The following is a 56,171-nucleotide window of genomic DNA, read 5'->3' as shown; positions in this document are numbered from 1 at the left end:
ACTGGCATGATGGGCACTTCGACGTGGAACCCGTCCGCTGGGGGCGGGGCGTCGTGGGGCTTTGACCGGGCACTGGGTGCCGGAGATGGAGTTTGTTATGAGCGTTGAGCAGGGAATGACCCCGTTGACTGATGATGAGCTGATGGCGCAGGGCGGCACGGCCCTCCCGGACAAGGAAGTCGCCTCCGTCCTGGACCTGAACGCCGACCTGAACCTGGGGATCAGCGCCGCGGCGCCGATCGACCTCGGCGTCGCGGCCAACGCCAACGTGGCCGCCCCGATTGACGCAGGCGCGTCGGCTAACGTGCTCTCCGTCGGATCCGAATCCCAGGCCCTCGCCGACCAGGGCACCATCATCAACCAGGGCGTCACGGGCGATGCCACGGCAGACTCCACCCAGGACAGTGTCATCGACCAGGGCACCGCTGCGGATTCCGGCACGACTGCTGCCGCCCCTGCCGCCACGGATCCGGCCACGTCTGCTGCCACGGCCGACCTCGGCGGCGCCGTACCCGCCGGCACGGTACCCGCCGATGCCACCGGCGTCTTGCCGGATGGCACGGCCCCGGACCTGGGCGGTGCGCTGCCGACCGACGTGGGAGCCGCCGCCGGCGCCGCGGGTGCCCTCAGCGGCAACCTGCTCAACGTCGATGTGAACCTGGACGCCAACGCGGGCATCGCGGCACCGATCAATGGTGCGGTGGCCGCCAACGCCAACGTGGCCGCGCCGATCGACGCTGCCGTCGGCGCCAACATCGGCTCCATCGACAGCAACGCGTTCGCCGTCGCCCAGCAGGATGCCATCATCAACCAGGACATCCATGGCGACGCCACGGCGTCGGCTGACCAGCAGTCCGACCTGAAGCAGTAGCACCTAGATGAGCACCGTGCACGGAGGGCCGTCCGGGCAGGACGGCCCTCCGGCCCTGCCTGCCACCGGCGGCGCCGCATCCGCCGCCACACCGCCCGACTCCGGAGCCGTATCCGGCGCCGGTGCACGCGCCGACGCCGGCCCGGCGTCCGCGGCGGTCGGCCTGCAGCCGGTTCCCGTGCGGGCCAAAGGCGTCCAGCTGATCGGCGAGGCGAAGGGATCCGGTTACAAGGAAGCCCCGTCCCTCGTGCGCCGTTCAGACGGCCAGACCATCCAGCTCACCCGGCTGCTGTACCTGGTGCTCGAGGCGATCGACGGCGAGCGGGGCCTGGAAGAAATCGCCGGGCACGCCAGTGACAGTTTCGGACGGCTCGTCAGTGCGGAGAACGTCCGCACCCTGATCACTTCCCAGCTCCTCCCCCTCGGCCTCCTGCAACTGGCGGACGGTTCCGAGCCGGCGGTGAAGAAATCGAACCCGCTGCTGGGCATGCGTTTCCGGTACTCGGTGACCGATCCGGACCGCACCCGGAAGATCACCGCGCCGTTCGCCACGCTGTTCAACCCCTTGATCGTGGTGGCCGTGACCGCGGCCTTCCTGGCCACGTGCTGGTGGGTGCTGATGGTCAAGGGGCTGGCATCCGCCACGCATGAGGCCTTCGCCAACCCCGGCCTGGTGCTTTTGATCCTGGTGGTCACGGTGCTCTCGGCCGGGTTCCATGAGTTTGGCCACGCCGCCGCCGCCCGCCGCGGCGGCGCCACCCCCGGAGCCATGGGGACCGGCCTGTACCTGATGTGGCCGGCCTTCTATACCGACGTCACCGATTCCTACCGGCTGGGGCGCGGCGGCCGGCTGCGCACGGACCTCGGCGGGCTGTACTTCAATGCCATCGTGGCCGTAGCGATCATGGGCATCTGGTGGGCCACCGGTTTCGACGCACTGCTGCTGGTCGTGGTCACCCAGATCCTGCAGATGGTCCGGCAGCTGATGCCTCTGGTCCGCTTTGACGGCTACCACATCCTGGCCGACGCTACCGGCGTCCCGGACCTGTTCCAGCGCATCAAACCCACGCTGCTGGCCCTGGTGCCGTGGCGGAAGACAGATCCCGAAGCCGGGCTCCTGAAGCCCTGGGCGCGGGCCGTGGTCACCATCTGGGTGCTCGTTACGGTCCCCCTGCTGCTGTTCAGCATGGCCACCATGGTGCTCACCCTGCCGCGCGTCCTGGGCACCGCATGGGATAACGGCCTGAAGCAGCAGGCCATGCTTTCCCACAGCGTCGCCACCGGGGACATCGCCGACGCCGCCGTGCGGGTGATCGCGATCGCCTGCCTGGCACTGCCAGTGCTGGGCATCTTCTACATCCTGCTGCGCCTGGTCCGCCAGCTGGCCACCGGGCTGTGGCGCAAGACGCGCGGCAAGGCCCTCCAGCGTGCCACCGCCATCCTTGCGATCGCGGCGGTGGCGGCAGGCCTCGCCTGGGCCTGGTGGCCCGGCGCTGACACCTACCGCCCGGTCCAGCCCTACGAGCGCGGCACCCTGGCCGACGCCACCACCGCCGTCTTCCCGGCCGCCGCCGCGGGCCGGATGGCGGAGGGCCAGTCGGGAACGACCGTTGCCCTGTGGCCGGAGGGCGCCCGAAGGCCCACACGCGAGGACCCGCAGCTGAGCATGGTGCTGGTGCCCCGGCAGGCGGGAACGGCCAACACGGCCGGCTCTGCGGCGGTGCCGGTTGCCCCTTCCTGGGTCTTCCCCTTCGACAAGCCAGCTGCTCCGGACGACGACGGCAACCAGTCCCTCGCGGTCAACACCACCGACGGTTCCGTGGTCTACGACGTCGCCTTCGCCCTGGTCTGGGCCGTGGACGGCGACACCGTGGACACCAGGAACGAGGCGTACGCGTTTGCCAGCTGCGCGGACTGCGCCGCCGTGGCGGTGGGCTTCCAGGTGGTCCTGATTGTGGGACAGACCGATGTGATCGTCCCCGAAAACCTCTCGGCGTCGGCGAACTACAACTGCATCCGGTGCCTGACCTACGCCCTGGCCAGCCAACTGGTCCTCACCCTCAATGGGCCCCTGAGCAGCGACGGCACGGCCAGGCTCAACGCGCTGTGGCAGGAGATCGCCGCCTACGGCAAGGACCTGCGGAACCAGCCGCTCTCGGAGATCCAGGGCCGGCTCAGCGCGTACAAGGAACAGATCATGGCGGTCATCAAGGCCGATCCGAGCGCCACCCCGGCCGGGTCCGCCGGCACAGCCCCGACGCCGGGCGCCACGCCTGGCGCAACCTCCGGCGCCACCTCGGGCGCCACGCCTGGTGCCACACCCGGTGCCGGTACCGCCGCCACGCCCGGTGCGACGTCCGGCGCCACTTCGGGTGCCGACCCCGGCAGCACGCAGGCCCCGGGTACGGGAGCCACCGGAGCCACGGCGCCGAGTGGCGGTACGACGTCGTCCGGTCCCGCCCCGGGCTCCGGCGCCACGGTGCCAGCAGGGCAGGACCTGACGCAGCCCGCGGCTCCTGCACCGGGCACGGTCACACCGGCGCCCGCATCCACCGCACCGCCGGCGCCCTAAGGCGGGGACCCGGATCCGGTCCGGACTGGGCCCGGATTGGACCCGATTTGACGCAGATGGCCGGAATGAGGACTTCATTCCGGCCATCTGCGTCAAATCGGCGCCTCGCCAGATCGCCACTCCGCCAGAGCGCTACCCCGTCAGGTCGGCGCTTCCCTTAGATTGGGGCTTCGCTGCGCCTTCAGATGCCGGATACCTGCTGCCGGACCTTCCATTCATCCGCGGGGATGGTGTACACCAATTCCGTGGCCCGTTCGTCCATTGTTGTGCCACCTTCCACCTGCCGTGCTTCCAGGCCCAGCCCGGCACCCAACCCCGGGCCCGGCACCCAACACCCCGCACGGAGAGGCAACACGATGAGACTAACGCTGACGGAGTTCCTCACATTGGACGGCGTGGCTCAGGGTCCCGGATCGCCCGAGGAGGATACCAGCGACGGCTTCTCACAAGGAGGCTGGTTCGTCCCCTGCCTTGACGAGGAATTCATCCAGCAGGCGGCACACTGGCTTGGCGAGGCGGATGCGTTGCTGTTCGGCCGCCGGACCTACGTCAACTTTGCGAGGGACTGGCCGAGAATCACGGACCCTGATGATCCGTTCTCGGAAAAGATGAACGGTTTGCCGAAGTACGTGGCCTCGCAGAGCCTGGCGCAGGCTGGTTGGGCGCCGACGACCATCCTGTCCGGGGACATCCCCGCTCAGGTTGCTGAGTTGAAGAGGCAGCCCGGCCGGGAGTTGCAGATCCACGGGAGTGCGCAGCTGGCCCAGTCGCTGCTGGGCAAGGGGCTGATCGACGAACTGAGGCTGGTGATCGCCCCTGTGGTGGTGGGCAACGGCAGGCAACTGTTTCCGGCCGGAGGCGCCCCGGCGGGCCTGCGCCTGGTCAGCAACGAGGCGACGCCGGGCGGACTCGCGATTCTTGTCTATGAGCCGGCAGGGCTCCCGACGTACGGGACCTATGAGCCTGGTTCGTCCGGCGCTTGAGGCCCGTGGTTGAGCTTGAGGCCGCTGGTTGAGTCGGCCGCTACGCTGCACCCTCCTTCGTCACCGCGGACTTCGTCTCCACGGCATCCCTGCCGAGCCACAGGCCCAGTCCCATCATGGCGACGCCGAGAAACAGATGCAGCCAGTTGTCGGCGGAGTTGAACGGAACAAAGTTGGCGCCCGCGCTCATATACCGACCACCAGGCCGTAGATCCACAGAAGCAGGTACACCGCGCCGCCGCCGACCAGGAACATTCGGGCCATCCGATCTGTCCGGGCCATGGCAAGGCCTGCCACGCCGAGCAGCCCTCCACGAACCCAGACGGGCTTGCCCGAGTTCAAGCGCCGGGCCCGGTCAGCGGGCCTTCCACTCGTCCGCGAGGATGGCGTACACCACCTCCGTCGCCCATTCTCCCTTGTAGTGCCATTTGTCCACCTGCCGTGACTCCAGGCGCATGCCGAGCCGTTCACAGAGCGCCGCCGAGGCCGTGTTCAGGGCATCGAGCTTGGCGTCGATGCGGTGGAAGCCCAGGTCCTCGAAGCCGAGCTTGAGCAGCGCCCGGGCGGCCTCGCTCGCGATGCCCCGTCCCCGCGCCTCCGGGGCCAGGCTCCAGCCGATCTCGGCCTGCCCGCACCCCTCCAGCCATTTCAGCACCACCTCGCCGAGGAGTCCGGGCGAATCCTGGGCCTCAATGGCCAGGGCCACCCAGTCGCCCTCCTTCTCGAACTCGAAGTTGGCATACCGTCCCACCGTTTCCATCGACTGGGTATAGCTCTTGGCCTCGCGGGGCAGGAACCGGGCGGTTTCCGGGAGCGAGTGGTAGGCATGGAAGGCATCGAGGTCGGCGGCTGCAAAACGCCGCAGCACCAGCCGCTCGGTGCGGATGGGCAGCGGAGGCAGTGGCTTGGGTTCATTCATGTCCCCAACGCTACCCATCCATTGCTGCGGAAGCGCCGTTTTGCGCGGCCAAATGGGCGGCTACGGAGCAACCGATGCATGGGCGACGACGGCGGCCGTTGCCTCGGCGATCGCCCGTTCCTCGTCGGTGGGGACCACCAAGACCGGCAGGGCCGACGTCGGGGTGGAAATGACGCGGGGTTCCTTGGACCGCTCCCGGTTCAGCCCGGCGTCGAGTTCGACGCCGAGGGCACCGAGCCGCTGCGCCACCAGGTTCCGGAACTGGTGCGAGTTCTCGCCGATCCCGGCCGTGAACACAAGGGCCTTCGCGCCGCCCACGGCCACGTGGTAGCCGCCGATGTACTTCGCGAGCCGGTAGGACGCGACCGCCAGGGCCATGGCCGCCTTGGCATCGCCGGCTTCCGCGGCCTCCACCACGGAGCGCATGTCGTTGTTGCCGGCCAGGCCTTTGAGCCCGGACTGCCGGTTCAGCATCGAATCCAGGTCCTCGGGTGACCATCCGTTCCGGCCGAGGAAGACCAGGATGGACGGGTCGAGGTCGCCGGAGCGGGTGCCCATGACCTGGCCTTCTAGGGGGGTGAATCCCATGGACGTGTCGATTGACTGGCCGCCGCGGATCGCGGTGACCGAGGCGCCGTTCCCCAGGTGGGCGATCACGGCGTCGAACTCCTCGACCGGAACATCCAGCAGCGCCGCCGCCCGGTGCGCAACGTATTCGTGCGAGGTGCCGTGGAAGCCGTAGCGGCGGATCCCGTGGTTCGTGTAGAGCTCGTCCGGTACCGCATAGCGCCAGGCGTGCTCGGGCAGGGTGCGGTGGAAAGCGGTGTCGAACACGGCCACCTGCGGCAGTTCGGGCCACTTCTTCGAGATCGCGCGGATGCCGAGGACGTTGGCCGGGTTGTGCAGCGGAGCGAGCGGGTTCAGCCGTTCAATGGCCCGGGTGATCTCGTTGTTGACCAGCACCGGCTCGGCGAAGCGCTCCCCGCCGTGCACCACGCGGTGGCCGACGGCATCCAGTACGCGGTCCCCCAGGGCGTCGTGGATGGCCGCGTCCACCTGCTCCAGCGCCTCGGCGTGATCGCGCGGGCCCTCGATCTGGCCGTCGCCCTCACCGCCGGCACCCATGCCGATCTTCTCGATCAGGCCTTCGGTGAGCACGCTGCCGGCCTCGACGTCGCGCACCTGATACTTGAGCGAGGACGAGCCGGAGTTGATGACGAGCACGAGCATGGGGCCTCCTAAGCCTTGGCTTCGACGCTACCCGAGGGTGCGCCGGGACTGGCATCACGCCGGAGCCTGGCCGAGCGCTCCGTGGGATCCACTATAAATTGCCGGACCAAATTGCCGGAACGCCAGTGGCGCCCATCCGTTGCGAAAGCCAGTCCGTTGCGGAAGCCGGGCCGGGCGCTTAGAGTCGGCGGACCAACTGCACAACTCACGAAGGGGATTTCCATGACTGACGACGCGACCCAGCCGGAGGGCACCGAACCCGCCAGCGGTTCCGGTAAACCGGATCCCACCGGCATCGTCGGCGCGAACCCGGCCCTGGACGACACAGGAAACCCCAAGTCCGCCGAGGTCGGCGAAGCCCCCGAGCCCCCCGAGAACCTGGAGGACCTGGATCTCACGCCGGCGGGCCTGGCCGATGAGCCCGCCAAGGAGGAAGACCCGGACAACCCGGCAAAGCCGGAAAACAGCTGACGGAAAACAGCTGACGGGAACAGCTGACGGGAACAGCTGACGGAAAACAGCTGACGGGGACAGCTGAGCCGGAACAGATGACTATGCGCGGGCAGCCGCGGGTTCCGGTTCGGTAGCGGGCTCCACGGACTGGGCCTGGATGGCCGTAATGGCCACGGTGTTGACGATGTCCTCCACCGTGCAGCCGCGCGAGAGGTCATTGACCGGCTTGCGCAGGCCCTGCAGGACCGGCCCGACGGCGACCGCCCCCGAGGACTGCTGCACGGCCTTGTAGGTGTTGTTGCCGGTGTTCAGGTCCGGGAAGATGAACACGGTTGCCTGCCCTGCCACGGACGAGCCGGGCATCTTGGACGCGGCGATGGCGGCGTCGACGGCGGCGTCGTACTGGATGGGCCCCTCCACCGCGAGGTCCGGGCGCCGGCTGCGCACGAGTTCGGTGGCCTGCCGGACCAGGTCCACGGCCCCGCCCGAGCCGGAGCCGCCCGTGGAATAGGAGAGCATCGCGACCCGCGGCTCGACGCCAAACTGCACCGCCGTTTCCGCAGAGGCCAGCGCAATGTCCGCGAGCTGCTCCACGTTGGGTTCAGGATTCACGGCACAGTCGCCGTACACCAAGACCCGGTCCGGCATGAGCATGAGGAACACCGAGCTGACGATCTTGACGCCGGGCCGGGTCTTCACGAATTCCAGTGCCGGGCGGATGGTGTGGGCCGTGGTGTGGGCGGCGCCGGAGACCATCCCGTCCACCACGCCCAGCTGGACCATCATGGTGCCGAAGTAGCTTTCGTCCTGCATCACCTCGAGGGCCTTGGCCAGGTCCACGCCCTTGTGCGCGCGCAGTTCCGCGTACTCGCGGGCGAAATCGCCCCGCAGTTCGGACGAGGCGGGATCCACGATGTTGATGCCGGTCAGATCGACGCCATGGGTGGCTGCGACCTCGCGGACGTCGGCCTCGCGTCCGAGCACGGTGAGTTCGCAGACGTCGCGGCGGTGCAGGATCTCGGCGGCGCGCAGGATCCTCAGTTCCTTGCCCTCAGGCAGGACGATGTGGCGGCGCTGAGACCTGGCCCGCCCGATGAGCTCATGCAGGAACCGCAGCGGGGTCATCCGTTCCGGCCGGGGCAGGTGCAGGCGCTCCAGGAGCTCGGCCTCGTCCACCCGCCGCGCCCAGAGCCCCAGGGCGGACGCGATCTTCCGACGGTGCCCGGACCAGATTTCGCTCCGGACTTCGGAGACGCGTTTGGCGGTGACATAGGTGTCGTCGGGAGCGGCGAAGATCGGGAAGGGCGCCTGCGCCAGGAGTGAGTAGATGGTCGGGTCCGGGGCCAGGCCGCCGGTGAGGATCAGGGCCGACGGCACCGGGAACTCCGGCGAGAACGAGGACGCCAGGCAGGCCACAAGCACGTCCGCCCGGTCGCCGGGGACGATCACCAGCGCGCCGTCGTTGAGCACGTGCAGGAAGTTGGCGACGTTCATCGCCGCGACCTTGATGGAACGGACATCGCGTTCCAGGTCCGGGAGGCCGGCCACCTGGCCGAGGCCCAGGGCCGAGGCGACCTCTCCGGTGGTGGGCCGGGCGATGTCGTCCAATTCCGGGAAGACATAGACGGGACGGCCGGACGCGCCGGGCTTCACGGCGGCGGCAATGGCCTCGAGGTCTTCCGGGTCGACACGGTTGACCATGATTGCCAGGAGCTCGCAGCGCTCCGCGAGGAGTTCTTTGCGCGCCACCTCGACGGCGTCCGCGGCCTCGGGTGCGGTGAGGCCGCGTGCGCCCACCACCGCCACCACGGGGGCGGCGAGGTTATTGGCCAGCCGGGCGTTGAGGTCGAACTCGACAGCGGCGTCCTGGCCGGTCAGGTCGGTTCCCTCGACGATCACGACGTCGCAGTGCTGGGACAAATCGGCGAAGATTTCGACGCACCGGGAGTTGATTTCCTCGCGCTTTCCTTCGGCCAGGAGACTGCGGACCTCGGCGAACGTCAGGCCGCCCCGGCAGCGCTCGTCGTCCAGGCCGAAGCGGGACTTCATGACGGCCACCATGGGGTCCGAGGCGGGGTCGGAGCCGTTGACCACGGGCTTGAAGAAGCCGATCCGGTCCGCGTGCCGGTGGAGGGTGTCCGCCAGTCCCAGCGCTACGAGGGACTTGCCGGAGCCCGGGGTGGTCGCGCTGACATAGATTCCTTTGGCCATGTGTCCCAGCATACTTACACCCCTTGACAGCGGGCACCCAGATGGGATTACCTAATGAACATTCGGTAAATAAAGCTGGAGGCAACGAGGCATGGCTGAACTGACGATTTCCGGTGACACCCACCCCATCCTGAAGGACGACTATGCCTCCGAATGGATGGGCATCGAGGTTCTCGCACTGGACGACGGGCACGCCACGATCCGGATGACGCTCCGCCAGGAAATGCTCAATGGCTTCGGCATGGCCCACGGCGGAATGATCTTCGCCTTCGGCGACACAGCCTTCGCGCTGGCCTGCAACCCGGCCAGCGGAAAACCCGGCGAAGCCGGGATCGACAGCGGCACCATCACCGTGGCTTCCGGCGTCGACATCAACTTCCTCAAGCCGGCCTTCCGCGGCCAGGTCCTGACCGCCATCGCCAACCGCCGCGCCAGCACCGGGCGCAGCGGCCTCTACGACGTCCAGATCTACGCCGCCGATCCCGGCGCGGGCGCGCCTTCGGCGCCGCAGCCGGCACCCGCCGGCTCGGTTCCCACCGCGACGGTCCCGGGCGAACTCCCCACCGACCCCGCCACCGGCGCCGCCGCAGCCCACCAGAGCGAACTCATCGCCGAGTTCCGCGGCCGCAGCCGCACCATCTCCAAGAAATAGAAACAGGGAACCACAGATGACCCAAGAAACTGCCGCCGCCACAACTGACGCCGTCCTGGACCGCGAGGAGACCATCTCCCGCGACGAACTCGAGGCGCTTCAGCTCAGCCGCCTGCAGCACACGGTGGCCTACGCCTATGACCGCGTCCTCCTGTACAAGCGCAAATTCGACGAGGCCGGCGTCCACCCGGCGGACCTGCGTGAGCTCTCCGACCTCGCCAAGTTCCCCTTCACCACCAAGGAGGACCTCCGCCTCGAATACCCCTTCGGCATGTTCGCCGTGCCGCAGAACGAGGTCGCGCGGATCCACGCCAGCTCCGGGACCACGGGCCGCGCCACCGTGGTGGGCTACACGAAGAAGGACCTCGCCGACTGGGCCAAGCTTGTGGCCCGCTCGCTGCGCGCCTCCGGCGTCCGGCCCGGCATGAAGGTCCATAACGCCTACGGCTACGGGTTGTTCACCGGCGGCATGGGCGCCCACGCCGGCGCCGAAGCCCTCGGCTGCACCGTCATCCCGATCTCCGGCGGCCAGACCGAACGCCAGATCACCCTCATCCAGGACTTCAAGCCCGACGCCATCCTGGCCACCCCCACGTACCTGCTGACCATTGCCGACGCCATGATCAAGCAGGGCATCGACCCGGCCTCCACGTCCCTGAAGTACGCGGTCCTGGGCGCCGAGCCGTGGACCGAGGAAATGCGGCACGAACTCGAGACCACCATGAACCTCAAGGCCTGCGACATCTACGGCCTCTCCGAGGTCATGGGCCCGGGCGTCGCCGGCGAAGCCGTGGAAACGCAGGACGGCAGCCACATCTGGGAGGACCACTTCCGGCCCGAGATCATCGACGCCTTCGACCCCACCGTGGTGCTGGGCGACGGCGAACCGGGCGAACTGGTCTTCACCTCGCTCACCAAGGAAGCGCTGCCGATCATCCGGTACCGCACCAAGGACCTCACCCGGCTGCTGCCCGGTACCGCGCGTCCGGCGCACCGGCGCATGGGCCGCATCACCGGCCGCAGCGACGACATGATCATCCTGCGCGGGGTGAACCTGTTCCCGTCCCAGATCGAGGAGATCGCCCTGCGCATCCCGGAGCTCAGCCCGCACTTCCAGCTGGAACTCACCCGGCCCGAGGGCCATCGGATGGACCAGATGACCGTCAAGATCGAGCGCCGCGACACCGTCACCGTCGAGGGCGCGGCGGCAGCCGCCAAGGTCCTGCAGCAGCAGATCAAGATCCACGTCGGCTCCTCCTGCGCCGTCGACGTCGTCGACCCCGGCTCGCTGGAACGGTCCAACGGCAAGCTGCGCCGGATCTACGACATGCGCCCCAAGGGCTGAGTGAGCACCCGAGCGTGAGAAACTAGGCACTATGCCCAGCACAGCAACCACCACCAAGCGCGGCCGCCCCGGCTACGACCAGCAGTCGGTGCTGGTCATCGCCGTCGACGTCTTCAACCGCCACGGCTACGACGCCACCTCGATGGGCATCCTTGCCGAGAACCTGGGCATCTCCAAGTCCGCGATCTACCACCACGTCCCGTCCAAGGGCGACCTGCTGAAGCTCGCCCTGGACCACGCCCTGGGCGGCCTCGAGGCGATCCTGGACCAGCCCGGAGCAACCTCCGGTTCGGCCGATGCCCGGCTGGAGTTCGTGGTCCGCCAGACCATCTCGGTGCTGGTGGAGCGGCTGCCCTTCGTGACGCTGCTGCTGCGCCTGCGCGGGAACACGGAGATCGAGCGGGATGCGCTGGAACGGCGCCGCACCTTCGACCACAAGGTCGCCGCACTGATTTCCGAGGCCCGGGATGAGGGCTCGCTCCGCCAGGACATTGACCCCCGCACCGTCACCCGGCTGCTGTTCGGCACCATCAACTCGATCGTCGAGTGGTACAAGCCGGGCGGCTCGCTGTCCCCGGAGAAGCTGGCCGACGACGTCATCACCATGGCGTTCCACGGCCTTCACGTCCCCCGCTGACCGCACGCCGGCCGGCGGGTGGCCGGGACAGTCGTTGACGGCAGGATAACGGACGCCCACCCTGTAGTCATGGCCACGAAGCTATCTGACGTCCTCTTCAGCACGTTCCCCGATTTGCGGTACCAGCCCACCGCGAAAAGGGTCCGCGCCTTGGTGGGCGGGCGGCCCGTCGTCGACACTCTGGGCGCGCTCCTGGTGTGGGAGCCCAAACGCGTCACCCCCCTCTACGCCGTTTCCGAAGGCGACCTCCGCGCCGAACTGGCGCCGCCGGGGCAGCAGGCGGGCGACGTCCCCGAACACGGCTTCAGAATGGGCCGGGAGGGGCCGCGGGCACTGGATCCGCGCACGGCGTTCGGCAGGCACACGGCGGCCGGTGAGGAGCTCGACGTCGTCACTCCCCAGGGGAGGCTGCCCCGCGCTGCCTTCCGGCCGGCGGACCCCGACCTCGCCGGCTATGTGGTCCTGGATTTCAACGCTTTCGACTGGCTCGAGGACGACGAGGAGATCATCGGCCACCCCCGTGATCCGTTCCACCGTGTGGACATCCGGGCGTCCTCGCTCACCGTTGAGGTAGGGCTCGACGGCGTGACGCTCGCCTTGACGAACGGCGCGCAGCTTCTCTACGAAACCATGCTGCCGGTGCGCTACTACATTCCGCCGTCGGACGTGCGGCTGGATCTGATGGAAGAAAGCCCCAAACTGACCGTCTGCCCGTACAAGGGGCAGGCGAGCTACTGGAGCTTCCCGGGCTCCGAGCAGGGCAGGAACGTCGCGTGGAGCTACGACCGGCGGTTCCGCGACGCCGCCCAGATCCACAGTCTTGTCAGTTTCTTCAATGAGCGGGTGGACATCACGGTGGACGGCGTCCGGCAGGAGCGCCCCGTCACGCCATGGTCCCGCCCGGACGGACCGGCGGCACCCGGGGTGTGACCGCAGCGCCTTGGTTCTCTTTCACCCGCATTGGGTGACGACTGCCCCCCACTGGAAGGGTTAGCTTGGAGAACATCTGAAGGACCACCTCTATCGCTTGTGAGACCTCGCCAAAGGCTCCCGCCGTCCGGCGGAAGGAGGAGGGATGATGTTCTGCTCGTTGATCATCGGTGACCCGCGGTGTTGCCGGCCGGGCACGCCGCCGCGAGCTGGAAGAAGGACATTCGGGGTCACCCGAATCGTCACAGTCGCGCCGGGTTGCCGGGAATGAGCGAGCCTGCCGCGTCGCCGCCCAGTTTCGATCCGGCCGTCGTAATCCGTTCCCGGGCGTACATCTCTGCGCTCGTACTGGCAGCGGTCCTGGGCGTTCCCATCTCGGTGATTGCCTACGGCTTTCTCGCTTTGGTCGCGGCGGTCCAGCAGTACGTGTTCGTCGGGCTGCCGGAACAAGTCCTCGGGGGTCCCGCTCCTGCCTGGTGGCCGGTTCCGTGGTTGGTGCTGTGTGGGTTATTGACGGCGTTGACCATCCGGTATCTGCCGGGAACCGGGGGCCACTCACCGGCTTTCGGCTTCAAGACCGGTGGCGGTCCGCCCAGCGGCCGGGAGCTCGTGGGCATCGTTCTCGCGGCGCTGACCACGCTCAGCCTCGGTGCGGTGCTCGGGCCGGAGGGTCCGCTGATCGCGATCGGCGGCGGCCTCGGGGCGTTGGCGGTGTACCTGGCGAAGAAGGACGCCCCGCCGATGGCCCTGACGATCATGGCGTCGGCCGGCAGCTTCGCAGCGGTCAGTACCCTGCTCGGATCCCCCGTGCTCGGTGCTTTCCTGATCATGGAGGCCGCCGGGATCGGGGGGATGACGCTGAGCCTGATGGCCCTGCCCGGACTGCTCGCTTCCGGCGTCGGGGCGCTGGTGTTCGTCGGCCTGGATGGCTGGACCGGGCTGGGCAGCTTCTCGCTGGCGCTGCCCGTCGTGCCGCCTGCGGTGCCGCCGACCCTGGCGACGCTGGGCTGGGCGGTGATCATGGGCGGCGTCGGCGCGCTGTTGGGATGGTTGATCCGCTGGGTCGGGCTCTCGCTGCGTCCGGTCGTACATCTGAACCGGGTGCTGGTGACCTCCGGGCTCGGCCTGCTGATCGGTCTTGCCGCGATGACCTACCAGTTGATCTCTGGGAACAGCTTCACGCAGGTCTTGTTTTCGGGGCAGGACGCCCTTCCGGATCTGGTCGAGCACGCCACGGACTACTCGCTGGCGGCGCTCCTGCTGCTGATCGCTTGTAAGGCCCTGGCCTACGGGCTCTCGCTGAGCGCATTTCGTGGTGGGCCCGTGTTCCCTTCAATGTTCATCGGTGCGGCGCTGGGTATTGCCGCGAGCGGGTTGCCCGGAATGAATCTCGCGGCAGGGCTCGGCATGGGCATGGGAGCCATGTGCGCAGCCATGCTGCGGCTGCCGTTGACGTCGACGCTGCTGGCCACGCTGCTGCTGGGAGTGGATGGTGTGGCGGTCACACCGCAGGTGGTGGTGGCTGTGGCGGTGGCCTTCGTAATCTCCAACGTGCTCCCGGTCCCGGGCCCGAAAGCGCCCGCGGCGCCTGACGCTGTCGGCAAGGTCCGACGTCGGGCTGCCTCGAGGGCCGACAATGACTGAGACCTCGAGCGCGGGCCGTTTGACCGTACGGGACCGGTGGATCGCCTGGTTGTTCATTGTTGGCTCGAGTCTGTTCGCCCTGGGAGCGGTGCCGTTATACGCCGAGGCCGTGGGATTGCGCTTGAGTGCAGTCACATTCTTCATCGGTTCGCTGTTCTTCACCTCTGCGGCGTTCCTGCAGTACCGCGAAGCCGTTGACGCGCTCCCGGCCGTGGGTGCCACGCCGCGCCATTCGTTTTGGGTTTGGGCGCCGCGAAATCCCGGCTGGCTTGCTGCCGCGGTTCAACTAGCCGGCACGCTGTGGTTCAACTGGAGTACGGCTAACGCAATGCGGGTCAATCTCAGTGTTGCGCTGACCGAGCAGCAGGTGTGGCGACCCGACGCTCTGGGTTCAGTCGCCTTCCTCGTTTCAAGCGGTGTGGCGTTGCGGGATGCCAGTCGCGCCGTTGCCGGCAGGCCCAGGCCCCGGGTGTGGAAGATCGGCGTGATCAACGTGGCCGGCTCTGTTGCGTTCGGCATCTCGGCTGTCGCGGCCTTTGTCATACCGTCGAGCGGCGATGTATGGAACGCCGAGCTCTCCAATCTCGGCACATTCGTGGGAGGCCTGTGCTTCCTCGCCGGCGCGATTCTGATGCTGAGTCCAGAATCCACCGATGCCTCGTCTCCCGCGGGCCGGGGAACTCATCCGTAACACCTTTTCAACAGTCTCTGAAGGAGAAGTGATGTCAATAAATTCCCAGCCATCGGATGCCGACGCGGCACTGTTCGGCAACCGCTTTGTCACCAAGGAAGTTCCGAGCCGGGAGTTCCCGGAAACCGGTCTTCCTGCTCAGGACGCTTTGCGCCTGGTGTCGGAGGACCTGGCGCTGGAGGGTGACCCGGCCCGGAACCTGGCGACCTTCGTGACGACATGGATGGAGCCGGAGGCCCAGCAGATCATCGCCGCGAACCTGCACCGCAATTTCATCGACCACGCCGAATATCCCCGCACGGCCGAGATCGAGCAGCGCTGCATTCGGATGCTCGCCGACCTCTTCCACGCGCCCGGCGAGACGACGGGAGCCCGAACCCAGGGATCGTCCGAGGCGATCATGCTCGGCGGCCTGTCCCTGAAGTGGAACTGGCGTAAGCGTCGGGAGGCCGCCGGCGCGTCGACGTCGAACCCGAATCTGGTGTTCGGCGGCGACGTGCATGTCGTGTGGGAGAAGTTCTGCCGCTACTTCGACGTCGAGCCGCGGATCGTGCCCCTACAGCCGGGGAAGTACACGATCGGCCCGGAGGACGTGCAGGCCCATATCGATGAGAACACCATCGGCGTCGCAGCCGTGCTGGGCACGACGTTCACCGGACACAAAGACGACATCGCCGGCATCAACGACCTGCTGGTCCGGATCAAGGGTGAGCGGGGCCTTGACGTGCCGCTGCACGTGGACGGGGCCAGCGGGGGGTTCGTCTGGCCCTTCCTGTACCCGGACTCCGAGTGGGACTTCCGGCTGGAGCAGGTCCGCTCGATCAATGTCTCCGGGCACAAGTTCGGACTGGTCTATCCCGGCATCGGCTGGCTGATCTTCCGGGAGAAGGCCGATCTGGCCAAGGACCTCGTCTTCGAGGAGAACTACCTCGGCAAAACCGACTCGACGTTCACCCTGAACTTCTCCACCGGCTCGGCGATGGTTCTCGCCCAGTACTACAACTTGGTGCGCTATGGCCGCGCCGGCTACACCTACATCATGCAGAACATGCAGACCAACGCCCGCGTCCTCGCCGAGAAGCTGGAAGCCATGGGCCGGTTCGAGATCATCGGCCCTGACGAGGAGCAACTCCCCCTGGTCGCGTTCCGGCTCGCCGCCGACCCCGGCTACGACGAGTTCGACATTGCCTGGCAGCTCGCGGCTGAGCGCGGCTGGATGGTGCCGGCCTACACCCTGCCGCCGAACGCCCAGGACGTGACGATCATGCGGGCGCTGGTCAAGGAAACGATGAGCCGCGAGCACGTCGACACGCTCGCCCGGGACATCGAGGAGGCGTGCTCAACGCTGGCGAAGAAGGGCGGCGCGCACGAATCCGAACGCCAGAAGATCGTCACCGGACCCGGGCATTGACCGGGATTCGGAGCTTGGATCTAGTCCCCGGTGGAGGAACGGCCGGTCATTTCTTCTCCTTGACTGCCGCCGCCGTCGTTTCGCGCTGGGTGGCGGCCCAGCTGGCGAGGACTTTCAGGGCGTCCTCGGAGGGCGTCCCGGGATCTGCCGTGTAGACATTGATGCGCAGCCCCGGGTCCGCGGGCAGTTCCAGTGCTTCAAAGCTCAGGTCCAGGTCCCCCACGATCGGGTGGTGGAGCCGTTTGCGGCCGGTGCGGTGGTACTTCACGTCGTGCCTCGCCCACCGGGTGCGGAACTCCTCGCTGCGGGTCGAAAGCTCTCCGACCAGGTCCGTGAGGTCCCTGTCGTAGGGGTTCTTCCCGGCGGTGGACCTCAGGACCGCGACGATGTCATCCGCGCTGCGCTCCCAATCGGCGAAGAACTCCCGCGCTTTCGGGTTCAGGAAGGTGAACCGTGCACTGTTCGGCGGAGTGACCTGCTCGGCCATCATGTCCAGATAGAGCGCACGGCCGAGTTCGTTGGCGGCAAGGACATCCCCGCGGTCGTTGCGGACCCAGGCCGGCGCCGTCGTGATCGCATCAATGACGCGTTGCACGCTCGGCCGCACCGTCTGCGGGCTGCGCTTTCGCCGCACCCGGGGAGCGGCCGTGGCCGCCCGGGCCAGGTCGAAAAGGTGGGCCGTCTCGGCGTCGTCAAGCTTCAGTGCACGGCAGAGGGCCTCAAGGACGCTGTCCGAGGCGCCGGAGAGGTTCCCGCGCTCAAGGCGGATGTAGTAATCGATGCTCATCCCGGCGAGCATCGCGACTTCCTCGCGGCGCAGCCCGGTAACGCGGCGGTTGCCGCCGTAGACCGGAAGGCCGGCCTCCTCTGGCGTGATCCTGGCACGGCGGGAGGTCAGGAACTTCCGCACGTCGTCGCTGTGTGTCATGGCCTCCACGCTACCCGCGGCCAATGCGACGAGGGAGGCACTGGCATTACCCGGAACGAGCGTGACTCCCCGCCATTGAGAAATCACGGTTCCATGGAAAGCATGAATCCTGCACCCGCAACTACTGCCCGCCCGGCGGCGATCCTGGCGATCATCCTCGCCAGCTACGTCATGATCCTGCTGGACAACTCGGTCATCTTCACGGCCCTGCCGAGCCTGCAGGCCGATCTCCAGCTGAGCACGGGAGAGCTTTCCTGGGTCCAGGATGCGTACACGCTGGTCTTCGGCGGCCTGCTGCTTCTCGGCGCCCGGGCCGGCGACCTCCTCGGCCGCCGGCGTGTCTTCGTGTTCGGGCTGGTGGTGTTCTCGGTCGCGTCCCTGCTGATCGGGCTGGCCCCGGCGGGCTGGTGGGATCGCCGGCCGGGCGATCCAGGGTATCGGGGCGGCGATCGTCGCGCCCGCCTCGCTGTCCCTGCTCACGGCGAGCTTCCCTGAAGGCCGTGAGCGCACCCGGGCCGTGGCGCTATACGGCGCGACCGCGGGGATTGGTGCCAGCCTGGGACTGGTCATCGGCGGGGCGCTGGCCCACTGGATCTCCTGGCGTGCCGGGTTCTTCGTCAACGTACCCATCGGCGCCGCGATGATCGCACTCGCTCCGCGGTTCCTCCCGGAAACCGGCAGGGCAAGCGGCCGCTTCGACCAGTTCGGAGCGCCCAGCGCGACCCTGGGTGTCGGTGCCCTCGTGTTCGGCATCATCAACACCGCCGACGCGGGCTGGGCCTCCCCGGTCACGGTCACGGCCGTCACCGCCGGCATCGTGCTCCTCGTCGCGCTTGTGCTGGTCGAACGCAGGGCCGCCCAGCCGATCATGCCGCTGCGGCTGTTCGCCAGCCGCCGCCGCGCCGGCGCCTATGTTGCACGGTTCCTGTATCTGGGCGCAATGATTGCGTTTTTCTTCTTCACCACCCAGTTCCTGCAGGAGGTCCTCGGCTTCGACCCCCTGCAGGCCGGCATGGGATTCCTGCCCATGACCGCCGTCAACTTCGCCGTCGCAATGAGCATCCCGCGGCTCGTGAACCGGATGCCGGGTTCGGTTCCCCTCGTGGCCGGCATCCTGATCACCCTTGCCGGGATGTTCTGGCTCAGCCGGGTCGGCGTCGACTCCTCCTACTGGACGGGCGTCGCTTTCCCGATGGTCCTCATCGGAGCCGGACAGGGCTTGGCTTTTGCGCCCCTCACGTCGTTTGGCATCACTGGTGCGCCAGCGGCCGACGCCGGCGCGGCATCGGGCCTGGTGAACACCTTCCACCAGGTCGGCACCTGCCTGGGGCTGGGCATCGCGGTCGCGGCCGCAGCCACCGTCCCGGCCGCCGGCTCTGCCGTGGCGCACCTGGCCGCGCAGGTCAGCGCCGCCCTCACCACAGGCAGTGTCCTCCTGCTCCTGGCCCTGGCCGTCACCGCGGCCCTCATCCTGCCCGCTGATCTGGCCGCCCGCCGGGCCCGGACACCGCTCGGGGCCGCACCCGCGCCCCTGGCCGGGGCCGCCCGCTGACCTGTCAACATCCGAAAAGGGGGGTACTCACGTGCCCTCCCACAATCCCGCACACCTGAATACCGTGAAAGGCATGCACATGGAACTTACTCTCAACAACGGCGTCACGATGCCAGCCCTCGGGCTGGGCGTCTTCCAAAGCACGCCGGAGCAAACGACGGCGGCCGTCGAAGCGGCGCTGGCGGCCGGCTACCGGCACATCGACACCGCCGCCGCGTACGGCAACGAGCGGGAGGTCGGTGAGGGCACCCGCAACTCGGGCCTGGACCGTTCCGACGTGTTCATCGAGACCAAAGTCTGGGTCAGCGACTACGGCTACGACCAGACGCTGCACGCCTGGGATAAGGCGACAGGCAAGCTCGGCGTCGACTACCTCGATCTGCTCATCCTGCATCAGCCCGCCCCCGACCACTTCGAAAGAACCATCGCCGCGTACAAGGCCCTGGAGACTCTGGTTGCTGACGGGCGCGTCCGGGCAATCGGCGTCAGCAACTTCATGCCGCACCACCTGGAGCAGCTGCTGGCGGCCACAGACGTCGTCCCAGCCGTGAACCAGATTGAGCTCCACCCCTACTTCACCCAGCCGGCCGTCCAGGCAAAGGACACCGAACACGGCATCCTTACCCAGGCGTGGTCACCGATCGGCGGCATCACCTTCTACCCCGGATGGGGCGAGGACCGCCGGAGCGTGATGGAAGACCCTGCCATCGCCGGCATCGGACAAACACATGGAAAGAGCCCCGCCCAGGTCATGCTCCGCTGGCACCTGCAGCAGGGCCGCTCAGCCATCCCGAAGTCGACCAACCCCGCACGCATCGCCGAGAACTTCGACGTCTTCGACTTCGAACTCGGCGCCGACGAACTCGCCGCCATCGACGCACTCGACACCGGCGTGCGCAACGGACCGGATCCCGACGAGGCCCGCGAAGAACGCTTCGCCATGGTCATCCCCGAAGCCTGAGACAGAGAGAAGACACCACCATGAAATACCGTCCCCTGGGCCGCACAGGCGTGCAGCTCAGCCCCCTATGCCTCGGCGCGATGATGTTCGGCCCCTGGGGCAACAGCGACACCGAAGACTCCATTCGCATCATCCACCGCGCCCTCGACGCCGGCATCAACTTCATCGACACCGCCGATGTCTACTCCGGCGGGGCATCCGAGGAAATCGTCGGGCAGGCACTGGAAGGCCGGCGCGAGGACGTGTTCCTCGCCACGAAATTCTTTATGCCCATGAACGAGGACGATCCCAACCAGCGGGGTGGATCCCGCCGCTGGATCATGCGGGCGGTGGAAGACTCCCTGCGCCGCTTGAACACCGACTACATCGACCTCTACCAGGTGCACCGGCCCAGCCCGGATACCGACGTCGAGGAGACTCTCGGGGCCCTCACCGACCTGGTCCGCCAAGGGAAGGTGCGGTACATCGGCTCCTCGTCCTATTCCGGGTCGCAGATCGTGGAAGCCCAGTGGGCGTCCCGGGAACGCAACCTGGAGCGGTTTGTCACCGAGCAGCCGCCGTACTCGATCCTGGTCCGCGGTATCGAGGAGGACATCCTTCCCGCGGTGCAGCGCCACGGCATGGGCACCCTCACCTACAGCCCGCTCAGCGGCGGCTGGCTCTCCGGGCGCTGGCGCAAAGACTCAGCGTCCGCCCCCACCTCAGCCGCGCGTCCTCACGCCCGGTTCGACATGACGAGCCCGGCCAACCAGCGCAAGCTCGACATCGTCGAAGAACTCGCCCGCCTCGCTGAACAAGCCGGGCTGACGCTCGTCGAACTGGCCATCGCCTTCGTAATCAACCACCCCGGCGTCACGGCCGCCATCGTGGGACCGCGCACCATGGAACAGCTCGAGTCCTACCTGCCCGCCGCGGACATCACCCTGACCAGCGACGTCCTGGACCGCACCGACCAGCTCGTCGCCCCCGGCGTTACCGTCAACCCAGATGACAACAGCTACGGGGCCAACGAACTCACGCCCCTGGCGCGGCGACGGAAACAACTGTGACCAACGAGGCGATTGAAACCCTGCATGAAGCCCTGTGCCAGGCGATGGTCGCCGGGGACCTTCAACTGAAAGAAGGAAAATCATGACTGACCAACCCCAACAGGTCGGCGGAGGCCGGAACATGTTCGGAGACTTCGCCCCGAAGCTCGCCGAGCTTACCGACGACGTCCTGTTCGCGGACGTCTGGAACCGCCCGGAGCTCCCGGCCCGTGACCGCAGCCTTATCACCGTCGCCGTGCTCACGGCCGGCGGCAACACCGAACAGCTAGGCTTCCACCTTGGCCGCGCCATTGAGAACGGCGTCACCCGGGAAGAACTCATCGAAGCCATCACCCATGTCACGCTCTACGCAGGCTGGCCCAAGGGCATGGCCGCCATGGGCGCCGCCAAGCGACTCTTCACCGAGAGCAAGTAAGGCTCACCATGAACATCGAACCCACTGTCCCCACTGCGAAGAACCCGCCGGCCCGGTTCGCCGGCGACGTCTGGCTCGATCCGATCGCGCTCCCGCACGAGCCGGATCAGACGATGGTGGTGGCGACCGTCCGTTTCGCGCCCGGAGCCCGCACCGCCTGGCACTCCCACGAACACGGCCAGTACCTCCGCGTCACCCAGGGCGTTGGCCGGTTCGGAACCCGGGACGGCAAGATCATCGAAGTCCAACCCGGCCAGACGCTCTACACGCCGCCCGGCGAGGAGCACTGGCACGCGGCCGCCCCTGGCTGCTTCATGGAACATATCGCCATGCTCCAGAACGGCGAGGACCCAGCAACCACCACCACGTGGGGCGAGCACATCACCGACGACGAGTACAACGGAAGCTGACCAGCCCGCGCCACTGGCGAGGCGCCCTTTATGACCACGGGCAACAGAAAGGGCGCTCCGCTGAGCCGGAGCGCCCGAAATCCCGCTGTTGCCCGCCCGTTTAGAGCTGGTAATCAGCTGCCGTGGTGATGTTCTCGTGCACGCACAGAATATTGTGCTCGGAGTCCATGAACCAGGCGCACTTCTCTGAATCCGTTGTACAAATGTGGTTCTCGGTCTTGAGGTCCGGGCGATCGTAGTCCTGGAACATGACGCCCTTGGCTTCCATTTCCTGGACTGTGCGCTCGATCTCGCTGACTTCGAAGCTCAGGGTGGTGTGCTCTGAGTGCTTTCCATCCTTGACTGGCATCAGCTGCAGCATTGGGCCGCCTTCTGAGCCGAACAATTCGCTTCCGTCATCTGCCACGCCACGGTGCGGGAGCCCCAAAGTGTCCGCGTAGAAATGCCGGGCACGCGCTGCATCATCAACTGGCAGGACTGTTGTGGCTTTATTGAGAACTAGGGTCATTTCGCCACCTCCTACGAGCAAGATTTTACGCCGGAGCGTGGTGGAAAGAGCCCGTCAATTGCCTCCCTGAACAGGCGGCGCTCCACGGAATGCCCCCTTCTTCAGCGGGCGGCGTCGGAGCGCGGAACCGGGCGATAGTAGTCAGTCAGGAATCCGGCGAGGAGACCTCCCAGAACCAGCACCAGCGCCGGCCAAAGTCTTATGGGGCCCACGACGTCGCGGATATCGACCCTCAGGAAAGGCAGAAGAAGCAGCGAGACGGCTCCATAGATGATTGCCAGCACCAGTCCGATCTTGATGAGGGTTGCCCCCTGTGACCGCATCTTCTTCTTGGGAAACTGCTTCGCGTAATCCTGCGCATTGCCGAAGTCGTCTTCAGCCGCAGTCCCGGTGGCGCTCTCGTGAGCGCGGACTTCGTCCAGGGTCGCGGCGATCTCATCTTCCGAGAAACCGCGGATGCGGAGGTTGAAGGTCAGGTCTCGTGCGTAGCTCATGATTGTTCCTGTCGGGTCGCCCGGATCTCGGTGAGGGTTTCGTTCATGCGCTAACAGGCTGCCGCCGAGCGCTGCAGCCCGCTGATAATGTCACGACGAAGCTTGCGGGACAAACACATTTTCAGGGCCGAATCCCACCCGGCTCCTCCGTTAAAAACGTCACGGTCGTTGCAACCCCGTGACTTCTGGGGGCTGCAACGACCGCTAGAGCCTGAGGTCCCGCGAGGGAGCGTCGGGTGGGCTACTTCTCGACGAGGGTCAGGACGTCGTAGGTCGCGACGATTTCGTCGTTCTGGTTGGTCAGGACGGCGTCCCAGGCCACCTCGCCGTACTCGTCGGTCTCGCGCGGGGTGATCTTCTTGGCCGTCAGGGTCACGCGGATGGAATCGCCCGCCGCCACGGGGGTGATGAACCGCAGGTTCTCCAGTCCGTAGTTGGCCAGGACCGGGCCCGGTGCGGGCTCCACGAACAGGCCGGCAGCCCAGCTGAGCAGGAGATAGCCGTGCGCCACGATGCCCGGGAAGAAGGGGTTGGCCGCGGCGGCTTCCTGGTTGGTGTGGGCGTAGAAGGTGTCGCCGGTGGAGTTAGCGAACTTGGTGATTTCCTCCAGCGAGACCTCACGCAGCTCCGAGCGGATGGCGTCGCCGATGTGCAGGGTGGCGAGGGATTTCCGGAACGGGTGCTGGCCCTCGGTCTCGAGCGTGAAGTTGCGGTCTGCTCCGGTGTGCCAGAGCCCGGTGACGGCGGTGAGCATGTTCGGCGAGCCCTGGATGGCGGTGCGCTGCATGTGGTGCATCACCGAGCGGATGCCGCCGAGCTCTTCGCCGCCGCCGGCTCGGCCGGGACCGCCGTGGACCAGGTGCGGGACCGGGGAGCCGTGGCCGGTGGAGCTGCGGGCGTCCTCGCGGTTGAGCATGAGCACGCGGCCGTGGTGGGCCGCAATGCCGGTGACCAGCTCCTGCGCCACGGCGGGATCGTTCGTGCAGACCGAGGCGACGAGCGAGCCGCCCCCTCGGGCGGCGAGGCGGACGGCGTCGGCCAGGTCCGTGTAGCCGATCACCGAGGACACCGGGCCGAAGGCCTCGAGCGAGTGGACCTCCTCGGCCTCCGGGTTGGCCCAGCTCAGCAGGACCGGGGACATGAAGGCGCCGCCGTCGACGACGCCGATGCTGCCGTCCGCGCTGGTGACCTTGGGCGCGTCGAGCGTGCCGTAGGCAAGCTCCCCGCCGGCGTCGAGCATGGACTGGACGGCCGCGCGCACGTCGGCGAGCTGCTCGAGCGAGGCCAGGGCGCCCATGGTGACGCCCTCGGCGCGGGGGTCACCGAGCACGACGCGTTCGCGGATGCGGTCCCCCACGGCGGCGGTGACGTCGGCGACGAGTTCCTGCGGCACGATCGCGCGGCGGATTGAGGTGCATTTCTGGCCGGCCTTGGCGGTCATCTCGGTGACGAGGGACTTGATGAAGGCGTCGAATTCCGGTGTGCCCTTGACCGCATCCGGGCCCAGGATCGCGGCATTCAGGGAGTCGGTCTCGGACGTGAAGCGCACCCCGCCCTTGACCACATTGGGGTGGGACTTGAGCGTGTTGGCGGTCGAGGCGGAGCCGGTGAAGGCCACGAGGTCGCGGTAGTCCAGGTGGTCGAGCAAAGTGCGGACCGAGCCGGAAATCAGCTGCAGCGAGCCGGTGGGCAGGATGCCGGATTCGTCGATCGCCTTGACCACGGCGGCGGCCACGTACCCGGTGGGGGTGGCGGGCTTGACGATGGTGGGGACGCCGGCGAGGAAGGCCGGGGCAAGCTTCTCCAGCATGCCCCAGACCGGGAAGTTGAAGGCGTTAATCTGCACAACGACGCCGGGGATGCGGGTGTAGATATGCTCGCCGGCGAACGAGCCGTCGCGGGACAGCACCTCCATGGGACCATCCACCACCACCTGGGAGTTGGGCAGCTCCCGGCGGCCCTTGGACCCGAAGGTGAACAGGACGCCGATGCCGCCGTCGATGTCGATCATGGAGTCGATCTTGGTGGCGCCGGTCTGCGCCGAGAGCGCGTAAAACTCCTCGCGGCGGCCATTGAGGTACTGCGCCAGTTCCTTGAGCTTGAGCGCGCGCTGGTGGAAGGTCAGCGTGCCAAGTTCCGCCTGGCCGGTGGTGCGGCCGTAATCCACGACGGCGGCGAGGTCGAGCCCCTCGGTGCTCACCTTCGCCAGGAGCTCGCCGGTGCTGGCGTCCAGTACCGGCGCCGCGCCGGCGGCCGCGGCGTCGTCGGGAGTCCACCAGGAACCCCGGATGAAACTGGGAACGATCTCGACAGTGTCTACTGTGGGTGCGGCTGTGGTGGTCATCGTTGACGGGTCCTTCCAACGGGGGAGCAAGATCAACACGGCCGGAACATTACTGACCGTCCGTTCGGTAATATGATCTACAGTACATGAATGAGGCCTGCCGCACACTAGCGGCGGCGGCACCGACCGTCCGGGACCCGGCCGGCCGGCAACAAAGGAGACACTATGACGCCCGAGACCGGCAGCACCGAGCTGTGGAAGATCACCCTTGGCGAACTCGACGAGAAGATGGGCGTGAAGATCGTCGAGGAGTCCGTGGACCGCGTGGTGGCGACCATGCCGGTGGAGGGCAACCGGCAGTCGTTCGGGCTCCTGCACGGCGGCGCCTCACTGGCCGTGGGCGAGGCCGTGGGGTCCTGGGCCGCCGTCATCCACGCCAGCACCCTGGGCAAGACGGCGGTGGGTGTCGACGTCTCGGCCACGCACCACAAGTCGGCCCGCGAGGGACTGATCACCATCACGGCCACCCCCATCCATCTGGGCGGCACCCTGACCACCCACGAGGTGCTGATCACGAACGAGCTCGGCCAGCGGATCTGCACGCTGCGGATCACCAACCTGCTGCTGGACCGCAAGGCCTGAGTACCGGGTCCGCAGCTCGCGGTCTGGCCCCTGCCCCGCCCCTCGAGGTCGCCGGACCCGTGCGGGCTCGCCGTATCTTTCCGGCGACCCCGCAGCGTTCCGGCGACCCCGCAGCGTTCCGGCGAGCCCGGGCTGAACCTGGACGTGGACCCGCGGCTGGACCAGGGGTTGAGGGCCGCCTACGCCCTTCTCCCCCGGCAATGTAGGGCCGATCGGCCCGGATGGCCCGCCGCCCCGGCTGTTAGCGTGGATGTGCTTAGTCGCCCGGCACCGCCGGGCATCACCGGTCTCACCGGAAGGGATCCACCATGCTCTCAGACACCTCACTCCCCGTCATTCAGGCAACGCTGCCCGTAGTCGGCGAGCACATCGAGGAGATCGCCAAGCGCTTCTACAAACACATGTTCGAGGCGCAGCCGGATCTCCTGGACGGGCTCTTCAACCGGGGAAACCAGGCGGACGGCCGCCAGCAGCAGGCGCTCGCCGGATCCATCGCGGCATTCGCCGGCATGCTCGTGGAGAAACCGGACCAGGTGCCGGACCATCTGCTCTCCCGGGTGGCCCACAAACACGTCTCGCTCGGCTTAAACCCGGACCAGTACCAGATTGTCCACGACCATCTCATGTGGGCGATCGTGGATGTTCTGGGGGATGCCGTCACTCCCGAGGTTGCCGCCGCCTGGGACGAGGTCTACTGGCTGATGGCGAACCTGCTCATCAACAAGGAGCGCGGGCTGTACAACGCAGTGCACCTCTCCCCCGAGACCATTTGGCGGACGTGGCGGGTGGTGCAGCGGATCCAGGAGACTGCCGACGTCGTCTCGTTCGTCGTCGAGCGGACCGACGAGCGGGACGTCAAGCCGTCCCTGCCCGGGCAGTACGTGACTCTCAAGATGACCATGCCCGACGGCGTGCAGCAGCCCCGGCAATACAGCCTGACCAGGGCCGACGACGGGCAGCACCGGCAGTTCGCCGTCAAGAAGGTCCACGGCCTTTCGACTCCCGACGGCGAGATGTCCACGCTGCTCCACAATGACGTCCAGGTGGGCGACGAGGTGGTGCTCTCAGCTCCGTTCGGCGACGTTGTGCTGGAGTACACGGACCGGCCCCTGGTCATGGCCAGCGCGGGAATCGGCATCACGCCCATGGCCGGGATGCTCTCCCACCTCGTGCAGTCCGGTTCACGACGCCAGGTGATGCTGCTGCATGCCGATGACAGCGAGGCCTCCTTCCCGCTCCGCGCGCAGGTCACGGAGGATCTCGCGAAACTCGCGGACGGGACCCTGAAGACGTGGTTCCTGGCTCCCGCAGAGACAGCGGAGACCGGCGGAACCGGTGGGACGGCCGGGGCGGGTGAAACCGGCGGGACGGCCGGTTCCGTGTTCTCCGGGTTCATGGACGTCAGCGACGTCGAACTCCCCGACGACGCCGAGTACTACCTCTGCGGTCCCCTGCCGTTCCTGAAATCGGTTCGGAGCGCCTTGATTGCCGGTGGCGTCCCCGCTAAGGACATTCAGTACGAGGTTTTCGGCCCGGATCTCTGGCTGGCTGACTTCCAGTAACCCGCGGCCCGCTGTTTTCTCCCGGATTTGTCCCGAACGGGCGGATTCGCCCAAAAGTTGCCGGGTCGCCGTAGCCGTACGGCGACCCCGCAGTTTTCCGGCGAGCCCTGGCCTGGAGGCCCCGGCTAACGCACCGCCCGGCGCCTGCCGAACGCCACGAAGGCCGCGCCGAGCAGCAGGGCTCCCGCGCCGAGACCGGCCACGGGCAGGAGCCCGCCGGCGCCCGTGCTCGCCAGCTGGCCTGAGGTACCCGGCGTGTTGCCTGACGCCGTGTTGTCCGGCGCTGTGCTGCCCGCTGCCGCGCCGCCCCCGACGACGGAGGTGTCCGACGGCGGGGCGGGAGCTTGCGCCGGTTTGACCGGTCCGGCGGGAGCCCCGGCAGGGTGGGCAGGCTGTTGCGGGACCCCCGGCTGGCCAGGCGTTGCCGGCTGCACGGATCCCGGCTTTCCGGCCGGCGGCCCGGCCGGAGTGCCCCCGGCATCGGGCGCAGCGTCGACGCTGAACGCCACGGCGGCCGGCAGCGATGCAACGCCGTCAATGGCTTGCGTCACCGTCAAGGTGTGCGCTCCGGCGGCCAGTTCCGCGGGGAACGGGACACTCCACCGGGCACTGCCGGCCAGGGTCTGCGCGGTCCCGGGCTCGAGCGCGGCATTCCCCGCTCCGGAACCGGCCAGCACGGAGTCCACGGCCACCCCGTCGACCGCCACGGCCACATCGGCGCCATTAAGGCCCGTGCCGGAGATGGTGGCTGGCAGGGCGTCCTGGCGCAGGTGTTGGCCGGCCCTGAGGTTCGAGACCGCCGGAGCCGGCGGGATGACGGTGTAGGTGCGGGTCGCCGCGGGACTGTCCGGTTCTCCGGGGGCCGTGAGCACGGCCGTGACCGAAATTTTTCCGAAGACCGGCTGATCGGCCACGTTGATGCTCCAGCGGCCGTCTGCGTCGACGAGCCCGGTCCCGGTGAAGTCGCCGGAGAGCCGCACCGTACCTCCGGCTTCTCCGGTGCCCTCGATGGTTTCGATGGCGGTGAGTCCCGGGCCATCCGGCTGGCCCTCCACCGGGGAGGTGATGACGGGAGCCGCGAGGCGGGAGACGTCGACGGACAGGGATACGGGGCCGGAGCCGCTGAAGCCGTTCACGGTTTCAGCCGAGAACTTGAAGGGGCCGGTCGACGATGGTGCGGGGAACTGCCAATTTCCGGCCGCATCGACCGGCACTTCCAAGGGCTGGCCGTCCTTCTGGCCGGAAGTCTGGTTCGGTTTCTGGTTCAGGACGGTGATGCGGACTTTGGAATTCGGAGCCACCACGGAGGCCGGACCGGCATCGATGTGCCCGGAAATCGTCTCACCGGCCGCGACGGTTCCGTTGGAGGCCGCCGCGAGCGCGGGCTTGGCAAGGAACAGTTGCAGCTGGACACCGCCGGGGACCTGGCCCATGGCGTCCTCCAGGCTGGTCGCGATGGCCCGGGTCTGGACGCCTTGGTCGGTACTTTCCGCCCCCGTGTGCAGCCCGACAGCGAAGTTCCCGCTGATCCACGGGCCGCCGGAGTCCCCGCCGCCGGAGGTGACGGACGTCGAGTCGAAGCCGCGGACCGCCCGGAGATCGTTGTCATAGTCCGGCGGCAGTGAATTTGGCCCGGGGATGGCCCAGATGCCGGTCGAGTCCACCGTGCCGCACCTCCACCCGGTGGTCCGGCCTGACCGGCACACGGGTTGGCCCTGGAACGGGGCCACTGCCCCCACGATCTTTACGGACGTGGGCCCCGGATCGGCAGGATCGTCCCAACGGGTGACGGCGGGCTGGAGGTCCAGGCCGCCCCTGATGCCCTGGAGGACGGAGATGTCCGTGCCTACGTTGGAGCCGTCCGTCGCTACCTTGGAATTACCGGGGCCGCCGAATTGGCTGAACCCGAATGTGCCCAGGATCCCGGCGGGCTCGCCCGAACCGGCACCCCCGGCCGCTGGCGCACCGGCCGGATTTTCGATTTCGGCCTGCTTCGCGGAGCCGTCACCGGCGCAGTGCCCGGCGGTCAGGACCAGAGGCTCACCCGCGGGGCTGAAGGCCCCGAATCCGGCCGAACACAGCGTGCGTCCGTCAACGATGTACCCCTGGCCGCCAAAATAGTCTTCCTCGGTGGTGATCCGGGATCCTTGCTCCAGCGTCACGTTGGCGTAGCGGGCCACGAATTCGGCCGCGGACATCTTCGGCACCGCGCCCGGAGCTTTCGCCGGCTGCACATCCGCGTCGGAGGCGGAAACGGCGCCGGCGGCGGGAAGGGCGTCGGCAGCCGGAACGGACTGCGCCGTGTTGGTGCCGCCGGTGCGGATGACAAAGTGGCCGTCTGTGTAGGTGACGGCCTGCAGCCCAGCGGCCCCGACCTCGCGGACGTAGGCCTCGAATAATTGCTGGGTGCTGGAGGCAACCACCTCCGCGGCCGACGGGACAGCGGCGGCGGGGGCGGCAAGCAGGAAGTCGGCCGGGCCGGACTGGTTCAGTTCGGCCACGCGGGTCCGGAGCTCGGCGCCGCTGCCTTCAACCGCGATCTTGCCGCCAGCGAGGCTGATTCCCACATAGCCGGGAAGCGCACGCAGGGAGGGCGCGGCGTCGGCGGCCCGGCGGGCAAGTGCACCGGCGGCGTCGAATTCCGCAAGGGTCATGCCAAGGTCCCGCCGCACGGCCTCGCCGAGGCCGGCATCGCTGATCGGCGTCGCGGACGGCACCGGAGGAGAACCAGTCAAAGACGCGTCAGACGGCGCCGGGTCGGCAGGGGCAGGGGCAGGGGCGTGGGCTTCGGCCATCGCCGGGACCGCGGTCAGCGCAAAGGCAGGCACAGTACCGGCAAGCGCAATCGCGAGGGCGGCGGCCCGCACCAGCGGCTGGAACTTCGGAGTCTTCACTGGCCTACCCTAACCGGGGCCACCCTATCGGCCGAGCTTTCCGAGGATGGCCGCGAGTTCCGCGTTTGTCACGCCGTGGCGGAACAGGTACTCCGCGGTGTTGAGGGACCGGACAAATTGCAGCAGGCTCCGGCCCCGGGATTCCAGCAGGGGCACCAGCACGTTCTCGGGCAGGAAACGCTCGTGGGGATGCGGGACGGCAGCGTGCCGGAGGTGCTCGTTGATGCCCCGCATTGAGCGCTGGTAGCCGCTCACAATGGCCTCGTCGCTGTCACCGGCGAGGTCCTGGAGCATGGCGGCGATCATGCCGCTCCGGTCCCGCCCCGCGGAGCAATGGATGAGCACACCGCCCTCCGCGGTGGCCACCGCCTTGAAGACCCGGGCCAGCAGGTGCGGGAACAGCCTGGCGTTGTCCGCATAACAGGCGGGGTCGTTCAGGTACGGCACGCAGAGCTCGCGGAATTCGCGGTTGTCCGGGTCTTCGGTGGGGGCCAGCACGACGTCGAAACCGGCCAGCGCCTCAGCCCGCACCGGCGGATCGGTCTCCCGACGCCGGATTTCGGCTTCGTTGCGGAGGTCGATGACGGTCCGGATGCCCCGGCGGTGCACCTGCCGCCAGCCGGCCTCGGTGAGCCATTCCCGCCGTCCCATGCGGAACACGTCCCCGGCCACGTGCCACGCGTTGACGGCCCCCTCCCACTCCACCGTTCCGGGCACCGCCTGCCCCGTGGCCTGGCCCAGGGGCGCTGCAGGAATCATCATCCAGAAAGCTAAGCACACGCACCGGCGCGATCCGCGGCAGGATTCACAAACGTTATACACAATGGGACCATTGGCAGGGTGCGGGGTTAACCCTTCGCAACATGTTTTTCACGGCACGGCGTTGAACCCAGCGTGCCACTGAGGAGAACACCATGGGACGTCTGAAACTTCGACGCCGGCGGACGGCTCTGGCGGCCGGTCTCGCCGCCCTGGCCATGGCGGCCGGTGTGGCGGCGGTGCCGGCGGAGGCGGCGGACAGGACCCGGTACGTCGCGCTCGGAGACTCCTATGCCGCCGGGCTGGGGGCGGGGCCGTACCTGGACGAGTGCTACCGCAGCGAGAATAGCTATTCCGAACTCGCTGCCCACACGAAGAGCATCAAACTCGTCGTCAACGCGGCCTGCAGCGGCAAGACCACCCAGGACGTCGTCAACACCCAGCTCAGGCGACTGGGCAGGACCACCGGGCTCGTCACCATCACTGCCGGCGGCAACAACCTCCGGTTTGCGCAAATCCTTGCCTCCTGCGGCGCCGCGATGGTGAATCCCGCTGCGGGTCCGCTCTGCGATGCCGCCAGTGCCTACGCTGAGGGCCAGATCTCCAGCCATCGACTGTCCGGTGACGTGACAGAGATGATCCAGCACGTGAAGGCTGCCGCCCCCAACGCCAAGGTTGTCGTGACGGGCTACCCCTACCTCTACGATCCTGTCGCGCCTGGCCAGACTGATTCGATGTCCCGGTTCATCTACAAGGCCACGGTTCTGGCGGACGGCCTGAACGGCTCCATCGCCGCCGCTGCCCGCGCCACCGGGGCTGAATACGTCGATGTCCGGGCCGCTTTCGCCGGTCACGGCGTGAACTCTGCGGCCCCGTGGATCAATTTCAGCCGTACGGCCCCGGCCAGTCCCGAAAACTTCCACCCGAACGCGCTGGGCTACGAGGCATACTTCGCGTCGCTTAACGGGGCCAAGGCCTACTCGGCACGCTAGCGCCGCTTGGCCAGCCGGGATTCGAGGGCGTTGCGGACCATCGGCCATTCATGTTCCAGGATGGAATACACGACGGTGTCCCGCAGCGCCCCGTCGGCGCTGCGCGTGTGGCTGCGGAGCACGCCGTCCTGTTTGGCTCCCAGCCGCGTGATCGCCTCGCGGGACTGGTGGTTGAGCCAGTGCGTCCGGAACTCGACGGCGGGGCAGCCCAGCGTCTCGAAGGCGTGCCGCAGCAGCAGCAACTTGGAGTCCGGGTTGCTGCCGCTGCCATGTGCGGACGCCGCGTTCCAGGTGGAGCCGATCTCTACCCGGGGCGTGGCGGCGTCGATGTTCATGTAGGTGGTCATGCCGATCACCCGGCCCGGTCCGCCCGTAACGGGATCGAGCAGCCGCGTGGTGAAGGGCAGCATGGCGCCGCTGTGCTGCAGGGCCAGGCGCCGCTCAATCTCGGCGGCCATGTGCTGCGGGGCGGGCACGCTGGTGTACCAGAGGTGCCACAGCTCGCCGTCGCGTGCCGCCTCGACGAGGCCGTCATGGTGGTCCGGGCTCAGCGGCTCAAGGACGACGTACTTGCCGGTCAGGGTGATCGGCGCGATCGCGGGGCGGTCCAGGGAGGTCACCGCACCATCCTAGGGGCACGGACGGATGCCGGTCACTTGGTCCAGTCGAAGAAGCCCTTGCCGGACTTGCGGCCCAGTTCGCCGCGGGCGACCTTGTCGCGGAGGATCTGCGGCGGAGCGAAACGGTCACCCAGCGTGGACTGCAGGTACTCCGCGATGCCGAGGCGCACGTCCAGGCCCACTATGTCGGTGGTCCGCAGCGGGCCCGTGGGGTGCTTGTAGCCCAGCACCATGGCGTTGTCGATGTCTTCCGCGGTGGCCACGCCCTCTTCCACCATGCGCATCGCTTCGAGGGCGATCGCGACGCCCAGCCTGGAGGAGGCGAAGCCGGGCGCGTCGTTGACCACGACGGCGGTCTTGCCGAGCGCCTCGACCCACCCGCGGGCGGCCTGGGCCAGGGCGTCGGACGTCTGCTCGCCGAGGACCACCTCGATGAGCGTCGACGCCGGCACCGGGTTGAAGAAGTGCAGGCCCAGGAAGTTCTGCGGCCGCTTCAGTTCGCGGGCCAGACCGTTGACGGACAGCGACGAGGTGTTGGAGGCGAGGTAGGCGCCGTCGGCGAGCCGTTCCTCGATGCCGCGCAGCGCGGTGACCTTCAGGTCCCAGTCCTCCGGAACGGCCTCGACAACCAGCTGCCGGCCGGCGAAGTCGTCGTAGTCCACGGTGACCGCGAGCCGGGAAACGATCTCGTCCAGGTTGCCGTCCACGGCGCCGCGCTCAATGCTCTTGGCGGCGGCGGACTCGACCCGCTCCCGGGCGGCCTCGGCCGACGCCTCGTCACGCTCGACCACCACGACGTTGGCTCCGTTGATCAGGAAGGCGTGGGCGATGCCTGCGCCCATGCGGCCGCCGCCGAGAACCCCCACGAAGTGGGGAGAAAAACTGTGGGGAAGGTTGGCGGGGAGTACGGAGTTGCCCATGTCTATTTCTGCTTCCCTGGTTCTTTGGCGGACTTCTTTTCTGATTTCTTCGCTGATTTCTTATCCAGAAAAGCCTGCATACGGTCGAACTTGGCCTGGGATTCAAAGAGGATCCCCTGTGCCAGCTGGTCAATGAGGGGATGCGCCTCGGCCGGGGCATGGAACACGGATTTGGTGATCCGGACGGCGAGCGGATCCTGCGTGGCAATCCGGTCGGCCAGGCTGTGGGCCGCGGCCATCAGATCGGACGGTTCATGGATTTCGGTGATGAGATTGACCGCGAGGGCACGTTCGGCGCGCAGCACGGAACCGGCGAGCAGCATTTCCTTGGCGACGGGCTCCCCCACGAGCTCCTTGAGGCGCCAACTGGCGCCGGCGGCGGCCAGGATGCCGAGGCCGGTTTCGGGGTTGCCGATCCGGACGGACGGGGTTCCGATCCGGAAGTCGGCGGCGTACGCCAGCTCGGCGCCGCCGCCGAGGCAAAAACCGTCCAGTGCCGCGATGACGGGCATCGGCAGCCTGGCGATCCTGACGAAAATGGTGGAATTGATGCCCTGCAGGGCATCGTCGCGGCGGCGTTCGCGCAGCTGGCCGATGTCGGCGCCGGAGGCGAACACCCCGTCAGTGCCGGCGATGATGAGGACTTTGGGGTGCCGCTCCAGATGGGCGCAGACGGTGTGGAGTTCATCGACCATCTGCTGGTCGATCGCGTTGCGGACCTCGGGGCGGTTGAGCACCACCACCATGCGGTCCTCGCGCTCTTCGACCAGGAGCGTGCTAAAGGTAGCGGTCTCGAGGGCCGGTGCCGGGGCCGCCACTAGACGCGCTCCAGCAGCATGGCCGTGCCCTGGCCGACGCCGATGCACATGGTGGCGAGGCCGATCTTGGCGTTTTCGCGTTCCATCCGGCCCAGCAGTGTGATGGCGATCCGGGAACCGGAGGACCCCAGCGGGTGGCCCAGGGAGATCGCGCCCCCGTCGCGGTTCACGATTTCCGGGTCGAGGCCGAGCCGGCGCATGCTGGCCAGGGACTGGGTCGCGAATGCCTCGTTGAGCTCGACGGCGCCGAGGTCATCGACGCTGAGCCCGGAACGGGCGAGCACCTTTTGGGTGGCCGGGACCGGGCCGATGCCCATGATTTCGGGCTCGCAGCCGGCGGAGGCGCCGTCGATGATGCGGGCGCGGGCCGTGAGGCCAAGCTTCTGGATGGCGGCCTCCGAGGCAACGATGATGGCGGAGGCGCCGTCGTTGAGGGTGGAGGAGTTGCCGGCGGTGACGATCGAGCCGCCCTTGACTACCGGCCGGAGCCCGGCGAGGACGTCCATGGTGGTGCCGGCGCGGGGGCCCTCATCGGTGTCCACCACGGTCTCGCCCTTGCGGGTCTTGACGGTCACGGGGACGATTTCCTCGGCGAAGCGGCCGGCGGCGATGGCGGCCAGGGCCCGTTCGTGGGAGCGGACGGCGAAGGCGTCGGCGTCCTCCCGCGAGATGCCGTCAACCCGCCCCACCTCTTCTGCCGTCTCCGGCATGGAGTAGGTCATTTTGCCGTCCCGGGACAGCTCGCCCTTGGTGAACTGGGGGTTGACGAAACGCCAGCCGATGGAGGTGTCGAAGATTTCGCCCGGTTTGGCGAAGGCGGTCCGGGGTTTTTCCTGGACCCAGGGGGCGCGGCTCATGGATTCGACGCCGCCGGCGATCACGATGTCCGCGGCGCCGGATTTGATCATGTGGCTGGCCATGATGATGGCGCTGAGCCCGGAGGCGCAGAGCCGGTTCACGGTGATGCCGGAGATGTGGAGGGGCAGCCCGGCAAGGAGGGTGGCCATGCGGGCCACGTTGCGGTTCTCTTCGCCGGCGCCGTTGGCGTTGCCGAGGATGACCTCGTCGATGGTGTCCGGATCGACGCCGGCGCGGGCCACAGCCTCGCGGACGACCAGTGCGGCCAGGTCATCGGGGCGGACTGCGGAGAGGGCGCCGCCGTAGCGGCCCACGGGAGTGCGGGCGCCCCCAACAAGAAAAGCCTCGACCATGAGAACATCCTTCACCAAGAAAGCGGGGCCGGCAGCAGAGTAATTTACCGACCGTTCGTTCTATAAAGATTACACGGCGGGGCAAGGGGGTCAACCGGATGCCGCCGGATTACGCGACGACGACGCCCAGATGAGCCGCGAGCAACGGAGCGAGCAGGGTGAGCTGGTGGTCGTCGATGACGAGGCCGGACAGACTGCCCAGACCGCTGACGGAGCGGAAGTCGGTGCCCCGGAGGTCGAAGTCTTTGAGCCGGGCTCCGGTGAAGTCGAGGGTGCCGATCGTGCAGTTCTTCAAGGCGACCCGCGTGGCGGTGCAGGAGCCCAGATCCAGCTCGTTAATGATGCAGTCGCTGATCTGCACGTCTGTGAGCTTGGATCCGCGCAGGTTCACGTAGTCGAGCTTGCCGCCGTCGATCCGCACGGACTGCCAGCCACTTTCATAAAGCTCCGCCGATCCCCATCGGGGGTTGCCGATCTCGACATCCCGCAAGCTGGTCCGCGCCGCCATCAGGACCGGGGCGTACGTCTCGGTCAGGATGCAGTCACGGAAAGTCGCACCCCGCAGCTGCGTCTCATTGAAGGACACCCCGACGAATTCGCACTCGGCAAAGTCCGTACCGCCCAGGTCCAGACCGTCTGCCGACGCGCGGCTGTAACGGACGCCGTCATACCGGACGCCCCGCCGGAACTCCGGGGCAGGGTCGTCCCGCAGATCCCCGGGCTGGACCGGCGCGAGCCGGGGGGCGGTGACCTTGGGGGCTTTCTCCGCTGCAGCGCGCCGGACCATCAGTGGGACTCCGCCTTGGCCGCGATGTCCGCCAGGTCTTTTGCAAGCGCCTTGCGGGTGATGCGCATCCCGAGCGGACCGAACACGGTGAGCATGATCCTGCTGAACCGGGTCGGTTTGATGACCTCGGCGCCAAAGGTCAGCGTGAGGTCGGTTCCGCCGCCGCGCTCTGCCAGGGCGAACCTGCTGGTGTAGTCGGTGCCGCCCTGGAGGGCCTTCACAGTGGTGCTGCCGCCCCGGCCGTTCGACGGCGCCTCGGACTGGGAAACCCACATCTCCACCGTTTCCGCGCGCCCCATCATGGTGCGGGTCTCCTTCCAGCGCGTGCCCACGGCATAGGGTCCGTCGGTGAGCATCTGGATCGAGTCGACGCCGGACAGGGTCGCGGCAGACCCGGGAATGTCCGACACCACCGCCCAGACCGCGTCCGCCGGAGCATTGATGTGCTGCGTGAGAGTGGTCTTGTGGTCCATGACCTCGAGCCTAGCCCGCGGGCCGGGGGGATTTCACCCTTTGGCCAACCGCCCCGCCGCCGCCGCGGGCGACGCTTCGGAGAATTGCCCTGCGAAACCCCTTGAATTAGTAAGCATGCTTTGTGTTAGGCTGATCGGACAGTATTTTCAACCGGAACGAAAGGTGGCCTACACCATGGGTGTCGGAGACAAGATTCAGAACGAAGCGGAGCACCTCGGCGGCAAGGCCAAGGAAGCTGCTGGCAACGCAACTGACAACGACCAGCTTCGAGCCGAGGGCCAGCGGGACCAGGTTGTAGCCGACGCGAAGAAGGTCGGCGAAAACGTCAAGGACGCCTTCAAGAAGGACTAGTCTTTAGAACGTTGGCGGCGCCGGATTTTCCTTTGGGGGATTTCCGGCGCCGCTTTTTTGTGCCCGTTTCCTGTGCTGGGGTTTTGGGCTGGTTTGGGCTGCGGTTTTGCGCCCGTGCAAGAATGGCCCCACAGCCGACGGAGGGGCCAGCATGGCACGGACACACGCAGGACACGGCAAGCCCGCCGCCCGCGATCTCAGCAATACTGACCTCAGCCGGTCCGGTGCCGCCGCCGGAGGTTCGCCGGCGCTGCGCGGCTACTTGGCGACGCCAAAGGGCGAAGGGCCGTTCCCTGCGGTCCTGATGGTCCATGAAGCGTTCGGCCTGGACGACATCACCGTCCGCCACGCCGACCGGATGGCGGCGGCCGGCTACCTGACACTGGCCGTTGACCTGTACAGCGACGGCGGGGCGCGCCGCTGCCTGGTCGCCACCATGCGCGCGCTGTCCGCGGGCGAGGGCCGGGCCTTCACCGATCTGGCCGCCGCCCGGGACTGGCTGCTTGCGTCCGGCCGGACCACCGGCAAGATCGGCGTCATCGGCTTCTGCATGGGCGGCGGCTTCGCCCTGCTGCTGGCCAATGACGGCTTCGACGCCGCCGCCGTCAACTACGGACGGCGCCCGAAGGACCCCGGGGTGGCCCTCGCCGGCGCCTGCCCGGTCGTGGCCAACTTCGGCGGCCGCGACCGCACCCTGCCCGGCGAAGCGGCGAAACTCGCGGCCGCGCTCGACGGGCTGGGCGTGGAGAACGACGTGAAGGAGTTCCCGCACGCCGGCCACGCCTTCCTCAACGACGTGGAGACGGGGCCGAAGGTGCTGCGCCCGCTCATGCGGGTCATGGGCATCGGCCCGGATCCGGAATCGGCCCCGGAAGCCTGGCAACGGATCGAGGACCACTTCGCCAAGCATCTGAACCCCAACTGATCTCAGCAGGGGCCGTTTCGGCCCTAAACCGGCCCTGCCGCGACTTACTTGGGTGAGCGGGCGCCTGGCGTGACACCATACGGAGCATGGCCCAGAAGATTGCGTACCAGGGTGAACCGGGCGCCAACTCCAATATTGCGTGCATGCAGATGTTCCCCGAGCTGGAGAGCGTTCCCTGCGCGAGTTTCGAAGACGCCTTTGAATTGGTGGCTGGCGGCACCGCCGACCTGGCGATGATTCCGATTGAGAACTCCATTGCCGGCAGGGTGGCAGATATCCATGTGCTGCTGCCCCAGTCCGGGCTGCAGATCGTCGGCGAGTATTTTCTGCCCATCCACTTCGACCTGCTGGGCATCCCGGGCAGCACCATCGAGGCAGCCACCGAGGTCCACAGCCACCTCCACGCGTTGGGGCAATGCCGGCGGCTGATCCGCTCCGCCAGCCTGCGCCCCGTGATCGCCGGCGATACCGCCGGGTCCGCCCGCGAAGTGCGCGACTGGAACGATCCCACCAAACTCTCGCTTGCTCCTCCACTCGCGGCCCAACTCTATGGCCTGGAGGTGCTCGCTTCCGCCGTCGAGGATGACCCCTCCAACACCACGCGTTTCGTGGTCCTGGCACGCGAAAAGCCGCTGCCGGCCCGGGACGTCCTGTCCGGACCGGCGGTCACCAGCTTTGTATTCCGTGTCCGGAATGTGCCCTCAGCCCTCTACAAGGCGCTGGGAGGATTCGCGACGAACGGGGTGAACATGACGCGGCTGGAAAGCTACATGGTGGGCAATGAATTTGCGGCCACGATGTTCATGGCCGACGTCGAGGGGCACCCCGAGGATTTGCCGCTCAGGCTGGCGCTCGAGGAACTGGAGTTCTTCACCACCGAAGTGCGCATCCTTGGCGTCTACCCCGCCGCTGAATACAGGTCCAGGCAGGCAGCCGGCCTCTGACCGTCAGCCCGGACAGACCTTGCGAAGCATCCCCCGCGGTCACACCGCCGCGGCCCGCCCTGCCCGCAGGAGGGGCGCGAAGAAGGCGGCGAGCTCCGCCGTCGCCGTCAGCGGCAGGACGTTGGCCACGTACTGGTCCGGGCGCACCACCACGATGACTCCGCCGCGGTCGATGCCGCGCAACTCAAAGATGTCCGCCGCCGGATCGGTGCCGTAGACCTTCTCGAGGTAGGGGAGCTTGAACGGCCCGACCTCCGGCTTGAACACCGCGGGGACGTTGCCGATGTCGATGCCGGTGTGATCCTGCTGGTAGATCACCTTCACGTCGAACCAGGCGTCACGGTCGGCCCCGGCGGGGGTGGCGGCGAGCGGCGAGTCCGGCGCGCTGGCCAGCCACGCGGCAAGGTCCGCGGCGGGCGACGGGGCCCCCGCCTTCGGTGCTGGTGCCGCCGGGTCCGCGAAGACATAGATGCGCCAGCGGCCGTCCGCCGTGGCTTGGTGGCCAAGCTGGACCGGGTTGGTGTCGCAGACCCGCACAACCGGCGCAGACTTGAAGCGCTTGCCGACGGGAAAGCCGGTGGCCAGCTGCTGGTGCGTCGCCTCGGCGACGACCATCGACGGCGAGTACTCGGTCATGAAGCCGGCGGGGAACTCGGCGGTGCGCACGTAGAAGTCCTCGAGCTCAGAGGGGTTTTCAAACTCCTCGGGCTTCTTCGCCATGAGCGTCGACCACACCTTGTCGAAGTCGATCAGGTTCTTCGCGACCACCTGCCGCTCGGCCGAGTATGTGGACAGCAGGCTCTCCGGGCTGCGGCCCTCCAGCACGTGGCCGAGCTTCCAGCCGATATTGAAGCCGTCCTGCATGGAGACGTTCATGCCCTGGCCGGCCTTGGCGCTGTGCGTGTGGCACGCGTCGCCGGTGATGAACACCCGCGGCGTGCGGGTGCCCAGCTCCTCCGGGAGGACGTCGTCGAACCTGTCGGTAAGGCGGTGGCCCACCTCGTAGACGCTGTGCCAGGCCACGTTGCGCACGTCGAGCGTGTAGGGGTGGATGATCGCGTTGGCCTTGGCGATGATCTGCTCGATGGTGGTCTTGCGGACGGCACCGCGGTCGTCCGCGGCGACCTCGCCGAGATCGACGTACATGCGGAAGAGATGGCCGCCCTCGCGCGGGATCAGCAGGATGCTGCCGCCGTCGTGGGACTGGATGGCGCATTTGAGCCGGATGTCGGGGAAGTCCGTGGAGGCGAGCACGTCCATGACGCCCCACGCGTGGTTGGCCTGGTCGCCCGCCATGGTGCAGCCGATCGAGTCGCGCACCTTGCTGCGGGCGCCGTCCGCGCCCACCACGTACTTGGCCCGGACGATGCGCTCCCGGCCCTCGTCAGGACCGGCGGTGTGCGCCAGCGTCACGGCGACCGGGTACTCGCCCTCGCCGGTGACCTCCAGGCCGCGGAACTCCAGCCCGTAGTCCGGGCTCATGCGGGTCGGGGACATGGCCATGAACTCGGAGAAGTAGTCGAGCACGCGGGCCTGGTTGACGATGAGATGCGGGAACTCGCTGATCCCGCCCGGGTCATCCAGGGTGCGGGCGCTGCGGACGATGTTCGAGGGGTCCGCGGGGTCCGGCTTCCAGAACGCCATCTCCGTGATGCGGTACGCCTCGGCGATGATCCGCTCGGCGAAACCGAAGGCCTGGAAAGTCTCGACGCTGCGGGCCTGGATGCCGTCGGCCTGGCCGATCGCGAGCCGGCCCGGCCGGCGTTCCACGATCCGGGTGGTGACGCCCGGGAATTGGGACAGCTGGGCCGCGGCGAGCATGCCCGCGGGGCCGGAGCCCACGATCAGCACATCAACCTCGTCGGGAAGCTGCGTGGGCCGGTCGATGCCGGCGCCGGCGGCCGGCTGGACTCGCGGGTCACCGGATACGTAGCCGTGGTGGTGGAAATGCACGGGCTTTCCTCACTTCGTTGTGTGGCGGCCTGGTCAACGGCCTAGCGTGTTCGATATTAGAACGTGACGTTCGATAATAGAATTTTGGTCCCTGATCCAAAACTGTACGTCAGATATGACGCAGGTTACAAGTGCGCCCAATGGTTCCGGCAACCGCCCCGGCAGATGCCATGGCAATTGCCCTGGCCGGAGGGGTTGACGCTCTCCGGTTCCCGGGTCATAGTGTTTCGTATACGATTTCGTACTCGATGAGGAGTAACACTTGGAACAGGTCACCGACCACACCCTGGCCGCGGCCCGCAAGGTCATCGCGGTGCATATCAACTACCCCAGCCGGGCAGCCCAGCGCGGCCGCACACCCGAGCAGCCCTCCTACTTCCTGAAGCCGTCGTCGTCGCTGGCTCTCGGTTCGGCAGCGGCGCCTTCAACCGTGGAGCGCCCGGCCGGCTGCGAACTCCTCGGCTACGAGGGCGAGATCGCCCTGATCATCGGCAAGCCCGCCCGCCGCGTGGGCCTCGAGGATGCGTGGAGCCATGTCGAGTGGGTCACCGCCAGCAACGACCTCGGCGTCTACGACCTCCGCTACGCGGACAAGGGCTCCAACCTCCGCTCCAAGGGCGGCGACGGCTTCACGCCCGTGGGTCCGGGCCTGATCGCGGCAGACGCCGTCGATCCCGCCAAACTGCGGATCCGCACGTGGCACAACGGCGAGCTGGTCCAGGACGACACCACCGGAGACCTGCTCTTCCCGTTCGCCCGGCTCGTGGCCGACCTGTCCCAGCTGCTCACCCTCGAAGAGGGCGACATCATCCTCACCGGCACCCCCGCTGGGGCTTCGGTGGCCAAGCCGGGCGACGTCATCGAGGTGGAAGTAGACAATGCCGGCGGCGGGCTCACCACCGGCCGGCTGGTCACCCGGGTGGAGGAAGGCACGACGGCGTTCGCGGACTTCGGCGCCCGGCCCAAGACCGATGATCTGCAGCGGGAGGAAGCCTACGGTTCCCGTGAAGCGGCCGGCCTCGCCGCCGCCCAGCCGTCAGGGATGCCGGGCCTGTCCCCGGAGCTGAAGGCCAAACTGGAATCCGTCTGCACGGCCACCCTGTCCTCCCAGCTGCGCAAGCGCGGCCTGGACAACGTCAGCATCGACGGCTTGACCTCCACCCGCCCGGAGCGGCGGATCGTGGGCGTGGCCCGGACCCTGCGCTACGTGCCCAACCGCGAGGACCTGTTCAAGGCCCACGGCGGCGGCTTCAATGCCCAGAAGAAGGCCATCGATTCCGTCAACGAGGGCGAGATCCTGGTGATGGAGGCCCGCGGCGAAAAGGGCACCGGCACGATCGGCGACATCCTGGCCCTGCGTGCCCAGGTCCGCGGGGCCGCCGCCATCATCACCGACGGCGGCGTCCGCGACTTCTCCGCCGTGGCCGCGATGGACATGCCGACCTACTATGCCAACCCGCACCCGGCCGTCCTGGGCCGCCGGCACATCCCGTGGGACACGGACATCACGATCGCCTGCGGCGGCACCACCGTGCAGCCCGGGGACATCATCGTCGCGGACGCCGACGGGATCCTGGTGATCCCGCCGGCCCTCGCCGACGAGGTCGCGGACGATTCCATCGTGCAGGAACGCGAGGAAACCTTCATCGCCGAGATGGTGCAGCAGGGCCACAGCGTGGACGGCCTCTATCCGCTCAACGCCGCGTGGCGGGCCCGGTACCAGGAGTGGGAAGCAGGCAAGGCCAATGACTGAGACAGCCAAGGCCGCAGCCACGCCGGCCGCGGCCTCCGGCAGCAAATCCGAGCAGGCCTATACTGCCGTGAAGGCCCGGATCGTGGACGGGACCTACTCCCCCGGCTACCGGCTGGTGCTGGCCAAAATCGCCGAGGACCTGGGCGTCAGCGTGGTGCCGGTCCGCGAAGCCATCCGCCGGCTTGAGGCCGAGGGCCTGGTCAAGTTCGAGCGGAATGTCGGCGCGACCGTGTCCGGGATCGACCCCACCGAATACCTCTACACGATGCAGACCCTCAGCATCGTCGAGGGCGCCGCAACGGCACTCTCGGCCCCGCTGATCGGGGCGGCGGACGTCGCCCGCGCCCGGGCCGTCAACGCCGAGATGCGCGAGTGCCTGCAGCACTTCGACCCCGTCCGGTTCACGGCCCTGAACCAGGACTTCCACAGCGTCCTGTTCGAGCACTGCCCCAATCCGCACATCCTGGACCTCGTCCACCGGGGCTGGAACCGGCTGGCGTCGCTGCGCTCCTCCACGTTCCGCTTCGTCCCGGGCCGGGCCCACGAATCCGTCGACGAGCACGAGGCGCTGCTGCAGCTCATCGAGTCCGGCGCAAGCCCGGATGACATCGAAATGGCCGCCCGCCGCCACCGCAGCGCCACCCTCGACGCGTACCTTGCCCAAAGCAACGCGGGGTCACTTAGCGCCCATTAGGCGGCCCAACATGGGCCGCAAGTGACCCCGCGTTGCAACAATCAGTTAGTTAGGAAGACAACAATGACGTTTACTGCCGCAGAAACCACCGCCCACTACGTTCCGCAGGGCCTTCCCACCCACATCCAGCACTACATCAACGGCGAATTCGTTGATTCAGTCGGCGGGGCAACCTTCGATGTCCTGGACCCGGTGTCCAACACCAACTACGCCACCGCCGCCGCCGGCCAGAAGGAAGACATCGACCTCGCCGTCGCCGCTGCCCGTGAGGCGTTCACCAACGGCCCGTGGCCGAAGATGAAGCCGCGCGAGCGGGCCCGGGTCCTGAACCGGATCGCCGACGCCGTCGAAGCCCAGGAGGCACGCCTGGCCGAGCTCGAAACCTTCGACACCGGCCTGCCCATCACCCAGGCCAAGGGCCAGGCGCTGCGCGCGGCCGAGAACTTCCGCTTCTTCGCGGACCTGATCGTGGCCCAGTTCGACGACGCCATGAAGGTCCCCGGCGCCCAGATCAACTACGTCAACCGCAAGCCGATCGGCGTCGCCGGGCTCATCACGCCGTGGAACACCCCGTTCATGCTCGAGTCCTGGAAGCTCGCCCCGGCCCTGGCCACCGGCAACACCGTGGTGCTCAAGCCGGCCGAATTCACCCCGCTCTCGGCCTCGCTGTGGGCGCAGATCTTCAAGGACGCCGGGCTGCCCGACGGCGTGTTCAACCTGGTCAACGGCCTCGGCGAGGAAGCCGGCGACGCCCTCGTGAAGCACCCGGACGTGCCGCTGATCTCCTTCACCGGCGAGACCACCACGGGCCAGACGATCTTCCGCAACGCCGCGGCGAACCTCAAGGGCCTCTCCATGGAGCTCGGCGGCAAGTCACCGTGCGTCGTGTTCGCCGACGCCGACCTCGACGCTGCGATCGACTCCGCCCTGTTCGGCGTCTTCTCCCTCAACGGCGAGCGCTGCACCGCAGGCTCCCGGATCCTGGTGGAGCGCGCCGTGTACGAGGACTTCTGCGACAAGTACGCCGCCCGGGCCAGGAACATCGTGGTCGGGGACCCGCACGATCCCAAGACCGAGGTCGGCGCGCTGGTCCACCCCGAGCACTACGCCAAGGTGGCCTCCTACGTGGAGATCGGCAAGACCGAGGGCCGGCTGCTGGCCGGCGGCGGCCGTCCCGACCACCTGCCCGAGGGCAACTACATCGCACCCACGGTGTTTGCCGACGTTGCCCCGGACGCGCGGATCTTCCAGGAGGAGATCTTCGGGCCCGTCGTCGCCATCACCCCGTTTGATACCGACGACGAAGCCCTCGCCCTGGCGAACAACACCAGGTACGGGCTCGCGGCGTACATCTGGACCCAGAACCTGACCCGGGCGCACAACTTCTCCCAAAACGTCGAGGCCGGCATGGTCTGGCTCAACAGCCACAATGTCCGCGACCTCCGCACCCCGTTCGGCGGCGTGAAGGCCTCGGGCCTGGGCCACGAGGGCGGCTACCGCTCCATCGACTTCTACACCGACCAGCAGGCCGTCCACATCACCCTGGGCACCGTTCATACGCCTAAATTCGGCGCCTGAGTTTCCCGCCGGCGCCACTCAGACCCCTTTCAAAGAAGAGAGAGCACCATGACCAACTTCGTCCCCACCCCCACTGTCCCGGCTCCGGACATCGTCCGCTGCGCTTACCTGGAACTCGTGGTCACGGACCTCGCCAAGTCCCGCGAGTTCTATGTGGACCTGCTGGGCCTGCACGTCACCGAGGAAGACGAGAACACCATCTACCTGCGGTCCCTGGAAGAGTTCATCCACCACAACCTGGTGCTGCGCAAGGGGCCCGTGGCCGCTGCGGCCGCCTTCGCCTACCGGGTGAAGTCCCCCGCCGAGGTGGACGCCGCCGAGGCCTACTACAAGGAACTCGGCTGCCGCACGGAGCGCCGCAAGGAAGGCTTCACCAAGGGCATCGGCGACGCCGTCCGCGTCGAGGATCCGCTGGGCTTCCCCTACGAATTCTTCTACGAGACCGAGCACGTCGAGCGCCTCACCCAGCGCTACGACCTCTATTCCGCCGGCGAGCTCGTCCGGCTGGACCACTTCAACCAGGTCACCCCGGACGTCCCGCGCGGCCGGGCGTACCTCGAGGACCTCGGCTTCCGCGTCTCCGAGGACATCAAGGACTCCGACGGCGTCACCTACGCCGCCTGGATGCACCGCAAGCAGACCGTGCACGATACCGCCCTGACCGGCGGCAACGGCCCGCGGCTGCACCACATTGCTTTCGCCACACACGAGAAGCACAACATCATCCAGATCTGCGACAAGATGGGCGCCCTGCGCATCTCGGACCGGATCGAACGCGGCCCCGGCCGGCACGGCGTCTCGAACGCCTTTTACCTCTACATCCTGGACCCGGACGGCCACCGCATCGAGATCTACACCCAGGACTACTACACCGGCGACCCGGACAACCCCACCATCACCTGGGACGTCCACGACAACCAGCGCCGCGACTGGTGGGGCAACCCGGTCGTCCCCTCCTGGTACACCGAGGCCTCCCTGGTCCTGGACCTCGACGGCAACCCCCAGCCCGTGATCGTCCGTGAGGAAAAGTCCGAGATGGCCGTGACCGTGGGCGCCGACGGCTTCTCCTACACCCGCAAGGAAGAGGACGGCTCCGCCGGAGAAGCGACGGGATTCAAGCTCGGGGCGCAGGTTTAGCGTGCTGGATTCCGCGACGATCGAAGCCATCGCCGACGAACTGCTGGAAGCCGGCCGCAACCGGACACCGGTCCCCCGCCTGACCACCCGTTACCCGGGGATGACGGTGGAGGACTCCTACGCCGTCCAGCAGCTGTGGCGGCAGCGCAACGTGGACGCCGGCCGCCGTCTCGTGGGCCGCAAGATCGGCCTCACGTCCAAGGCGATGCAGGCCGCGACCGGCATCCCCGAGCCGGACTACGGCGCCATCTTCGACGACATGGTGCTGGACACCGGCTGCTCCGTGGACTGGGACCGGTACACCCATCCCCGGGTGGAGGTGGAGCTCGCGTTCGTGTTGAAGACGGACCTCGCCGGCCCAGGCTGCAACATCTTCGACGTCCTGAACGCCACCGACTACGTGGTCCCGGCCCTGGAGATCCTGGACTCCCGGATCGAGATGGAAGGCCGGACCATTGTGGACACCATCGCGGACAACGCGGCGATGGGCGCCATGGTGATCGGCGGCAACCCCGTGCGTCCCGACGCCGTGGACCTGCGCTGGGTCTCCGCCATCCTCTACAAGAACCAGACCGTGGAGGAAACCGGCGTCGCGGCAGGGATCCTGGACCACCCGGCCAACGGCGTGCACTGGCTGGCCAACAAGATTGCCGCCCATGGCGACGGGATGAAGGCCGGCGACATCATCCTCGCCGGCTCCTTCACCCGGCCCCTCTGGGTCTACAAGGGTGACACCGTGCACGCCGACTACGGACCACTGGGGAGCATCACGTGCCGCTTCGACTAAAAGACACGTTCCGGGACGCCCTGCGCAACCAAACCGGCGCTGCCGGGCGGCCGCTGGCCGGGATGTGGGTGTGCTCGGGCAGCCCCCTGGTGGCCGAGCTTTGCGCCGGATCCGGTCTGGACTGGCTCCTGATCGATGCCGAGCACAGCCCCAACGGGCTCGAATCCATCCTGGCCCAGCTGCAGGCCGTGCACGGCTACCCGGTCCATCCGGTGGTCCGGCCGCCGGTGAATGACACGGTGCTCATCAAGCAGTACCTGGACCTGGGCGTCCAGAACCTGCTGATCCCCATGGTGAACTCGGCAGCCGAGGCGGAGGCCGCCGTGGCCGCCACCCGCTACCCGCCCCACGGCGTCCGCGGCGTCGGCTCCGCCCTGGCCCGGGCCGCGCGCTGGAACCGGATTCCGGACTACCTCGCCCGCGCCTCGGACACCGTCAGCGTCACCGTCCAGATTGAATCCGAAGCCGCAGTTGCGGCCGTGGAGAACATCCTGGCGGTGGATGGCGTGGACGCGATCTTCCTTGGGCCCTCCGATCTCGCCGCCTCCCTGGGGCTGCTGGGCCAGCAGGAACACCCCCGGGTGCGCGCCGCCGTCGAACACTGCCTCGCCGCCGCGAAAGCGGCCGGCAAACCCGCCGGCGTGAACGCCTTCAACCCGGCCACGGCCCGCGCGTACCTGGCCGCCGGCGCCGCGTTCGTGCTGGTCGGGGCCGACGTGTCCATCCTGGCCCGCGGCTCCGAGGCCCTGGCCGCCGACTACATCCCACCGGATGCGGTGGCTGAGCCCGGCGGCACGCCCGCCAGTTACTGAAGGCTCTCCGCGATAACGGCGGTTAAACGCGACGGCGGCAGCCACCTTTGCCAGGTGGCTGCCGCCGTCGCCGCGTTAAGCGCCGGGACCGGTGGGTCCTAGCTGTAGAGCTCGCTCTTGGGCGCGTTGTTCTTGACCTTCTGCCAGCCCAGCCACAGCACCAGGGCGAAGAACGGAACGGTCGCCAGGGTCCACAGGCCCAGGTGGAAGACCTCGCCGGCCTTGCTGGTCATGGTGTCGAAGCCGATCAGCACGGTGATCGCCAGCAGCGCGACCAGTCCGGCCCAGCTGGTCCACGGCGAGCCCGGCATGGGCAGGCTGGAGACACGGCCCTTCTGGTGGCGCAGCGCGATCTGGCTGGCGAAGATGGCGCCCCACGTGAAGATCACGCCGATCGAGGCGGTGTTCAGCGCGAGGTCGAAGGCGTGCGAGCCGCCGAGCCAGATGTTCAGCAGGATGCCCACGAGGTAGAAGGCGGCGATCGCCAGGATGGCAGCGTACGGCACGTGGCGCTTGGACATCCTGGTGAGCCACTGCGGGGCATGCCCGTTGTTGGCCATGGTGCGGAAGACGCGGCCGATCGAGTACAGGCCTGAGTTGCAGGAGGACAGTGCGGCGGTGATGACGATCATGTTCATCACATCGCCCACCCAGCCGAGGCCCATCTGGCCAAACACGGTGACGAACGGGGACACGCCGGCCTTGTACTGGTCCGAGGGCAGCAGCATGGCCAGCAGCAGCACGGAACCGACGTAGAAAACCACAATGCGCAGCACGACGGCGCGGATCGCCTTGGGCACTTCGCGCTTGGCGTTTTCCATCTCGCCGGCGGTGATGCCGACGAGTTCGATGCCGTTGTAGGCGAAGATCACGGCGTTGAGCACGAGGACCATTACCAGGGCGCCCTTGGGGAACATCCCGCCGTCGTCGGCGAAGAGGTTGGCGACGGAGGCGTGGCCCGTGCCGACCTTGGCGTTGGTGACCACCATGAAGGTGCCGACGGCCAGGAAGATCAGGATGGCGCCGACCTTGAGGCAGGACGCCCAGAATTCAAATTCGCCGAACGCCTTGACGCTGAGCAGGTTGACGGCCACGAGCAGCGCGAGGGCGGCAATCGCGGAGGCTTCCACCGGCACGTTGGGGAAGAAGAACTGGAAGTACAGGCCGATCGCGATCAGTTCGGCGATCCCGGTCATGCCCCAGTTGATGAAGTACATCCAGCCGGAGAGGAAGGCGCCCTTCCTGCCGAACATTTCGCCGGCGTAGCTGACGAAGGAGCCCGAGGTCTGGCGGTACATGATGAGCTCGCCCAGTGCCCGCATGAGCAGGTAGGCGATCACGCCGGCGATGGCGTAGGAGAAGATCAGCGCCGGGCCCGTGGAGGCCAGGCGTCCGCCGGCGCCCATGAACAGGCCGACGCCGATTGCGCCGCCCATCGAGATCATCGTCACGTGGCGCCCGCTCAGGGTCTTCTTATAGCCCTCGGCGCTGAGGGTCGAGTCGACGGCGGATTCCGCGGGCGCGCTCTGGAGTTCTGTGGGGGTAATTGATGGCACAACGGTTCCTTGTAGGTCGGATTATGGCCGGGACGGGACCGGGATTCGGTTACATTCCATTCGGGTTTCTGCCCGGTGGGACAGCAAGATGTACCGAACCTCACAAGGAGTCAAACCCTCGCGCGGCTCATCCATCGTACTGGAATTCCCGGACCGGCCGTGACGCGGGCAACAGCAGTCAGGCGCTATGCCTAATTAATGACACCAAATATGTCAAATAGCCGAATAATGTTCTATTTCATCTGCGCTAGCTCCGGCGAATCGTTCTGCTATGCCAGGGCGCCGTCCCGCATCGTGTAGCGGAGCCAGTTTCCGGCGCCGTTTCCGTGCGCTTTTTCCTGCCCGGCGTCGTGGCCCGCTCCTCTCCGGGCGCAGGTGCTGAACCACTCACCCAGCGCGCGGTCGTGGCTGACCATGACCAGCGTCCCCGCGAACTCGGAAAGGGCCGCTTCAAGTTGTTCCACCAGCACGGGCGCCAGGTGGTTGGTGGGCTCGTCCACCAGCATCGTCCCGAACCCGCCCAGCAGGAGCCGGGCCAGCGCCAGCCTGCGTTGCTGCCCCGCGGACAGGCTGCCCACCGGCACGTGGAATTCACTGGTCCGGAAGAGCCCCAGGCGCAGCAGCGCCTCGGCGTGCTCATCGATATTGCCGCCCAGGCCCGCGGCAAAGGCGGGCAGGAGCCGCAGACCAGGGCGCTGCGGGAGTTCCAGCTCCTGCTGCAGGTAGCCGATCCGGCCGTGCCTCACCACTTTGCCCCGGGCCGGTTCCAGCGTGCCGGCGAGGACGGAGAGCAGCGTGGACTTCCCGGCACCGTTGGGGCCCGTAATGAGGATCTTCTGGCCGGCTTCCACCCGGAAGTCCGTGGGTTCCAGGCGACCCGGCACGGCGACCTGCTTCGCCTCGAGCGCCGGGCCTTCGGCCACGTCCGGCCGCAGATCCGTTGCCAGTTTCAGGGGCACCGGGGGACGGTCAATGGGGTTTGCCTCCAGCCGGCGCAGACGCTCCTGGGCGTTGCGGACCTTGCTGGTGGCCGCCTTCTGCCAGGTGCCGGCCTTGAAGTCGAACCCCATCTTGTCGCCGTCGCGCTGCCGGGCGTAGCCCATCTTGCCGGCGACCGTGTCCGCCTGGAGCCGTTCGGCCGCCATCGCGTCCAGCCACCCGTGGTACTGCTGTGCCCAGCGCTGGCGCTCGGCAGCCTTCTCCCGCAGATAGCCTTCATAGCCGTTGCCGTACCGGCTGACCGACCGGCGCTCGGCATCGACCTCGATCACGGTTGAGGCCACTTTGCGCAGCAGCACGCGGTCGTGGGAGACCACCACCACCGTGCCGCGGTGCGCGGCCAGCCGGGCCTCCAGCCAGGCCGTGCCGCTGGCGTCCAGGTGGTTGGTGGGCTCGTCCAGGAGCAAAATGTCCGCGGGATCGGCGAGAACACAGGCCAGTGCCACCCGTTCCTGTTCCCCGCCGGAGAGCGAGCCCAGTGTCCGCATCCGGTCCAGGCCGCCCAGGCCGAGCCTGTCCAGCGCCGCCTCAACCCGGGATTCCGCGGCGTAGCCTTCCCGGAGCTGGTACTGCGTCTGCAGGTTTCCGTAGCGCTCCAGTTCGTCCGCTTCCGCGCCGGCCAGCCCGTCCTCCAGGCGGTCCAGCTCGGCCTCCAGCGCGCGGAGCGATTCCAGTGCGGCGTCGATCGCGTCGCTGACAGTGAACTGCTCCGGCAGGCCATGGGTCTGGGCAAGGTAGCCCACGCGGCCGTGGCTGACGGACGTGCCCTCGTCCGGGGCCTCGAAGCCGGCCAGGATCCGCAGCAGCGTGGATTTGCCCGCGCCGTTTTCGCCGACGATCGCCACATGTTCACCGGCCGTGATGGCAAGGTCGACGCCGGCAAAGAGCTGGCGGTCCCCATAGCCGTGGGATACGCCCGATAGGCGGAGATGTTCGCTCAAGGAGTCCTCGCAGTAGGTGCCAGCCTCCCCGACGGCGGCTTGCGTCCTCAGTATGGCACCGCCGGCCGTCACTGGGCACTGAGGCAGAGGCCTGAGGCCCAGAGGCACTGAGGCCCTGGGCACTGAGGCGGGTGCCGCCGTCGGGCGTCAGGTCTGCCATGACGCTGGGGATCAGCTGGACCGCGTCCTCCTGCCTCGGCGCTAGGCTGGGGGCATGGGCACAGCTCTCCGTACACCACCCGCGCCGCAGCCGGAGCTTTACCGGTTCTCCCGGCTGGATTTCATCACTGTTGGACTCTATGTTGCCGTCGCCGGCCTGTTCGCCGTGGCGGGCAGCCTGCTGGAGCCGCTGCTGCTGCAGATATCGCCCAATCCTGCGGTGGCGTCCTACGCGGTGAACCTGATCTTCTACGCAACGGTCGGCGTCCTAGCCCTGACCGCAGCGCGGCATGTTGCGGTCCGAGATCTCCGTGTCCTTGCCACGAGGCCCTGGTTCACGGCCCTCATGGTGCCCCTGACCGTCGTGGCGATGCTCATCCTCACCGCGGTGCTCGTGGCCCTCAGCGGACCGGTGCAGACCTCCGCCAACCAGGCCGGGCTCCAGGCGCTCATGCAGCAGGTCCCGGTCTGGCTCATGGTGCCGCTGCTGGTGTTGGTTGGCCCGTTCGTCGAGGAGTACATTTTCCGCCATTTGCTGATCGGCAAACTGAGCCGCCGGGTCAACCTCTGGGTCTGCTGCGTCCTGTCGGTGGTCCTCTTCGCGGCCCTGCACATCGTGGGCCAGGAACAAATGACCCTGCAGGTGCTGATGCCGTACCTCGCCATGGGCGCCGTCCTGGTGTTCGTGTACGTCTGGACCGGGAAGAACGTGATGTTCTCCTACTTCGTCCACGCCTCCAAGAACCTCCTCGCGGTCATCTTCATCTACGCGATTCCGCCCGAGGTGCTTGAACAGCTGCAGCAGGTGCAGGGGTAACCGAGGCAAGGCGGGGGCTGAGCGGGTGGGAGTTCTACGGGCCTGAACCCTACCGCCGCAGGCGGCGACGTCGTAGGTTCTTCCCATGACACTGAAAATCCAGATAGTCGTCGACTGCAAAAACCCGCACGAGCTCGCCGACTGGTGGGCCGAAACCCTCGAATGGGCCGTCGAGCCGCAGGATGAGGTTTTCATCCACTCCATGATCGAGCAGGGCTTCGCGACCGAGGCGGAGACCACCACACACCGGGGCAAGCTCGTGTGGCGCGAGGGTGCCGCCATCCGGCCGCCCGACGAACTCGATGCCAAAGCGCCCGCCCACCGCGTCTTGTTCCAGATTGTCCCGGAGGAAAAGACGGTCAAGAACCGGGTCCATTGGGACGTGCGGCTCGCGGGAGGGGACAAGGACGCCGTGCGGGCCGCCCTTGTTGCCCGCGGCGCCACGTTCCTCTGGTCCGCCAGTCAGGGGCCGCATTCCTGGCACACCATGGCGGACCCGGAAGGCAACGAGTTCTGCATCAGCTGACGCGATTACTAGACTCGGACTGTGAGCAACGAAATCCCCGCCAAGGTATCCGACGTCTTTGACCCCTCCCGGTGGCGCACCGTGTCCGGTTTCGACGACTTCCAGGACATGACCTACCACCGGCAAGTGGAGCGCTCCGCCGACGGGGAAGTCGTCCGGGACCTGCCGACCGTCCGTATCGCCTTCGACCGCCCCGAGGTCCGCAATGCCTTCCGACCCGGCACCGTGGACGAGCTCTACCGCGCCATGGACCACGCCCGGATGACCCCGGACGTGGCCACTGTCCTGCTCACCGGCAACGGCCCCTCCCTTAAGGACGGCGGCCACTCGTTCTGCTCGGGCGGGGACCAGAGGATCCGCGGCCGTGACGGCTACCGGTACGTAGTACAAGACACAGCTGATGGCGAGACCACGGAGACCATCGATCCCGCCCGCGCCGGCCGGCTGCACATCCTGGAAGTCCAGCGGCTCATGCGCACCATGCCCAAGGTGGTCATCGCCGTCGTCAACGGCTGGGCAGCCGGCGGCGGACACTCCCTCCACGTGGTCTCGGACCTCACCATCGCCTCCCGGGAGCACGGCAAGTTCAAGCAGACCGACGCCACCGTGGGAAGCTTCGACGCCGGCTACGGCTCGGCCCTCCTGGCCCGCCAGATCGGCCAGAAGTCCGCCCGGGAAATCTTCTTCCTGGCCCGCGAATATTCGGCCGAGGACATGGTCCGGATGGGCGCCGTGAACGAGGCCGTGGACCATGGACGCCTCGAGGAGGTCGCCCTGGAGTACGCCGCCGACATTGCCCGGCAGTCCCCGCAGGCCATCCGCATGCTCAAGTTCGCGTTCAACCTCGCCGACGACGGCCTGGCCGGCCAGCAGGTCTTCGCCGGCGAGGCGACCCGTCTGGCGTACATGACGGACGAGGCCGTGGAGGGCAAGGAAGCCTTCCTCGAGAAGCGCGATCCCGACTGGTCCGCTTTCCCGTACTACTTCTAAGGCGCGCTGTGACTTCCGGAGCCATGAACATCGAGCCTGCGCTCAAGGCGCTGGCTGCTGCCCTCCACGGCGAGGGACCCGCCGTCGAACTCTCCGCCGGGCCGGACGGCTCGCCGGTGCTGGGATTCCCTGACACGGCCGGCATCGAGGACGCGGCCGTCGTGGTCCGGACCTCCGGGTCCACCGGCACACCGAAGGCGACCGTCCTGACCGTCGATGCCCTGGCGGCCTCATCCGTGGCGACCGCCTTTGCGCTGAAGGGCGAGGGGCAGTGGCTGCTGGCCCTCCCCGTCCAGTATGTGGCCGGCGTCCAGGTGCTGGTCCGCTCGCTCTTTGCGGGCACCCGCCCGTGGGCCATGGACCTCTCCGGCGGTTTTACGCCGGAGGCCTTCACCGCCGCGGCGCTGGAGCTCACGGACAAGCTCCGTTTCACCTCGCTGGTGCCCACCCAGCTCCAGCGCCTGCTGGACGCACCCTCCGCCGAGACGCTGGCGGTGCTGCGGCGCTTCAACGCCATCCTGCTCGGCGGCGGTCCCGCGTCCGCGGAGCTGCTCGCCGCGGCCCGGGACGCCGGAGTGCGGGTGGTGACGACCTACGGCTCGTCCGAGACCTGCGGCGGGTGCGTGTACGACGGCTTCCCGCTCGAGGACGTCCTGGTCCGGGTGGAGGACGACGGCCGCATCCTGCTGGGCGGGGCAACCATTGCCGCCGGCTATCTTCAGGCCCCAGAGCTCTCGGCCGCGGCGTTCATCGAAGCGGACGGCGTCCGCTGGTACCGGACCAGTGACCTCGGTGAACTCGACGCCGACGGCCGGCTTACCGTGCTCGGCCGGGCCGACGACGTCGTCATCACCGGCGGCGTCAAAGTTTCCGCCGCCCATGTCCAGGCTGAGCTGGAAAAGCTCGACGGCGTGCGGGCGGCTTTTGTCGCCGGTGTGCCGTCCGCAGAGTGGGGCCACGCCCTGGCCGCTTATGTCGCCGTGGCCGACAGTTCCCCGGAAGGGCTGGCGGCGTTCGCCGCCCGCCGGAACCAGACCTGGGCTCCGTCGCTGGGCGCACTGGCCCCGAAAACGGTGCTGCCCGCCGCGGAACTGCTCATGCTGCCCAACGGGAAACCGGACCGGCTGGGCATGACGGTCCTGCTGGACGCCCTCCATCAGGGAAAATAGACAAGCGCTTCCGGCTTCCGGCCGGCAACTCAAACCACCAACGAGCATTCAACCAACCAACGAGGTACTGACCGTGGCCACAGCCGCACAATGGATCCAAGGCGCCCGACTGCGCACCCTGCCGGCCGCAATCGCACCGGTGCTGATCGGCAGCGCAGCCGCCTACGAGATGGATTCGTTCATCCTGCTGAACGCCGTGCTGGCCGCCCTGGTCGCCCTGCTCCTGCAGATCGGCGTCAACTACGCCAACGACTACTCGGACGGGATCCGGGGCACGGATGAGGACCGGGTGGGTCCGCTCCGGCTGGTGGGCTCGGGTGCCGCCAGCCCGGAGCACGTCAAGCGTGCCGCGTTCGCGGCCTTCGGGCTGGCGATGCTGTTCGGCCTGATCCTCGTGATCATCACGCAGGCCTGGTGGCTGATCCTGGTCGGCGTCGGCTGCGTGCTGGCCGCCTGGGGCTATACCGGCGGCAAGAACCCGTACGGCTATCTCGGCCTGGGCGACGTCTTCGTGTTTGTTTTCTTCGGCCTCGTCGCAACGCTGGGCACCACGTACACGCAGGCGGGGCAGCTGAGCCTGGCCGCGATAATCGGGGCGATCGGCACGGGGCTGATCGCGTGCGCCCTACTGATGGCCAACAACGTCCGCGACATCCCGACCGACAGGAAGGCGGGGAAGAAGACCCTGGCCGTGCGGCTCGGGGACAAGCACGCGCGCGAAAGCTACGTGCTGATGCTGGCCGTCGCGATCCTGCTGGTCATCGTCCTGGCCCCCGCCAGGCCGTGGATGCTGATCGTGCTCCTGCTGATCCCCGCCAGCCTCATGCCCTCCTGGCTGATGATCGCGGGGCGGCGCCGCAAGAGCCTGATCCCGGTCCTGAAGCAGACGGGACTCATCAACCTCGGCTTCGCCGCGCTGTTTTCACTCGGGCTCGTCCTTAGCCACGGCTTCTAAGCCGGGGGCCCAGCCCGGAGGCTTAGGTGTACTGCGCCGGGACGTTGTTGACATGTAGGGCTTGAAAACGAGGAGGACCTCCGGGCTAAGTGGAGCTGTCTAGTTCACACACTTTGCGCTCGGAGGTCCTCGTGTCCCACGTTAATGCCCGTCTAACAGTTCATGGAAGACTCCTGATCGTTGACCGTGTGGCCGCAGGCCGCCCGGTCGCCCATATCGCCGCGGAGCTGGGTGTGTCCCGGCAGACGGCGTACCGGTGGGTCAGACGTTTCCGGGCCGAGGGCGCGGCCGGTCTG

The 56,171-nt window shown here is 67.8% G+C and carries 55 protein-coding genes; 35 read left to right on the top strand and 20 right to left on the bottom strand.

What is annotated here, in order from left to right; translation table 11 throughout:
• The first annotated feature begins 97 nt into the window (after positions 1-97).
• The 3 genes from B5X90_RS16475 to B5X90_RS16465 all read left to right on the top strand — a co-directional run bounded on the left by B5X90_RS16475 (position 98) and on the right by B5X90_RS16465 (position 4,426).
• Positions 98-871: a peptidoglycan-binding protein gene (locus B5X90_RS16475; protein WP_079554926.1), complete on the top strand. Its 774-nt coding sequence runs from the start codon at positions 98-100 to the stop codon at positions 869-871.
• A 7-nt stretch (positions 872-878) separates the two neighbouring features.
• Positions 879-3,443, top strand: coding sequence for a hypothetical protein (locus B5X90_RS16470; protein WP_079554923.1), 2,565 nt, complete (start codon positions 879-881; stop codon positions 3,441-3,443).
• A 356-nt stretch (positions 3,444-3,799) separates the two neighbouring features.
• The gene (locus B5X90_RS16465; RefSeq protein WP_079554920.1) at positions 3,800-4,426 is read left to right on the top strand and encodes a dihydrofolate reductase family protein; all 627 of its coding nucleotides are present in this window, start codon (positions 3,800-3,802) and stop codon (positions 4,424-4,426) included.
• Between the two features lie 40 nt (positions 4,427-4,466).
• Here the strand turns inward: B5X90_RS16465 and B5X90_RS21725 are convergent, their stop codons facing one another.
• From B5X90_RS21725 to B5X90_RS16450, 4 genes are all read right to left on the bottom strand, one after another.
• On the bottom strand, positions 4,467-4,616 hold the full coding sequence (locus B5X90_RS21725) for a DUF4383 domain-containing protein (protein ID WP_256860291.1): 150 nt from the start codon (positions 4,614-4,616) through the stop codon (positions 4,467-4,469).
• Positions 4,613-4,708, bottom strand: a complete 96-nt coding sequence (locus tag B5X90_RS21720; RefSeq protein WP_256860290.1) for a DUF4383 domain-containing protein — start codon at positions 4,706-4,708, stop codon at positions 4,613-4,615. The genes B5X90_RS21725 and B5X90_RS21720 overlap by 4 nt, the downstream gene beginning before the upstream one ends.
• Before the next feature lie 73 nt (positions 4,709-4,781).
• The gene (locus B5X90_RS16455; RefSeq protein ID WP_079554917.1) at positions 4,782-5,345 is read right to left on the bottom strand and encodes a GNAT family N-acetyltransferase; all 564 of its coding nucleotides are present in this window, start codon (positions 5,343-5,345) and stop codon (positions 4,782-4,784) included.
• A gap of 60 nt (positions 5,346-5,405) precedes the next feature.
• Positions 5,406-6,575 carry an acetate kinase gene (locus tag B5X90_RS16450; protein WP_079554915.1) on the bottom strand — a complete coding sequence of 390 codons (1,170 nt, stop codon included), beginning with the start codon at positions 6,573-6,575 and terminating at the stop codon, positions 5,406-5,408.
• A gap of 222 nt (positions 6,576-6,797) precedes the next feature.
• On the opposite strand from B5X90_RS16450, the gene B5X90_RS16445 reads away from it, so the two are divergent.
• Positions 6,798-7,046, top strand: coding sequence for a hypothetical protein (locus B5X90_RS16445; RefSeq protein ID WP_079554913.1), 249 nt, complete (start codon positions 6,798-6,800; stop codon positions 7,044-7,046).
• 81 nt (positions 7,047-7,127) lie between these two features.
• Here B5X90_RS16445 and pta read toward each other — a convergent pair whose 3' ends face one another.
• Positions 7,128-9,239 carry a phosphate acetyltransferase gene (gene pta, locus B5X90_RS16440; RefSeq protein WP_079555000.1) on the bottom strand — a complete coding sequence of 704 codons (2,112 nt, stop codon included), beginning with the start codon at positions 9,237-9,239 and terminating at the stop codon, positions 7,128-7,130.
• Positions 9,240-9,330: 91 nt separating this feature from the next.
• On the opposite strand from pta, the gene B5X90_RS16435 reads away from it, so the two are divergent.
• The 7 genes from B5X90_RS16435 (at position 9,331) to B5X90_RS16405 (ending at position 16,549) form a co-directional block, all read left to right on the top strand.
• Positions 9,331-9,891, top strand: a complete 561-nt coding sequence (locus tag B5X90_RS16435) for a hotdog fold thioesterase (protein ID WP_079554910.1) — start codon at positions 9,331-9,333, stop codon at positions 9,889-9,891.
• Positions 9,892-9,907: 16 nt separating this feature from the next.
• On the top strand, positions 9,908-11,236 hold the full coding sequence (gene paaK / locus B5X90_RS16430; RefSeq protein ID WP_079554908.1) for a phenylacetate--CoA ligase PaaK: 1,329 nt from the start codon (positions 9,908-9,910) through the stop codon (positions 11,234-11,236).
• 31 nt (positions 11,237-11,267) lie between these two features.
• Positions 11,268-11,873, top strand: coding sequence for a TetR/AcrR family transcriptional regulator (locus B5X90_RS16425; protein ID WP_028276376.1), 606 nt, complete (start codon positions 11,268-11,270; stop codon positions 11,871-11,873).
• Between the two features lie 69 nt (positions 11,874-11,942).
• Positions 11,943-12,803 carry a DUF427 domain-containing protein gene (locus B5X90_RS16420; protein WP_079554905.1) on the top strand — a complete coding sequence of 287 codons (861 nt, stop codon included), beginning with the start codon at positions 11,943-11,945 and terminating at the stop codon, positions 12,801-12,803.
• 267 nt (positions 12,804-13,070) lie between these two features.
• Positions 13,071-14,447, top strand: a complete 1,377-nt coding sequence (locus tag B5X90_RS16415; protein ID WP_079554903.1) for a chloride channel protein — start codon at positions 13,071-13,073, stop codon at positions 14,445-14,447.
• The gene (locus B5X90_RS16410; RefSeq protein ID WP_079554900.1) at positions 14,440-15,138 is read left to right on the top strand and encodes a hypothetical protein; all 699 of its coding nucleotides are present in this window, start codon (positions 14,440-14,442) and stop codon (positions 15,136-15,138) included. The genes B5X90_RS16415 and B5X90_RS16410 overlap by 8 nt, the downstream gene beginning before the upstream one ends.
• Before the next feature lie 31 nt (positions 15,139-15,169).
• Positions 15,170-16,549 (top strand): glutamate decarboxylase, encoded by a 1,380-nt coding sequence (locus tag B5X90_RS16405; protein ID WP_079554897.1) that lies wholly within the window; start codon positions 15,170-15,172, stop codon positions 16,547-16,549.
• Positions 16,550-16,595: 46 nt separating this feature from the next.
• Here the strand turns inward: B5X90_RS16405 and B5X90_RS16400 are convergent, their stop codons facing one another.
• Positions 16,596-17,477, bottom strand: a complete 882-nt coding sequence (locus tag B5X90_RS16400) for a helix-turn-helix transcriptional regulator (RefSeq protein ID WP_079554894.1) — start codon at positions 17,475-17,477, stop codon at positions 16,596-16,598.
• A gap of 102 nt (positions 17,478-17,579) precedes the next feature.
• Between B5X90_RS16400 and B5X90_RS21715 the strand changes: the two genes are divergently transcribed.
• The 6 genes from B5X90_RS21715 (at position 17,580) to B5X90_RS16375 (ending at position 21,864) form a co-directional block, all read left to right on the top strand.
• Positions 17,580-17,972 (top strand): MFS transporter, encoded by a 393-nt coding sequence (locus B5X90_RS21715; RefSeq protein ID WP_256860289.1) that lies wholly within the window; start codon positions 17,580-17,582, stop codon positions 17,970-17,972.
• The gene (locus B5X90_RS16395; protein ID WP_306292834.1) at positions 17,890-19,029 is read left to right on the top strand and encodes an MFS transporter; all 1,140 of its coding nucleotides are present in this window, start codon (positions 17,890-17,892) and stop codon (positions 19,027-19,029) included. The genes B5X90_RS21715 and B5X90_RS16395 overlap by 83 nt, the downstream gene beginning before the upstream one ends.
• A gap of 79 nt (positions 19,030-19,108) precedes the next feature.
• Positions 19,109-19,990 (top strand): aldo/keto reductase, encoded by an 882-nt coding sequence (locus B5X90_RS16390; RefSeq protein ID WP_079554892.1) that lies wholly within the window; start codon positions 19,109-19,111, stop codon positions 19,988-19,990.
• A gap of 20 nt (positions 19,991-20,010) precedes the next feature.
• Positions 20,011-21,039, top strand: coding sequence for an aldo/keto reductase (locus tag B5X90_RS16385; RefSeq protein ID WP_079554890.1), 1,029 nt, complete (start codon positions 20,011-20,013; stop codon positions 21,037-21,039).
• 82 nt (positions 21,040-21,121) lie between these two features.
• The gene (locus tag B5X90_RS16380; RefSeq protein WP_079554887.1) at positions 21,122-21,454 is read left to right on the top strand and encodes a carboxymuconolactone decarboxylase family protein; all 333 of its coding nucleotides are present in this window, start codon (positions 21,122-21,124) and stop codon (positions 21,452-21,454) included.
• An 8-nt stretch (positions 21,455-21,462) separates the two neighbouring features.
• Positions 21,463-21,864 (top strand): (R)-mandelonitrile lyase, encoded by a 402-nt coding sequence (locus B5X90_RS16375; RefSeq protein WP_079554884.1) that lies wholly within the window; start codon positions 21,463-21,465, stop codon positions 21,862-21,864.
• 100 nt (positions 21,865-21,964) lie between these two features.
• Here the strand turns inward: B5X90_RS16375 and B5X90_RS16370 are convergent, their stop codons facing one another.
• The 3 genes from B5X90_RS16370 to paaZ all read right to left on the bottom strand — a co-directional run bounded on the left by B5X90_RS16370 (position 21,965) and on the right by paaZ (position 25,210).
• Positions 21,965-22,372 carry a VOC family protein gene (locus B5X90_RS16370; protein ID WP_079554881.1) on the bottom strand — a complete coding sequence of 136 codons (408 nt, stop codon included), beginning with the start codon at positions 22,370-22,372 and terminating at the stop codon, positions 21,965-21,967.
• A 101-nt stretch (positions 22,373-22,473) separates the two neighbouring features.
• Positions 22,474-22,866, bottom strand: a complete 393-nt coding sequence (locus B5X90_RS16365; protein WP_079554879.1) for a hypothetical protein — start codon at positions 22,864-22,866, stop codon at positions 22,474-22,476.
• Positions 22,867-23,107: 241 nt separating this feature from the next.
• Positions 23,108-25,210: a phenylacetic acid degradation bifunctional protein PaaZ gene (gene paaZ / locus B5X90_RS16360; protein ID WP_079554876.1), complete on the bottom strand. Its 2,103-nt coding sequence runs from the start codon at positions 25,208-25,210 to the stop codon at positions 23,108-23,110.
• A 165-nt stretch (positions 25,211-25,375) separates the two neighbouring features.
• On the opposite strand from paaZ, the gene B5X90_RS16355 reads away from it, so the two are divergent.
• A complete protein-coding gene (locus B5X90_RS16355) occupies positions 25,376-25,792 on the top strand; it encodes a PaaI family thioesterase (RefSeq protein ID WP_079554874.1) in 417 nt (138 codons plus the stop codon).
• Between the two features lie 308 nt (positions 25,793-26,100).
• The gene (locus B5X90_RS16350) at positions 26,101-27,354 is read left to right on the top strand and encodes a globin domain-containing protein (RefSeq protein ID WP_079554872.1); all 1,254 of its coding nucleotides are present in this window, start codon (positions 26,101-26,103) and stop codon (positions 27,352-27,354) included.
• 125 nt (positions 27,355-27,479) lie between these two features.
• On the opposite strand, the gene B5X90_RS16345 is transcribed toward B5X90_RS16350, so the two are convergent.
• Together B5X90_RS16345 and B5X90_RS16340 are read right to left on the bottom strand one after the other, a co-directional pair.
• Positions 27,480-30,248: a S1 family peptidase gene (locus tag B5X90_RS16345; protein ID WP_256860288.1), complete on the bottom strand. Its 2,769-nt coding sequence runs from the start codon at positions 30,246-30,248 to the stop codon at positions 27,480-27,482.
• Positions 30,249-30,272: 24 nt separating this feature from the next.
• Positions 30,273-31,010: a tyrosine-protein phosphatase gene (locus B5X90_RS16340; protein ID WP_256860287.1), complete on the bottom strand. Its 738-nt coding sequence runs from the start codon at positions 31,008-31,010 to the stop codon at positions 30,273-30,275.
• A 152-nt stretch (positions 31,011-31,162) separates the two neighbouring features.
• Here B5X90_RS16340 and B5X90_RS16335 point away from each other — a divergent pair, with 152 nt between their 5' ends.
• The gene (locus B5X90_RS16335) at positions 31,163-31,999 is read left to right on the top strand and encodes an SGNH/GDSL hydrolase family protein (protein WP_079554868.1); all 837 of its coding nucleotides are present in this window, start codon (positions 31,163-31,165) and stop codon (positions 31,997-31,999) included.
• Here the strand turns inward: B5X90_RS16335 and B5X90_RS16330 are convergent.
• The 6 genes from B5X90_RS16330 to B5X90_RS16305 form a co-directional block, all read right to left on the bottom strand.
• Complete coding sequence (locus B5X90_RS16330) at positions 31,996-32,619, bottom strand: GNAT family N-acetyltransferase (RefSeq protein ID WP_079554865.1); 624 nt, start codon at positions 32,617-32,619, stop codon at positions 31,996-31,998. The two genes, B5X90_RS16335 and B5X90_RS16330, sit on opposite strands and share 4 nt — an antisense overlap.
• A gap of 32 nt (positions 32,620-32,651) precedes the next feature.
• Complete coding sequence (locus B5X90_RS16325; RefSeq protein WP_079554862.1) at positions 32,652-33,539, bottom strand: 3-hydroxyacyl-CoA dehydrogenase family protein; 888 nt, start codon at positions 33,537-33,539, stop codon at positions 32,652-32,654.
• A gap of 2 nt (positions 33,540-33,541) precedes the next feature.
• A complete protein-coding gene (locus tag B5X90_RS16320; RefSeq protein ID WP_079554995.1) occupies positions 33,542-34,285 on the bottom strand; it encodes an enoyl-CoA hydratase/isomerase family protein in 744 nt (247 codons plus the stop codon).
• A 71-nt stretch (positions 34,286-34,356) separates the two neighbouring features.
• A complete protein-coding gene (locus tag B5X90_RS16315) occupies positions 34,357-35,568 on the bottom strand; it encodes a thiolase family protein (RefSeq protein WP_079554859.1) in 1,212 nt (403 codons plus the stop codon).
• Positions 35,569-35,677: 109 nt separating this feature from the next.
• Positions 35,678-36,355, bottom strand: coding sequence for a pentapeptide repeat-containing protein (locus tag B5X90_RS16310; RefSeq protein ID WP_079554857.1), 678 nt, complete (start codon positions 36,353-36,355; stop codon positions 35,678-35,680).
• Positions 36,355-36,828: an SRPBCC family protein gene (locus B5X90_RS16305; protein ID WP_079554854.1), complete on the bottom strand. Its 474-nt coding sequence runs from the start codon at positions 36,826-36,828 to the stop codon at positions 36,355-36,357. Before B5X90_RS16305 ends, B5X90_RS16310 begins: the two co-directional genes overlap by 1 nt.
• Before the next feature lie 175 nt (positions 36,829-37,003).
• Between B5X90_RS16305 and B5X90_RS16300 the strand changes: the two genes are divergently transcribed.
• The 3 genes from B5X90_RS16300 to B5X90_RS16290 all read left to right on the top strand — a co-directional run bounded on the left by B5X90_RS16300 (position 37,004) and on the right by B5X90_RS16290 (position 39,049).
• Positions 37,004-37,180 (top strand): CsbD family protein, encoded by a 177-nt coding sequence (locus B5X90_RS16300; protein WP_043422699.1) that lies wholly within the window; start codon positions 37,004-37,006, stop codon positions 37,178-37,180.
• Between the two features lie 151 nt (positions 37,181-37,331).
• Complete coding sequence (locus tag B5X90_RS16295) at positions 37,332-38,105, top strand: dienelactone hydrolase family protein (RefSeq protein WP_079554851.1); 774 nt, start codon at positions 37,332-37,334, stop codon at positions 38,103-38,105.
• Positions 38,106-38,191: 86 nt separating this feature from the next.
• A complete protein-coding gene (locus tag B5X90_RS16290) occupies positions 38,192-39,049 on the top strand; it encodes a prephenate dehydratase (RefSeq protein ID WP_079554848.1) in 858 nt (285 codons plus the stop codon).
• Between the two features lie 39 nt (positions 39,050-39,088).
• On the opposite strand, the gene B5X90_RS16285 is transcribed toward B5X90_RS16290, so the two are convergent.
• Positions 39,089-41,002, bottom strand: a complete 1,914-nt coding sequence (locus B5X90_RS16285; protein ID WP_079554845.1) for an FAD-binding monooxygenase — start codon at positions 41,000-41,002, stop codon at positions 39,089-39,091.
• Positions 41,003-41,264: 262 nt separating this feature from the next.
• Between B5X90_RS16285 and B5X90_RS16280 the strand changes: the two genes are divergently transcribed.
• The 6 genes from B5X90_RS16280 (at position 41,265) to B5X90_RS16255 (ending at position 47,763) form a co-directional block, all read left to right on the top strand.
• Complete coding sequence (locus B5X90_RS16280) at positions 41,265-42,755, top strand: fumarylacetoacetate hydrolase family protein (protein ID WP_079554842.1); 1,491 nt, start codon at positions 41,265-41,267, stop codon at positions 42,753-42,755.
• Positions 42,748-43,449 (top strand): GntR family transcriptional regulator, encoded by a 702-nt coding sequence (locus tag B5X90_RS16275; protein WP_079554840.1) that lies wholly within the window; start codon positions 42,748-42,750, stop codon positions 43,447-43,449. Before B5X90_RS16280 ends, B5X90_RS16275 begins: the two co-directional genes overlap by 8 nt.
• Positions 43,450-43,512: 63 nt before the next feature.
• Entirely contained in the window at positions 43,513-45,027 is a 1,515-nt protein-coding gene (gene hpaE / locus B5X90_RS16270; protein WP_079554838.1) for a 5-carboxymethyl-2-hydroxymuconate semialdehyde dehydrogenase, read from the top strand.
• Between the two features lie 48 nt (positions 45,028-45,075).
• Positions 45,076-46,164, top strand: a complete 1,089-nt coding sequence (hpaD, locus tag B5X90_RS16265) for a 3,4-dihydroxyphenylacetate 2,3-dioxygenase (protein WP_079554836.1) — start codon at positions 45,076-45,078, stop codon at positions 46,162-46,164.
• A gap of 1 nt (position 46,165) precedes the next feature.
• Entirely contained in the window at positions 46,166-46,951 is a 786-nt protein-coding gene (hpaH, locus tag B5X90_RS16260; RefSeq protein WP_079554834.1) for a 2-oxo-hept-4-ene-1,7-dioate hydratase, read from the top strand.
• On the top strand, positions 46,936-47,763 hold the full coding sequence (locus B5X90_RS16255) for an aldolase/citrate lyase family protein (RefSeq protein WP_179129166.1): 828 nt from the start codon (positions 46,936-46,938) through the stop codon (positions 47,761-47,763). Before hpaH ends, B5X90_RS16255 begins: the two co-directional genes overlap by 16 nt.
• A 98-nt stretch (positions 47,764-47,861) precedes the next feature.
• On the opposite strand, the gene B5X90_RS16250 is transcribed toward B5X90_RS16255, so the two are convergent.
• On the bottom strand, positions 47,862-49,319 hold the full coding sequence (locus B5X90_RS16250; protein ID WP_079554832.1) for an amino acid permease: 1,458 nt from the start codon (positions 49,317-49,319) through the stop codon (positions 47,862-47,864).
• A 269-nt stretch (positions 49,320-49,588) separates the two neighbouring features.
• Complete coding sequence (locus tag B5X90_RS16245) at positions 49,589-51,259, bottom strand: ABC-F family ATP-binding cassette domain-containing protein (protein ID WP_079554991.1); 1,671 nt, start codon at positions 51,257-51,259, stop codon at positions 49,589-49,591.
• Positions 51,260-51,473: 214 nt separating this feature from the next.
• On the opposite strand from B5X90_RS16245, the gene B5X90_RS16240 reads away from it, so the two are divergent.
• The 6 genes from B5X90_RS16240 to B5X90_RS16215 form a co-directional block, all read left to right on the top strand.
• Entirely contained in the window at positions 51,474-52,235 is a 762-nt protein-coding gene (locus B5X90_RS16240) for a CPBP family intramembrane glutamic endopeptidase (protein ID WP_079554830.1), read from the top strand.
• 85 nt (positions 52,236-52,320) lie between these two features.
• A complete protein-coding gene (locus tag B5X90_RS16235; RefSeq protein ID WP_079554829.1) occupies positions 52,321-52,761 on the top strand; it encodes a VOC family protein in 441 nt (146 codons plus the stop codon).
• A 21-nt stretch (positions 52,762-52,782) separates the two neighbouring features.
• Positions 52,783-53,751, top strand: a complete 969-nt coding sequence (locus tag B5X90_RS16230; protein ID WP_079554827.1) for a 1,4-dihydroxy-2-naphthoyl-CoA synthase — start codon at positions 52,783-52,785, stop codon at positions 53,749-53,751.
• A gap of 23 nt (positions 53,752-53,774) precedes the next feature.
• Positions 53,775-54,920, top strand: a complete 1,146-nt coding sequence (locus tag B5X90_RS16225; protein ID WP_079554825.1) for an AMP-binding protein — start codon at positions 53,775-53,777, stop codon at positions 54,918-54,920.
• 73 nt (positions 54,921-54,993) lie between these two features.
• Entirely contained in the window at positions 54,994-55,875 is an 882-nt protein-coding gene (locus B5X90_RS16220; RefSeq protein WP_079554823.1) for a 1,4-dihydroxy-2-naphthoate polyprenyltransferase, read from the top strand.
• A gap of 131 nt (positions 55,876-56,006) precedes the next feature.
• Positions 56,007-56,171: helix-turn-helix domain-containing protein (locus tag B5X90_RS16215; protein ID WP_143264788.1), on the top strand; the 165-nt coding region annotated here is incomplete at its 3' end.

Origin of the sequence: Arthrobacter sp. 49Tsu3.1M3, assembly GCF_900168135.1 — a bacterium.
Taxonomy (GTDB): Bacteria; Actinomycetota; Actinomycetes; order Actinomycetales; family Micrococcaceae; genus Arthrobacter.
Note: the sequence above shows the minus strand (reverse complement) of the source record. Positions and strands in the feature narration are given on the sequence as shown.

Excerpts from the sequence above, each read along its gene's own strand:
- B5X90_RS16315 (WP_079554859.1), bottom strand. The coding sequence starts at position 35,568 with ATGGTCGAGGCTTTTCTTGTTGGGGGCGCCCGCACTCCCGTGGGCCGC.
- B5X90_RS21720 (WP_256860290.1), bottom strand. The coding sequence starts at position 4,708 with ATGGCCCGGACAGATCGGATGGCCCGAATGTTCCTGGTCGGCGGCGGC.
- B5X90_RS16415 (WP_079554903.1), top strand. The coding sequence starts at position 13,071 with ATGAGCGAGCCTGCCGCGTCGCCGCCCAGTTTCGATCCGGCCGTCGTA.
- B5X90_RS16340 (WP_256860287.1), bottom strand. The coding sequence starts at position 31,010 with ATGATGATTCCTGCAGCGCCCCTGGGCCAGGCCACGGGGCAGGCGGTG.
- B5X90_RS16320 (WP_079554995.1), bottom strand. The coding sequence starts at position 34,285 with ATGGTGGTGGTGCTCAACCGCCCCGAGGTCCGCAACGCGATCGACCAG.
- B5X90_RS16410 (WP_079554900.1), top strand. The coding sequence starts at position 14,440 with ATGACTGAGACCTCGAGCGCGGGCCGTTTGACCGTACGGGACCGGTGG.
- B5X90_RS16390 (WP_079554892.1), top strand. The coding sequence starts at position 19,109 with ATGGAACTTACTCTCAACAACGGCGTCACGATGCCAGCCCTCGGGCTG.
- B5X90_RS16310 (WP_079554857.1), bottom strand. The coding sequence starts at position 36,355 with ATGGTCCGGCGCGCTGCAGCGGAGAAAGCCCCCAAGGTCACCGCCCCC.
- B5X90_RS16425 (WP_028276376.1), top strand. The coding sequence starts at position 11,268 with ATGCCCAGCACAGCAACCACCACCAAGCGCGGCCGCCCCGGCTACGAC.
- B5X90_RS16465 (WP_079554920.1), top strand. The coding sequence starts at position 3,800 with ATGAGACTAACGCTGACGGAGTTCCTCACATTGGACGGCGTGGCTCAG.
- B5X90_RS16300 (WP_043422699.1), top strand. The coding sequence starts at position 37,004 with ATGGGTGTCGGAGACAAGATTCAGAACGAAGCGGAGCACCTCGGCGGC.
- B5X90_RS16335 (WP_079554868.1), top strand. The coding sequence starts at position 31,163 with ATGGGACGTCTGAAACTTCGACGCCGGCGGACGGCTCTGGCGGCCGGT.
- B5X90_RS16450 (WP_079554915.1), bottom strand. The coding sequence starts at position 6,575 with ATGCTCGTGCTCGTCATCAACTCCGGCTCGTCCTCGCTCAAGTATCAG.
- B5X90_RS16365 (WP_079554879.1), bottom strand. The coding sequence starts at position 22,866 with ATGAGCTACGCACGAGACCTGACCTTCAACCTCCGCATCCGCGGTTTC.
- B5X90_RS16470 (WP_079554923.1), top strand. The coding sequence starts at position 879 with ATGAGCACCGTGCACGGAGGGCCGTCCGGGCAGGACGGCCCTCCGGCC.
- B5X90_RS16475 (WP_079554926.1), top strand. The coding sequence starts at position 98 with ATGAGCGTTGAGCAGGGAATGACCCCGTTGACTGATGATGAGCTGATG.
- B5X90_RS16375 (WP_079554884.1), top strand. The coding sequence starts at position 21,463 with ATGAACATCGAACCCACTGTCCCCACTGCGAAGAACCCGCCGGCCCGG.
- hpaD (WP_079554836.1), top strand. The coding sequence starts at position 45,076 with ATGACCAACTTCGTCCCCACCCCCACTGTCCCGGCTCCGGACATCGTC.
- B5X90_RS16290 (WP_079554848.1), top strand. The coding sequence starts at position 38,192 with ATGGCCCAGAAGATTGCGTACCAGGGTGAACCGGGCGCCAACTCCAAT.
- B5X90_RS16370 (WP_079554881.1), bottom strand. The coding sequence starts at position 22,372 with ATGACCCTAGTTCTCAATAAAGCCACAACAGTCCTGCCAGTTGATGAT.
- B5X90_RS16305 (WP_079554854.1), bottom strand. The coding sequence starts at position 36,828 with ATGGACCACAAGACCACTCTCACGCAGCACATCAATGCTCCGGCGGAC.
- B5X90_RS16435 (WP_079554910.1), top strand. The coding sequence starts at position 9,331 with ATGGCTGAACTGACGATTTCCGGTGACACCCACCCCATCCTGAAGGAC.
- B5X90_RS16325 (WP_079554862.1), bottom strand. The coding sequence starts at position 33,539 with ATGGGCAACTCCGTACTCCCCGCCAACCTTCCCCACAGTTTTTCTCCC.
- B5X90_RS16355 (WP_079554874.1), top strand. The coding sequence starts at position 25,376 with ATGACGCCCGAGACCGGCAGCACCGAGCTGTGGAAGATCACCCTTGGC.
- B5X90_RS16295 (WP_079554851.1), top strand. The coding sequence starts at position 37,332 with ATGGCACGGACACACGCAGGACACGGCAAGCCCGCCGCCCGCGATCTC.
- B5X90_RS16240 (WP_079554830.1), top strand. The coding sequence starts at position 51,474 with ATGGGCACAGCTCTCCGTACACCACCCGCGCCGCAGCCGGAGCTTTAC.
- hpaE (WP_079554838.1), top strand. The coding sequence starts at position 43,513 with ATGACGTTTACTGCCGCAGAAACCACCGCCCACTACGTTCCGCAGGGC.
- B5X90_RS21715 (WP_256860289.1), top strand. The coding sequence starts at position 17,580 with ATGAATCCTGCACCCGCAACTACTGCCCGCCCGGCGGCGATCCTGGCG.
- B5X90_RS21725 (WP_256860291.1), bottom strand. The coding sequence starts at position 4,616 with ATGAGCGCGGGCGCCAACTTTGTTCCGTTCAACTCCGCCGACAACTGG.
- B5X90_RS16275 (WP_079554840.1), top strand. The coding sequence starts at position 42,748 with ATGACTGAGACAGCCAAGGCCGCAGCCACGCCGGCCGCGGCCTCCGGC.
- B5X90_RS16380 (WP_079554887.1), top strand. The coding sequence starts at position 21,122 with ATGACTGACCAACCCCAACAGGTCGGCGGAGGCCGGAACATGTTCGGA.
- B5X90_RS16445 (WP_079554913.1), top strand. The coding sequence starts at position 6,798 with ATGACTGACGACGCGACCCAGCCGGAGGGCACCGAACCCGCCAGCGGT.
- B5X90_RS16420 (WP_079554905.1), top strand. The coding sequence starts at position 11,943 with ATGGCCACGAAGCTATCTGACGTCCTCTTCAGCACGTTCCCCGATTTG.
- B5X90_RS16225 (WP_079554825.1), top strand. The coding sequence starts at position 53,775 with ATGAACATCGAGCCTGCGCTCAAGGCGCTGGCTGCTGCCCTCCACGGC.
- B5X90_RS16400 (WP_079554894.1), bottom strand. The coding sequence starts at position 17,477 with ATGACACACAGCGACGACGTGCGGAAGTTCCTGACCTCCCGCCGTGCC.
- B5X90_RS16235 (WP_079554829.1), top strand. The coding sequence starts at position 52,321 with ATGACACTGAAAATCCAGATAGTCGTCGACTGCAAAAACCCGCACGAG.
- B5X90_RS16385 (WP_079554890.1), top strand. The coding sequence starts at position 20,011 with ATGAAATACCGTCCCCTGGGCCGCACAGGCGTGCAGCTCAGCCCCCTA.
- paaZ (WP_079554876.1), bottom strand. The coding sequence starts at position 25,210 with ATGACCACCACAGCCGCACCCACAGTAGACACTGTCGAGATCGTTCCC.
- B5X90_RS16405 (WP_079554897.1), top strand. The coding sequence starts at position 15,170 with ATGTCAATAAATTCCCAGCCATCGGATGCCGACGCGGCACTGTTCGGC.
- B5X90_RS16350 (WP_079554872.1), top strand. The coding sequence starts at position 26,101 with ATGCTCTCAGACACCTCACTCCCCGTCATTCAGGCAACGCTGCCCGTA.
- B5X90_RS16455 (WP_079554917.1), bottom strand. The coding sequence starts at position 5,345 with ATGAATGAACCCAAGCCACTGCCTCCGCTGCCCATCCGCACCGAGCGG.
- paaK (WP_079554908.1), top strand. The coding sequence starts at position 9,908 with ATGACCCAAGAAACTGCCGCCGCCACAACTGACGCCGTCCTGGACCGC.
- pta (WP_079555000.1), bottom strand. The coding sequence starts at position 9,239 with ATGGCCAAAGGAATCTATGTCAGCGCGACCACCCCGGGCTCCGGCAAG.